General features: G+C 53.9%; 14 protein-coding genes. 8 read left to right on the top strand and 6 right to left on the bottom strand.

The features are described from left to right. Positions 1–1,317 precede the first annotated feature (1,317 nt). The gene (locus tag MXE41_RS10995; RefSeq protein ID WP_247100520.1) at positions 1,318–1,515 is read right to left on the bottom strand and encodes a hypothetical protein; all 198 of its coding nucleotides are present in this window, start codon (positions 1,513–1,515) and stop codon (positions 1,318–1,320) included. 178 nt (positions 1,516–1,693) lie between these two features. Between MXE41_RS10995 and MXE41_RS10990 the strand changes: the two genes are divergently transcribed. Next, a complete protein-coding gene (locus tag MXE41_RS10990) occupies positions 1,694–2,908 on the top strand; it encodes an o-succinylbenzoate synthase (RefSeq protein WP_247100519.1) in 1,215 nt (404 codons plus the stop codon). Between the two features lie 476 nt (positions 2,909–3,384). After that, entirely contained in the window at positions 3,385–4,557 is a 1,173-nt protein-coding gene (locus MXE41_RS10985) for an AMP-binding protein (RefSeq protein WP_247100518.1), read from the top strand. Positions 4,558–4,828: 271 nt separating this feature from the next. Here MXE41_RS10985 and menB read toward each other — a convergent pair whose 3' ends face one another. The 4 genes from menB to MXE41_RS10965 form a co-directional block, all read right to left on the bottom strand. Next, complete coding sequence (gene menB, locus MXE41_RS10980; RefSeq protein WP_246978591.1) at positions 4,829–5,653, bottom strand: 1,4-dihydroxy-2-naphthoyl-CoA synthase; 825 nt, start codon at positions 5,651–5,653, stop codon at positions 4,829–4,831. A 426-nt stretch (positions 5,654–6,079) separates the two neighbouring features. After that, on the bottom strand, positions 6,080–8,212 hold the full coding sequence (locus MXE41_RS10975; protein WP_247100517.1) for a 2-succinyl-5-enolpyruvyl-6-hydroxy-3-cyclohexene-1-carboxylate synthase: 2,133 nt from the start codon (positions 8,210–8,212) through the stop codon (positions 6,080–6,082). Next, complete coding sequence (locus MXE41_RS10970; RefSeq protein ID WP_247100516.1) at positions 8,213–9,508, bottom strand: chorismate-binding protein; 1,296 nt, start codon at positions 9,506–9,508, stop codon at positions 8,213–8,215. A 469-nt stretch (positions 9,509–9,977) separates the two neighbouring features. Next, a complete protein-coding gene (locus MXE41_RS10965; protein WP_247100515.1) occupies positions 9,978–10,547 on the bottom strand; it encodes a PaaI family thioesterase in 570 nt (189 codons plus the stop codon). A 1,498-nt stretch (positions 10,548–12,045) separates the two neighbouring features. On the opposite strand from MXE41_RS10965, the gene MXE41_RS10960 reads away from it, so the two are divergent. From MXE41_RS10960 to MXE41_RS10935, 6 genes are all read left to right on the top strand, one after another. Further along, on the top strand, positions 12,046–14,850 hold the full coding sequence (locus tag MXE41_RS10960) for a hypothetical protein (RefSeq protein WP_247100514.1): 2,805 nt from the start codon (positions 12,046–12,048) through the stop codon (positions 14,848–14,850). A 589-nt stretch (positions 14,851–15,439) separates the two neighbouring features. Continuing rightward, positions 15,440–17,761: a hypothetical protein gene (locus MXE41_RS10955; protein WP_247100513.1), complete on the top strand. Its 2,322-nt coding sequence runs from the start codon at positions 15,440–15,442 to the stop codon at positions 17,759–17,761. A gap of 374 nt (positions 17,762–18,135) precedes the next feature. Beyond that, positions 18,136–25,386 (top strand): FtsK/SpoIIIE domain-containing protein, encoded by a 7,251-nt coding sequence (locus MXE41_RS10950; RefSeq protein WP_247100512.1) that lies wholly within the window; start codon positions 18,136–18,138, stop codon positions 25,384–25,386. Between the two features lie 452 nt (positions 25,387–25,838). Then, on the top strand, positions 25,839–28,394 hold the full coding sequence (locus MXE41_RS10945; RefSeq protein WP_247100511.1) for a hypothetical protein: 2,556 nt from the start codon (positions 25,839–25,841) through the stop codon (positions 28,392–28,394). A gap of 258 nt (positions 28,395–28,652) precedes the next feature. Further along, complete coding sequence (locus tag MXE41_RS10940) at positions 28,653–32,237, top strand: hypothetical protein (RefSeq protein WP_247100510.1); 3,585 nt, start codon at positions 28,653–28,655, stop codon at positions 32,235–32,237. Positions 32,238–32,699: 462 nt separating this feature from the next. Then, positions 32,700–39,659: a DNA translocase FtsK gene (locus MXE41_RS10935; protein WP_247100509.1), complete on the top strand. Its 6,960-nt coding sequence runs from the start codon at positions 32,700–32,702 to the stop codon at positions 39,657–39,659. Positions 39,660–39,945: 286 nt separating this feature from the next. Here the strand turns inward: MXE41_RS10935 and MXE41_RS10930 are convergent, their stop codons facing one another. Then, a complete protein-coding gene (locus MXE41_RS10930) occupies positions 39,946–40,608 on the bottom strand; it encodes a phosphoribosyltransferase (protein WP_247100508.1) in 663 nt (220 codons plus the stop codon). Between the last annotated feature and the right edge of the window lie 218 nt (positions 40,609–40,826).

Genomic DNA, 40,826 nt, shown 5'->3' with positions numbered 1-40,826 from the left:
CCATGATCAAACTCTTCACTTTAATGATTCGTTTGAAGTGCAACTGTAACCAGTTGCCAGTTTGTTGGCAAAACTCAAAGTTCTTAACTTAAAGAACCCACACAGATTGTCTGTACTTACTGATTTTTAAAGAACTCAAAAGCGCCGGGCTTTTGCAGCTTCACGCCTCAGTGCGTGACAGCGGAGACGTATTTTAATGATTTCCAGCCCCACGTCAACAGCTTTTTTAAAAAAATTTAAACGAAACTTAATATTCTACTGCTTACGGGAGGGACAAAACCCGACAAATATGCGATTTTGTGATACAAATCACACCTCAAAATATTTTTTTCTGATATCCGCTTTGCCTGACATAAAATGGTACATTTGCCATCAAAAAAGTCAGTAATCCCCCCTAACCTCTCAAATACCCCAGCAGATTCCTGCAAATTCATCATCCCGCCACTGATCTGATCGTTCGCCCCTGTCTGTATAAATCCTGACTTTCTTTGCAGATGAGCACCTTCCCCCAGGCAGCAGCTGCAGCTGACGCCGCAGCTTCTGCTACAAGGGAGCCCCGTACTCCCTGAGCTTTGTGGCTGGACCCTGCCCCTCCCTTATCTCTACATGGTGGAACCGCACGCAAAATCTCAACCTGAAGTGCTCCAGTCACTGTCCCATGCTGTCTAGCTTTAATGAAAGCTACTGTCAGCTCAGCCGCCTCTGGTACATCATTACTCCTCACAGCTCTCCAGTACGCCCCATTCAACTGACTGAACAGATCAGCAACTCTCTATAAAGCCAGACGTTTCACGATCAGTACCTCTTTATGAAGCTGGACTTTTTACAGATCAGATGGATGCCACATCTAAGCTGCATTTACAGATCAGCAAACCTCAGTGCTACATGACAAGTCTCCTGTCAGCGTGCTGCATAACTGACGTGTCTCAACAGATCGGCCCCCCTGTTGCTGCTGTCATACTAAGAGCAGAACCGCTCAGCACTGCTTGAAGTAGCATGCTTTTGATTAGTCGTTACGACAGTGCTGACGCATGTGCCTTACAGTCAGATTTCCTGATACCTGTTTTGCCGCGCATTTTTGTCAGAACCTTCCCTGCCTGAACGTCCATATATTGGTTGTACAATGGAACGATACGCCAGAGACAGGTATACCTTTCTCTGCATGAGCTATCCAGACTCATCACTAATCAAGGGCATCGACTGAACACACCGTCCTGCCTGTATCAAAGCTATTGAGCGGAACAAACTGTCTTCAGTATTAACCTGCTGACTGAACCAGTGCAGCCGCCACAGCAGAACTTTTGTTGCTGACCGGAACTACCGTTCTTCCCGCCATAATGCATACCATGTCAGCCTGTTCTGATTGCTTGCCAAGTCCGCTTCCCGGCCTGAGTGGCCAGCAATCCGCAATCCCGCCATACGGTCGGACATACGGTCAGCCATGATGTATGCCTTGCGGTCAGCCATACGATCGGTCATACGGTCGGCCATGCTGTATGCCTTGCGGTTTGCCATACGGTCTGCCTTGCTTTTGGGGCTGGCAATGGCTTTGAGAGTCTAGAGGATGTGGTGGGCCACGCGGGCTGACGTCCGGGTTGACGGGTGCAGAAACTTAAGGAGTGTTATGAAGGCTCAGGTAATGGGGCATGCATGGTCTGCATGCTGGGACAGTGATAATTTGTGGGAGAGACCAATGCAGTCCAAAGCTGATATTTATCGTTATGATCTCAGGTTTAAAGAGCCGGCCATGACCTCTCGTGGTACCTACTATACCCATACTGTATGGTATGTGGTCTTTGAACACGGCAACCGCATGTCCATTGGTGAGTGCGCTCCCCTGCCTGATCTGAGCTCTGATTTCCTTTCCATGGGAGCTGATCTTGATGAGCGTCTTTTTGCCTATGAGCGCAAGCTCAAGGAGCTCTTTGCCCCAGTATTCAAAGAGCTGCTGGCCTGTAAGACCAATGAAGAGCTGCTGAGCTTTACCCCTGACACTTCAGCTTTCCTCAACTACCCCTCCATGCTCTTTGGCCTTGAGGGCATGCTTGCCCATATGCGTCGCCAGCTCGTTAGCGGTCTTCATGAGGGCCAGGCTGATCTCATGCTCTGGGACACTCCATTTAGCCGCAATGAAGAAGGCATCCTGATTAACGGACTTATCTGGATGGGTGACTTCGAGACTATGGGGCAGCGCATTAAAAACAAGATTGCCGAAGGTTTCCGCTGCATCAAACTCAAGATTGGCGCAATCGACTTTGACCGTGAGCTTGAGCTGCTCGCCTATATACGTGAGCGCTTCTCTCCTGAGGAGCTCGAGTTGCGTGTTGACGCCAATGGTGCTTTTTCAGTTGAGGAGGCTCCAGCTAAACTCGAACAGCTAAGCCATTTCCACCTGCACTCTATCGAGCAGCCAGTCAAGGCTGGCCAGTATCAGCAGATGGCAGAGCTGTGCGCCAGTTCTCCAATTGCTGTTGGTCTTGATGAGGAGCTCATTGGTGTTTATGAGCGTGAGCGCAAGATTGAGCTTATCGATACCATCAAGCCTCAGTACCTGATCATAAAACCAAGCCTGCATGGCGGCTTTGCCGGAACCAGAGAATGGATTGAACTTGCCTCTGAGCGAGGTATCGGTTACTGGCTGACCTCCGCTCTTGAGTCAACCATCGGCTTAAACGCCCTGGCTCAGTGGTGCTCTACCGAGGAGCTGACCATGCCTCAGGGACTTGGTACAGGTGCTCTGTATACCAATAACCTCAATACCCCAATGTATATTAAGGATGCACGCCTGTTCTGCAATCTCTCCCTGCCTGAGATGATCAACTACCGCGACTATCTGCATAATCTATTTGCCAGCAGCGCAGCCCGTATCTTTACTACTGAATACAGCTGCTCCCACAGCACTGACTGATAAAGGGACCTGCAGATGCCCTCACAACACTGTCTGATAAATGGACCTGCAGGCACTGGGGGGGATTGAGCTTTTGCCAAAGCGGATATACCCTCGCAGGTCCGCTCAGGACCTGATGTCACCCCCACTGCAGGAGCATAACCAAAAGTCAGTCACATGGTAATGAACTGCAGGTCATCATGTTGCCGATAGCCTGTAGCTGGCTGCATTGGGCTTGAGACGTCAGATCAAGATTATTTTTGCTGTAACCTGCATGGTTGCGCCTTATGGCGGCGGCTGATGCCATCAGGCCGGAAAAATGGCCGGGCTACAGGCTGTATATGCTTTGGATATGGCGGTTGACAGGTTATGCTCAGGCTGTCATGGTGCTGTTGGCAATACAGATAAGCAGGCACCAGCGACCCACGACTGTTCAGGAGTCTGAGCCAGGTCTGGCTTTTTGAATGAAAACTGTACTTCAGGATTGAGAGGTGGATGTGAACTTTGAAACTGATATCAGCAAACAGATTATTTACCTTGGTGATGAGAGCTTTACCGCTGCAGATGCCATAGCCGGACCTGACGGTACCAGCCATCTTGAGCAGCTGATGATTTCCCGCCATGGTGTCAGCTCTTTTGAGCATGACCTTGCTGTCTTCTTAAGACAGTGGTTTGACAGCTCAGACGTCATAAAGGTCAAAACCTCAGGCTCTACCGGTGTTCCCAAGGTAATTATGGTAGAAAAGGAGCGCATGATGAACAGCGCCCGCCTTACCCTGTCTTTCCTTGGCCTCAACAACGGCGACAGTGCTCTTCTGTGCATGCCGCTTGGCTATATTGCCGGAAAGATGATGGTAGTGCGCGCCCTTACCGGAGGACTTAAACTGCTCCTTGTCCCTCCATGCTCCAATCCGGCTGCCGAGCTGCATGATGATACTCATGTAAGCTTTGCCGCCATGATTCCCATGCAGGTAATAAACGGCCTTGCAGACCCTGACAGTGCCCGCCGTCTTAAGGCTGTCGAACATCTGATCATCGGTGGCGGCGCTGTAGAAAGTGATCTGGCCGCACAGCTCGCCTCATTTGAAGGTGCTGTCTGGAGCACCTATGGCATGACAGAAACTCTGTCCCATATTGCCCTGCGCCGCCTGAGCGGACCTGAGGCATCCAGCTGGTATACCCCTTTTGATCAGGTAACCCTTACTGCAGGTGAGGACAACACTCTTATTGTAAATGCCCCTCTGGTCAACAGCTCAGTACTTGAGACCAACGACATTGTCGAGTTCAATGACGCAGGTCAGTTCCGCATTCTCGGACGACGTGACAATGTCATTAACAGCGGTGGCGTAAAGCTTCAGATTGAGGAAATAGAGCAGTGGCTTAACAGCCGTATCAGAGAACTGTCCTCAGAGCATCCACGTCTGCGTGGCTGCCAGAGCATTGTAAGCTCCCGTCCTGATCATCAGTTTGGCTACATTGCTGTTATGCTCTATCAGCTCCCTGATACCGAAGCTGACCTCAATGAAGAAGAGCTGGAGCTGCTCTTTACTGACATACCAAAATACTGGAAGCCTCGTGCTCTGGTAAGAGTGCCACAGCTGCCTTTAACAGGTACAGGCAAACCTGACCGTGTTGCCGCCCGCTCAATGGCTGCTCGCGACGATCAGTAGCTTCCAGTGAGCGCCCCTGCCGCCCTGTCAGCAGACATAATCCTTTACATTTTATAACGCATTTTATAAAGCCCGTCCCCATTTAGCGGAACGGGCTTTTTCATTACCTGAATTTGAGTATGACGGGTTACATTGCAGGCAGTCCAGGCTAGCCCATGCCTGGTCTGTCCAGGACAGGCATGGGCTAGCTGGCCTTGCAGGCTGACTGTTATCGGGAGTGGTCAGGTCAAGTGAAAAAAAATGCGTCTCCGCAGAGACGCACTTTTTCCTGTTAAGGGAACTTAGGATACTTGCTCCAGTCAGGCTTGCGCTTTTCAAGGAATGCCTTGCCGCCTTCCTGAGCTTCCTCAGTCATGTAGTAGAGCATGGTGGCATCGCCGGCCAGCTCCTGGATACCTGCCTGACCGTCGAGTTCTGCGTTGAGGCCGGCCTTGATCATACGCAGAGCCAGAGGGCTGTGCTGCATCATGGTCATGGCCCAGTCAACAACCTCATCTTCGAGCTTGTCAAATGGCACGACCTTGTTTACAAGGCCCATCTCCAGAGCTTCCTGAGCGTTGTACTGACGGCACATGAACCAGATTTCACGGGCCTTCTTCTGACCTACCACACGGGCAAGATAGGAAGAACCAAAGCCGGCATCAAAGCTGCCAACACGTGGACCGGTCTGACCGAAAATAGCATTTTCAGAGGCAATGGACAGGTCACATACTACATGCAGTACGTGGCCGCCACCGATGGCAAAACCGTTAACCATGGCAATAACTGGCTTAGGCATGGAACGGATCTGCTTTTGTACATCAAGTACGTTCAGACGAGGCACACCATCAGTACCAACATAGCCGCCGTGGCCCTTAACATTCATGTCACCACCGGAGCAGAAAGCCTTGTCGCCGGCACCGGTCAGAACGATAACATTGATGTCCTGGCACTCACGGCAGTAGTACAGAGCATCAGAGATCTCGGTAGTGGTAGTTGGGGTAAAGGCGTTGCGGTAGCGTGGACGGTTGATGGTGATCTTGGCAATGCCCTCAAAGAACTCAAAAAGAATATCCTGATATTCTTTGATGGTCTTCCATTCTCTTGTCTGTGACATAAGTTTGGTCTCGTTAAATTAAGGAAATCATGACATTCAGCCCCTTTGCGGGCCTGTTCCCTGCTCTTACGCCGGCTGATTGAGCCCTAAGTGCCCTGAATGCTCCCGACCTGCCATGGCAAGGTACAGCCAGGCAGCGTGGTATGGCATGCCTGGTTGCTGACCTGCCATGGCAAGGCACAGCCAGGCAGCGTGGTGTGGCATGCCCGGTTGCCGACCTGCCATGGCAAGGCTCAACAAGGCAGCGTGGCCTGGCATGTCCGGTTGCTGACCGGCCATGATAGCCATGCGTGGCAGCGTGGTGTGGCATGCCCGGTTGCTGACAGCCATGAGGGCAGGACGGCAGACGGACATGCATGGCGCCGCCAGGTCAGGCGCAGCATGGCACGGCCATGCGTGGCCGGGCTGGCTATGGTCTTTCCGTGGTTACTTTACCAGGGCCTCGTAGGCGCGGCGGCGGGCCTCAACGCTGTTGCGGCCCAGAGTGAGCGCATCTGTGGTAGCACGGGTAAAGAACTCTACCATCACAGGTTTGTCGGTCGTATCAAGCGGAGCAATGAGCGCATCAAGGGCGGCATCGACCTCATCATCGCTGCTGATGCTGATGTACTTAAAGCCACGGCTTTCAGCCCAGCCTTTAGCCTGAGAATGATGCTGCGCAGTTACATATTTCTTGCCGGCCTCATCAAGTGACAGACCAGGCAGTGCATGGAAAATCTCGCCGCCACCATTGTTGAGCAGCAGAATACGTACATTGGAACGAACATACTCATTCCACAGGGCATTCATGTCATAGAAGAAACTCAGGTCACCAATGATGATGACATTGAGCCTGCTGCTTGCTGAAGCATAGCCAATGGCAGTGGACAGAGATCCCTCAATACCGTTGACGCCACGGTTGGACAGCACGGTAATGTTGCGGTCCTGATGGCCACGGTTGCCGAAAATCTGAGCATAACGAACTGTTGAGCTGTTAGCCAGATGGACAGTGGTATTGTCCGGCAGACATGACATCAGTCTGTCCAGAGCATTCATGTGGGAGAAATCAAAGCCTGGAGTACACATCACACTCATGAGGTTCCTGGCCAGCGAGGCATAAAGCGCACGGGAACGTGCCAGATCAGGCAGAGTATGACGGGTATTGCGCATCAGGCGGCGTAAAGTCTCCACGGTGGACTTGCATGAAGCCACTGGATTGACTTTGCACTCCTCAGCAGCACCTTCCATAATGGCCTTCAGGTCCACAGGATGGCGCTCTTTTAATATGGCTACAGCACGGTGCAGAACCTTGATGAAACGATCTCCATCCATCTCTACCACACCAGTTACACACTTGAACAGATCAGCTATGCTGCCATCCGGGCTGACATGGAGGTGATTTGCAGGTCTGTGAGTTCTCAGGAAGCGGCGCAGATTCTTCGAGATGATATGACCACCTACTGTAATAACCAGATCAGGTGGAGTAAGTGCACGGGCATAGGAAACAGAACGAGGAGAGTTTGCCCTGTCCTCGGCAATAAGAGGAGCAGCTACAGAAAGCTCGGAAATAAAAAGATCTACCTGAGTGCATATGCCATGGGCATATTCCACATTGGTAATGGTCTCAGCCAGAACCACCATGGATGAAGAAAGATCGGTCCACAGCTGGTGACTGGTTCCACAGGACAGACCATCAAGGCTCTGTCCTACCACCAGCATGATGCTGCCTGACTGGGCAAGGTAGCCAGCCAGTGCCTGAGCCCAGCTTTCCATAGAGCCGTAATTATTGCAGTCTGAACATGAGGCATCACTGCCTGCCGTAGTCCTGCCGCAATCACCGTGACAGTGGTCTGCGCATCCTGCTGAAGTCATGCATCTGAAGGCATTAAAAGATTCCAGCTGCTTAAGGCGCTCCTGCTCCAGATCCACATCAAGAGGATTCTGATCGTCATAAAGACGCTGCTGCAACTCAAGCTGACGGTATGAATTGAGGTCATAACGACGGATAACACGGGCATGAGGCAGCTCAGTTACTGAAAAATCAAAGAAAGGATCAGAAATAGGAACATTGATATGTACCGGACCCTTGCCATGATGATCAAGCTCCAGCAGAGCTTCGTTGACCATACGGTTTACGTACCACTCATCCTCAGGGCTCTGAATCTCAACCAGAGAAACTGACTTCCTGACCAGAGTACGGAATACATCTTCCTGTGGCAGGGTCTGTCCATCCATCTGACCAATCCATGCCTTGGGACGGTCAGCTGAAATGACCAGCAGCGGAATCTGCTGGTAGAAGGCCTCACTTACGGCCGGATGTAAATTAAGCAGCGAAGAGCCTGAAGTAACCACTACAGCCACAGGCTCACGGTTATTTCTTTCCTGTGCCAGCCCCAGAGCAAAGAAGCCGGCACTGCGCTCGTCAGTGATTGACCAGGTCTCAAACTTTCCTGAGCTCAATATGGTCTGCACCAGCGGGATGTCACGGCTTCCCGGGCATAAAATTACCCTCTTCACGCCATGACTTATCATCAGTGCTACCAGCTGCAGCACGTTCTTCTTTACTGAATAATTTGCCATTTATGCCTCCGAGGCAGGATTGACTATGGCTGAGGTGACGGCACGCATCTTATTGCATGCCTCTGTAAGCTCTGACTCACATACAGACTGGCGCAGATTACCGCCACCGGCATAACATGAGGCCAGAACACACTGGTTGCTTCCAGGCTCAGGGAAAGTAATTTCCATGCAGCGCAGGTTTACATAAAGCTGACTGTCGCCGCTGAGGTTGAGCGGTCCAAGCATGCCCGCGTAGTAGCGACGGTCAATGCTCTCATGCTCAACAATAAAGGAATAGGCCTCCTGCTTTGGCAGGCCGCAGACGGCTGGTGTTGGATGCAGGCGGCCAATGAGCTCACCAAGACGGCTTTCATCTCTGAAAGTAAAAGCAAAGTCAGTACGAAGATGACGTACCGGACCTGCCATGGTGGTGTAAGGGCCTTCTTCTCTGATGTCCTGAGCATAAGGGGTTATTACTTCCCTGATGTAGTCAGTGACATACTCCTGCTCCTGACGGTCTTTGGTTGACCACTCGCTCAGATCATATGGATCATTTTCATTGCAACAGTCATGGCTTTTGTTAATCATGGTTCCAGCCAGAGACATGGTCTGATACTGCTGATCACGGCCACGCAGCAGAATTTCCGGTGTGGCCCCCAGCCAGGTACCGGTTACCGGAGAGCTTACCAGTGATACCATCATGCGCCTATAGAGTGAGCAGGCATGATCAAAGGAGGAAAAAGCAAGGAAAGGACGGTACTTTAGTACCTTGCGGGTAGAAAGTACCAGCTTGTCAAAACGGTGGGAATTGAGTGCCTCATGGAAGACCTCAAAGTCACGACGGTACAGAGTCTGTTGCTCTTCCCACAGCTGCTCATGATCCTGAGCAAAACAGCATGGGGCGGTACAGCTGCTGTTGCTGTCGCCTGTGCTCAGGGAGCTCTGACTCTGGCCTGCAGCTGCGTCTTTGGCTGTGGCAGCTGCAGCACTGCCGGCGTAACGCTCAAGCCAGGCGCTGACCTCACTTTCAGCACTCAGGCTCTGCAGATAGCTGCTGATCTGTTCACGTCCCCTGATAAGGTGATCAGGACGCAGCACCATCATTGGTGAGCTGGTGCTGATATTAAATGGAGCCATGAGAAAGCCTGACTTGTCAGCCAGCTCCTCAAAAGATCCAGGAGTAATCAGATCGCCGCCATCCTGAACCATCAGATATGGCTCATCCTCATTGGGCAGTCGATACAGAGCAAAAGACTTTCCAAGGGCAATTGCTGCCTCCAGCACCAAATCATTATCAACAACAACAGCAGAAGACACCTTATCCTCACTAAAGTCTTTTATAAACAGCAATTAATAGACATTACGGACCGCTTTAACGGGGTCTGTCACTTCAACAGCAACACAGTCAGAGGCGGCCACTTTCAGTTAATTCCGGCCTGCCACCACTGCAAACCACGGCATGTCAAAGCACCATGGTGTCCGTACACATGCATGCAGGCACGCCCGTGCACCAGCCGTTACCTGCATTCCGGCCGGCCCCTGAAAAGCACCCGGCCGGTGCCTGAGCTGCAGCCGACCTGCGCAGCCGCAGCCGGCACGTGCCTCCAGGCAGCAGCCGAGACCTGCGGCTGAAGCAGACAGCAAAGACTCGTCATGGTATCAGGTCCTGGCTTACCACATCGTATGACTGTGACTGATGAAAGGACTGCACGGGCTGCAGGGCTTTTTTTTGAGCAGCCACAGGTCAGGATGCAAAGCCTGCGGTCTGCATACGCGCATCAGATGATTAAAGCTTTTTGATAATGGCGTTGGTGACGCGGGCAGTTGAAATCATCTTGCCATTCTCATCAGTTATATCAATGTTCCACAGATGAGAGGTTGAACCCTTATGCAGGGATGTGCATATGATTTTGAGCTTCTGACCAAGACGGGCCATGGAGACGTGACTTGCTGTCACGTTCATACCTACAGGGTGTTCGCCGGGCTCGCATAAAGCCATGGAAGCCACACCGGCCACAGTCTCAGCCAGCGCAAGAGAGGTACCGCCGTGGAGAATATGGCCTGCAGGAGTTGGTCTGCAGTGCACATAGGCAAGAGTTACCTCAGCATGCACCTGTCCACGCTCAATAAGAGTGAATACAGGGGCCAGTGCTCTTACCAGACAGTCATGCTCACTGTCCGGACCACGGCCATGAAGGGCAGATTCCAGATCAAAATTCTCAAGGCCGGCACCAAAAACACAGCCCCAGTCGGCATCACCAGGACCAGGTCCATCCACACCCGGTGGAGTATAAGCAGGTTCACTGGAGAAGTAACCGCAAGTGCATCCGCCATCCTGGCAATATTCCTGTGACATAGAATCCTTCCTTGTATTTGCTCTGATTAAGCCTTTCTGACCGCCCCACGGTCAATTGCAGGGCCGCCAGGCCGATCCTGCTGATTATAACATGCCCATTGATTGAGCCTTATCTCCTGCAGGACTAACAACACATTCTGTGACATCAGGCATGTCCTTATACGACACATACCACTTAGCCTGCCCGGCCGCCTGACTGCCCATCAGCAGCTGCAGCCGCAGCTGCAACAGCAGCAGCAACCTCCGCTGCACATCCCCATGGAACTTGCTGCCTCAGTCTTAACTCCCTTTGACTGAGTACCACTGGACGCCAGGCCGTCCCTGCAGCTCCGGCCAAGGGCATATCCGGCTCACGGCATCTCCGCCCCACGGCATCTCCGGCCGTCATGGCTGCACTTACCAGGCTCCGCGCCCATTCTGACTATGCTGCCCATTTTTACTATCGCTCCCATTATGACTATGGCGCCCATTCTTACCACAGTGCCTCTTGTAACCATTGGGGGCAGGCAGAGCAGGCTGTTCGCCCAGCCTTCATAGAAAAATGCTTTCGGAAGGTGCTGCTGGTGAACACTCACTGACAGGCGCTCTGGATGTTATCGGCTCGTTGTTCTGAGCTGAAGGCTGGCAGCAAGTTGCGTCCTGCTTCAGGGAACTGTGGAGGCTGGTGTTTGCATATATGACATTTGACTGAATAAAAGGTCGTATTGCGGCCCAGTGCAAAATCATGCTTTGAGCGTGCAGGAGCCTGACCGATGCCGTGTCAGTGCCGTTTTATGGACAAATTGTGACCAGTGCCAGATTTGCTTACATTCAGAAGGTGAGCCGAAGGCTGTGACCTTCCTGAAGTTATTCTTTGCTGGTACACTAAGTTACAACATATGACCTGAGCCCCTCAGCCTGTGACCTGTGCTCTCCTGCCCCTTGTTACCAGGCCTTTGCCAGGCTCCAGTGTCTGCGCCCGCACCGTCTGCCAGGTAAAAGCAAAAAGCCATCACGTTGCATATATTTGTCTTTATGCCGCTGCACCTGCACCCTCTGCCAAGGTCATGGTGCGCAGCCCTCGACGCTGCAGGAAGGCTGTGAATGTCTCTGCCAGTGCCGGCATATTTGCTGCCGGTGCCAGCATGTTCCTGCTGGCGTATGTGCTGCCTGTAACAGCCCTGGCCATATGTCTGTTTATCCCGGAGCAACGCTCCTTACGATCAAACTCTTTTCGCTTCCAGCTTCCATTTTCATCACATTTGCATCAAGGCCACTTCACTGTGGTCCCGCTACCTTCTACAGGCTCAAGGCCACTTAGTTGTGGTCCCGTTTCCTTCTACAGGTTTAAGGCCACTTCACTGTGGTCCTGTTACCTTCTACAGGTTCAAGGCCACTTCACTGTGGTCCTGTTACCTTCTACAGGTGCAAGGCCACTTCACTGTGGTCCTGCTACCTTCTACAGGTTTAAGGCCACTTCACTGTGGTCCCGTTACCTTCTACAGGCTCAAGGTCAATCATGGCTCAAAACTCTCAAGATAAAAATCGTCCGGACAAGCTTCTGAACCATCTGAAGTCCATAGGCCCTTACAAGAACTCCAGCAATCAGCAGGATGAGAAAAGAGCTGAGAACGACAACTACAGGACCCTTGATCCTATTGATATTGCTCTGCCACTCCTTGAGAAGTACCTTCAGATCCTGCGCAGCTGTCTGCAAAACAGACAGTCACGCTTTTTCTTTATCACCGGACATGCCGGTGACGGCAAGACCTACTTCCTGCGCTCAGTGTGTACCGCCCCTGAGCTCTTTGGTCTTAGCGAATCCGCCTGGCGTCTGGTGCTCAATGACAGAGTGATGTCCTTTACTGTCGACGCCGAAGGCAATGCCATTGAGAGCAGCTGTGTATACCTTTCCCCTGACAGCACTGCAGTAAATCACATCACCAGTGTCTGCCTGCCCCATCTGTCCTTAAAGCTCAATATAGTCACTGACCTTTCAGGCATTGATGTCTCCAGTGCAGAGAATCACCTGCTCATCAACATGCTCGAGCAGACCGCTCTGCTGGCCGCTCATGACTGCCCGGCTGACGAGACCGCCGCCGGCTTTGAACGGATCACCGCAAAACTCAGAGCGCAGATGCTGGCAGGTGCCAGTGGGGAGGAAGGCAGCTCTTCAGGTGCCGGTGGTGTGTGCGGCAGCTGTGCCGGTGCAGATGGTGTGGGTGGCCGCTCTGCCAGTGCCGTTGGTGCGGGTGGACGCGCTACAGGTACCGGGGATGGCGCAGCCGAAGGTGGCTGGCAGTTCATGATTACCCTGGTGGCCGGTAACAAGGGACGTATTCTGCGTCTGTTTCAGACCTGCAGAGAGATGGATGACAGCTCCAGCATGTGCAGCATATTCCCTGAGCTTGCTCCTGACATGGATAACGTGGTCAGGAACATTGAGGAGCATATGCTCACTGAGCAGACCTTCAAGAGCTCCTTTATGCAACTGCTGTCCTTCAGTGACCTTATGGACCGCGATGGCGTGCTCAAAATCATCACTGCCCTGACCGAACATCCGGCATGGGAAAACTGCAGTGCCTGCAAGGCAGTTGAGGACTGCCCGGTGCGGGCCAACCGCAAGGTGCTCATGGATAAAGATGTGCAGAGCAATCTGTGCGATGTCTTTGAGATCATTCATGATGAAGGCATGAAGCTCAACATGCGCCGCATGCAGATACTGCTTAGCAATGCCATTATCGGAAACCGCAACGAGCAGTCCGGCTCCGATCGCTGCTACACCTGCAAGACCTGCTGCAATGACGTTGAAAGCGAGCGCAGGAGCGGCAAAAAAGCCGCCCGACGCAGCTCACCTTTTGACAATCTGCTCGGCCTTAACCTCAGGCGCACCGACATTACCGGTGACTATGTAGACCTGTTCAAAATGCTGCGCCGCATCGGCCCGGGCAGCAACGCTACCCACCTTATCAACAGCTTTATCTTAAGCGGTGCCGACCGCGACTGCAGCCTAAGCGCCGATGCCACCACAGCAGACGCTGCTGGTGCGGTGCCGGGCATCAGTGATGAGCAGTCGATCCGCAGACAGGCTCTGGAGCGGCTGTATGCCCGTACTGTCAGCAATCCTGACTTTGATGTCACTGGCAGTTATGAAGTGCTAAGGCAGGCACTGCAGCTGTGCCGCAAGAATTCAATGGACGATGATGATGCTGCAAATACAGTGGACATCAACAAGGTGGTGAGCGCTCTGCGCCGTCAGCTCTTTTTCACCATGCCAATGCCTGGTGACGGAACACGGCAGGATGTCTTTGGTGAGAGCATCTGGGATCTGAGCGACATCAGATATGGCCGTCAGTACCTGGAGCTCAAACGACATCTGCGCACCAGCTTTGACCTTACTGATGACAGCATGGCCCGCATGGTAAGACAGCTGCTCAATGGCCTTAACTGTGCCTTTACCGCTCTGCCGGTGCTCGACAGCGAAAAGCATGTCTACGTCACCACCAATAACAGAATCAATCCGGCCGCCTACAGCGTGCTGCCTCATCCAGACCGTTATGTTCTGCTCTTTGACGGAACTTCCTCGCAGTTTAACGGGGTTATCAAGCTCATCAACTCCGGCCTGCTTGAGGACAGCCGTGGCCTGCCTGCTTTTTCCTGGTTCAGCTCCGGTAATGAGCCCTATGTCGGCGACAGTGCCGCCGGCAGTGCAGGTGCTGCAGATGACGTAAGCGATCAATATCAGGCTCTGGCCCGTGCTCTTGAGAAAGACCAGGATCTTTTGAACACATTTACCTCGGTATTTGCAGGCCACAAGGACAAGAAACGCTTTAAGAACATCTTTGGCGACGCTCCGGAAAAATTCCCTTTGTACAAGCAGCTTGAGGAAATGGTTCCTTACTTGAGACGCCGCAGTGAAGACGGGGATCTGACCGACCATGAGGAAAGCTTCCTCACAAGGATTGAAGAGCTTGCAGATCAGGTTTCTCAGTACCAGGCATCCTGTGTCCCGGACAGCCGGGTCTCATACCCGCCTGCGGCCCTCATTAACGGATACAGCCCGGTTCCGGCAGCCAGCATGATTCTGACTCCTTCACTGTTCAGCTACCTGATGTCACTGGGTGCAGGCATGAGTGCAGTTTCCTTTACTCAGGAATGCAGCGATGCCATCAACATCTTCAAGGATCACCTCGACCACAGAATCAGGGAGCTGCGCTGCCTCAGGGCCGGCAAAGACGGCCGCCAGCTCAGCTCCGACAACGATCTGAGCACCCTGCGTTTCTGCGTCATCAACGAACAGGGCAAGCTCACCGCCTCCTCATAACAACCGGCTCTGCATGACCACACACACGCAACGATCCACTCCAACGGCGCCCGCGCCCGTGACCGAGCATCTCCAGCACCTTTGCCATGACCAGGCAGTACGGCCTGGCTGCAGTCAAGACCAGTGTGCCGGGGCACTGCCGTGACCTGCTGCAAACGATCTGGCTGCAGTCAAAACCTGTGGTCCGGGGCCTGCCATGACCTGCTGCAAACGGTCTGGCTGCAGTCAAGACCAGTGAGCAGGGCCCCTGCCATGACCTGCTGCAAACGGTCTTGCTGCAGTCAAGACCAGTGAGCCGGGGCCTGCCATGACCTGCTGCAAGACGTGCCATGACGGCTATTAACTGCATGACTGCGAGCAACTTTGAGCTCACGGCCTGCAACGCCGATTGCACATTGCTGCGGGCGGGGCTGCCCCGGGCGGGGAGCCAATAACAGGCAAGAGATGCTGATGGCCGACTCCTATAGCCATGAGGCCAGTAGGCCGGGTACTTACTCAGATAACGGGAGTTGCACGCTGCAGCTCTGATAACAGGCAAGGCCGCAGTCTGCACAGATGACAAGGGCTTGAGATAACTCAGGAAGACTTTATGACCACCTACTCCTCTCCACAAGAGCGCTTAAGCGCCTGCACCATTACCAGACTTGAGCCCTCTGACCATGATTATGCCGATCGCATTCGACGCGAGAGCGCCAACAAATTTAATCCTGAGGCCGGTGATACGGAGCTCAAGCTGATGCTGCCCTCCACTCTGGAGCAGGCTGAGGCCATTTTTGATGACAGCGATGCAGGCCGGGCTGCCCTTGATGCCATTGCAGCACTGATCAGAATGCAGGAAGACTGCTTTCTTGGTGAGCGCATGCCATGCTGGCCTGATGACAACCAGGGCGTCAACTATATACTGCGTGGTCAGTATCTGGGTTATGCCCTGCATGAAGATGAGCCCCCTGAGCACATGATGCTCGAACTGCTGCAGGTGCTGGCATCCCAGAATCCTGCTGCTCCTCTCAGTGATCAGTGCTGCAGCCAGTATGGCAGCACCGTCTTTAACAGAGCCCGCCGTCTGCTGCTGCGCCGCATTGTCTTTAACAATCCCTTCACCGGCACCATCTCGATCGGAAACAAAAACGATGAGGCCTGCTGGAAAGAATGGCAGACCCGCTTTAACGAGCACAACCGCTCCACGGGCAAATCCGGCGACAAATCCTCTGAGTTCGACAGCGATGCTGCCAGTACTTCTGAAGACTCTGTATGCATTGATGATGACACCCTGCTCAGACTGCGAAAAGCCTTTACCCAGGATAACGGCGCATCAGGCTTTGCCAGCTTTGCCCGTGCCGTAAGCCTGCTGCGCTGCAGCTCCATTGACCTTAACTCCGACCATGACTGGTCGACACGTTTCCTTTTCCCTTTCGGCATCAGCACCATCTTTACCGAGATCGACAAGAAAGGGATCAGAAAGTCCAATATCATGGCCGGTCAGGGACACATACTCTACACCATGCTGCAGCGCGACTACGCTCTCCAGCATGCCTCCATGCATGGGTGTAAAAACACTGAATGCCGTACTGGCAACGGTAATGCAGAGGCTGCAGTTTGCGCGACTGACAGTTGCTGTGCAGACCAGCAGGCCTCCATGCATGGGTGTAAAAACACTGAATGCCGTACTGGCAGCGGTAATGCTGAGGCTGCAGTTTGCGCGACTGACAGTTGCTGTGAAGATGTTGGTCGACACCTTGTTAAGACTTTCTTTGAAGATCAGGATCAGATTGCGCGCTTTGCCATGCTCATCAATGCCAGTGAGTATAAAGTCATTAACGGACAGTCCTGCAGCTGCGATGAGAGCGAGGTGGTCAGAGCATTTCAGGACAGTGCAATTGCCTATAAGGACTATAACGAACGCAGCAGCGCTCTGCGTGCTCTGAAAGTTCCGGATGGCGGCATTGTTGACAGGACTGATACCCGCTATCTGCCTTACCGCTTCCTGCCGGTCTTTACAAGGCTAAGAGAAGATATTGAGGCCCTGCTGTCATGGGAAATCAACAAGCAGGACATGTTCATGCATTTAAGCCGCATGGTCGCCCTCAACTTTGCTGTCTATCTGCTTGAGCAGCAGCAGAAGATTTGCAATGGCCTGCATGAGTATGAACAGCAGGCTGCCCGTGAGGGCCGATCTGTCAGCCTTACTCAGAAAAAGACAGATGACATCAATCTGGTGCTGTGTGCCGAAGATGCCGGTCTGCGTGGCCTTGCCCGCCTCTCTCACAACCGTCTTGATGAAAACAACAAACTGATGTCGGTAAGCCGTGATGCCAGTGTGCGCTACCGTCTTAATAACTTCATTGACCTTGCCTGTCCTTTCCTGAGAAAGGATGGCGATCTGAACGACGCCCAGAAAGATCTGCTCTATGTCATTCGTCATGCCTGCTTTAACCGGGGCATCGATGACTTCAACCCGAAAGCTGATGACTTTGATCCGGGAGTGTTCAAAAGCTGCGCAGACTTCATAAAAAACACAGTTGAGGACCTGGATAAAAACCGCAGCCACACCAGATACGTCCACCGATCCCTGATCAAGAACATAGGCATGTGCTCATCAAGCCGCAATGTCAGCCACATGTACTACAGCATGACCGACCGCATGCTGCGCACTCTGGTTCTGACAGTACTGGGACAGCGCAAAGCCGTGCACATGAAGCTCAGCGACTTTATGAAAACCCTGTATGAGCGCTACCACATCGTCATCGGCCCTGAGCAGTCTTATGACTATCACTCAAGTCCGGATGAAAGCCTCAACATCAGACGAGATGACTTTGACGCCAACGAAAAGCATTTCAAAAACAGCCTGGCCCGTCTCAACATGCTGCTGGTCCTGAGCGACGAGTGTGAGTACATCAGACTTCCATCCTGATGCGGGCCTCAACTCCCCGTCCAGCAGTACCTTTGTGCCACTAAGAGCGCATACGGCCTGAAGCATGGACCCTGCCCATCAGTCCGGCCCTGTCTATGGCTCATACAGCCAGTGCAGGTAAGTGCTCTGACATTTGCCGGGCATCCTGGCTCAGCCGGGCATTGCAGATGCCTGCTCCGGCAGGGCCAGGCTGTGCAGGCCAGGCTGTGCAAGGCCAGTCTATGCATGGCCAGGATGTGCAAGGCTGGGCTGTGCAATGCCGGGCTGTGCAAGGACGGGCTGTGCATGGCCGGGCCGGGTCGGCATGGGTTTGATTGCCGAGATTACTACTGTCTTATTGCTCCTTTTGTTATCCCACCGGGAGATTATCTGTTATGAAACTCACTCCATTCCTGCATACCAGTACCTGTCTTATGGCAGCTGCGCAAGATGATGGCCTCCCGGCAGGCGCTGCTGCGACAGCTGCTGCGGCAGCCGATGCGGCTGCGGTGACTGCTGCGACAGCCGATGCGACGGCGGTTACAGCTGCGGCAGCATCCGCAGGGGGTGTGGCTGATCTGAGCGAGCCGGACTGGTCTGAAGATCAGGAAAGGCCGCTAAGTGATCTGTGCCTGCTAAGTCAGCCTATGAGTGCGGCCCTTGAGGCTGTCAGATCCTCATGGGAGCAAAGCCGCAGTGAGCAGGCTCTTGATGCCAGCGCCGGGAATCTCACCTCCGAGCTCATTGCCTTTGCCGGTATGCGCTGTGTGCTCGACTTCCTGCCGGGATCACGTGAGGAGTACTTAAGCGATCGTGGTGGCAACAGCGGCCTTGATATTGTGGTCATGGTCAATCTCAAGGAAGAGTACATAAGACTTATCTGTGACAGACTTGCAGCCATGGGCGCACAGTGCTACAGCTCCATGACTCAGGAGCAGCGTCTTACCGCCCCTGAAATCAGCAACTGGAGTGACAGTGACCGTGCCCGGTGCATCTGTCTTGCCGTCAACAGCCGCAATATCACCAGCGGATCTGATGATCTGCCATGGCTGTGTGAGCTCAGCGCCACTGATGCGCGCAATACCACTGCCGTCGGCCGCAAGCTCCTGTGTGCCGCCCTGTCCACCGAAAACACAGACACCCTTGGTCACAAGAACTGCCGCATAGACAACAAGGCTCTGATGCGCAGCATTGTCGACAATACCTTTGCCTTTGTTCAGGCAAAGGCCGCCGAACTCAAAATTGCCATAGCTGACAGCAAAAACGATGAAAACATCATCACTCAGGTGCTCAATGAGCTCGACCGCTCTGACTATGTCAGCAATCCTTACCATCTGGCCCGCTATGCCTGTGCCGTGATCAGGGGACTGCAGAGTGCCGGCAGCACGGCATCGCTCGAGCAGATCATTGGCCAGAGCCTGCAGGTGCTCTCATTCCCTGCTGACAGCAACATGTTCAGCAAGACCGGAAAGAAGAGCCAGTCATGGCATGGCTCCACCGCTGCCGCCGTGCTCAGGAACCGCAGCAGCTTTAAGGAGGGCCGTGACAGCAAGGGCGAAGATCTCGACTTTCAGGCCATGGCTGAAAACTATCTGAACAACTTCTGGCGCCGCCAGGAGGACAGAGAGCGCCTGACTTATGGAGGCCATGCCCTGATCCGCAACTGGCTTGCCGCCCTGCAGGCCCGGGACAGAGATGCTCTGACCCGGGCTTTTGAGCTGCTGTGCACTCTTGAATGGGAGGATGTGCTGGAAAATCTGCTGGGCAGCAGCGAACGCCGCCAGTCCAGCCAGAAACTGTGGGCCCAGACGGCCAGCCTCATCCGTGACAACATCACTGACGAGTCTGAGAACATTACCGCCGCCGAAGAGGCTGAGATCAAGCCTCTGGCCAATGCCGGCATCAAAAGCCTCAGCGATGAGGACAAGGAAAAGCTTGAGAACTTTTACCTTGCGCACCGCAACCACATCCAGACTGACAGCAGGATCGACAAGGACTGGCAGAAGCGCATCTACAACATCCAGAGCGCCACTGATGACAACTTCATGCTCTCACTGGCCCGTCTGCTCATGCTCAACTTCCCTTGTCAGGACGGTACCTGTATTGAGCGCATTACCCTCAAGCTCAATCTCACCAGCAATCAGATAAGAAACCTCAATGAGCATGCCGGTCACTATTTCAGCATGCGCTTTGGCCCTTATCTCAGGCGCCTCAAAGAGGAGCTGGGCGACATCTTTGTCATCAGCCTGCCATTTCGCCAGGCTGACAGCACCACCGGCGCGTCCGCCGGCTCTGTCAGCACAGCCAGTGCCGAGGTCGAGGCCGGCAGCCAGCAGCTGCCTGATCCGCTCACTGACTTTGGCGCTTTCATTGCGGCCAGACCGGCCAAGCGCAAAGGAAAAGGCAAATCATCAACGAAAAAGGGCTCCACGCCTGACAATGAGATCAAGTTCTTCCTCATAGTCAAGCTCAGCAACAGCACCAGAGAGGAGAAGCTCTCTTTCTCCTGGAAGATGGACAAGTCCGTGCCTGTTCATCTGAGCACCGATCTGTCATGTCTCACCAGAAGCAAAAGCAAGCGTCTGCTGCGCGGTACCTACCGTCAGCGCATATTCGGTCAGACTGAAGATGAAATTCTCAGCATGACCCTCAAAAACAAGAGCACCATGCCCGGCAGCAGCAGCATGTTCTCAGGCGCTTATGCCGTTGATCTGAGCCGTCAGGCCCAGGATCTTTTTGAGGTGCTCAGAGGCCGGGCTGCCGATGCCGACAGCTCTCTGACTGAGAGGATTACTGCTCTCAAAGAGCAGTGGGAAGCTTTTACCAGTGAGTATATGGACTGTCTTAAGATCATGAGCAAGTGCCAGCTGCGCTATGAGCATGCTCATGCTCTGTCGGTAAACTATGCCCTGCTCCAGCACAGCATTCATGATGTCATTGCCGACTCAAGTACCTTAAGATCCTGCATTGATCCGCTGCACAAGCTGCTCAGAGCGCTGCTGCAGGTGGGCATGGCCTATCCTGAGGGCAGCGATGGTCTGAGTGCCGTGGCAACTCCTTTTACCGTAGAGAGCATGCGTGGCTTTACCGCCCGCATGGAGCGCCTGTGCGACCTCATTGTCAGCAAAGTCAGAAACAGCAGCTCAGCCTGGCAGGCCCGCCGCTGCATGGACATCCTGTCTGCAGAAATCAACTCGCCTGATGCCCCTGATCTGTGCGCCCTGCGCGACGATCAGCGCGGACAGCTGCTGGTTGCCTCCGAGTACACCTCAGGCTATACGGTCTACCGCCCGTTGCGTGCTGCTTACGCCATGAGCAGGAGCGGAGCTGCTGTCATGCCTGCAGGTTCGTCAGCGCCAGTGCCTCCATCAGTATGCACCGATGAGGTCATCAGCTTTATCGACAGTTATGTCAAAGGACGTCCTTTTACCCCTGAGCTCTTTACTGTCATGGTCAGAGACTGCCCTGACATTGAGCTGGCGGAGCTGCTTTACCAGCGCCTGAAAGACTTCAAGGGCCTCAAGGGCACACGTTTCCATCTGCTCTTTGTCAGCGACATCAGATACTCGCAGAAGATCTACAGCTGCTTTGAGATGCTGCGCAGCAGCCGTCAGCTGCAGGGCATCACCAGCTCTGACCGGGTACAGGTAAGCGTACTGCCTGTGGTCAACAGCGATGATGCCACCGGCACTTACAGCTGCTTTTTCAACCGCAATGCCCTGGAGAGCGGTCTTATCAGTGCTCAGAGCACCATGTCAGGCTATGACATGAGCCGCATTGCTGACCTGGGTGTGCTCTTTTACAGCTTTGATTCCCGCGCCCGCACTGATTTCGTCAGAACCCGCCTGCCGGCCATTGCTGACAACAGCGCCGTTGCCGCCTCGTCAGTAAGCCGCAATATCTTTGATCAGTCATCAGAGGCCCGCGTTCGCCGCTGTGCCGTGAGCAATGTGCTCACAGCCGAGCGCATCCGCCTGTGCAACTCCCTTGCATTGCTCAGCGAAAACCAGGTAAGCCTGGACGAGTGCCGCCGCCTCGACCGCCACATCCGCGCCCACGCTGCCGCCGGCACAGCCGGCATGGGCGCCCATGGCGGCGTCAGCAGCGCCCGCGCCGGCGCCCCTGGCGGCAACAACGAGCTCTTTGAGGTGACCCTTCCGTTCATGACCCTCAAGGATCCTGATGAGAACCTGCTCGATGAGGTGCACAGCAAGGCCGAGGTTGCAGCCTTTATCGATGAGCTGCCATGCCGCAGCATTCTCCGTCAGAAGGACAGGCATCTGGTCTACTACCGTCATCTGCGCAACCATAATGTCCACTTCCTGGTGTCCTCCACAGCTGAGCGTGCCTGGACCAGTCACTGGCTCCAGGATCTGTACGCCAGCCTGTATCCTGATGCCCGTGGCCACATGTTAAGGGCCCGTGACTTTGTTGATGTCATCAGACTCAGGGCTGCCGACATCTCAGGCAGCATATTGCTGCGTGCTGAAAACCGCTGGAAAAACACCATGGAAATGGCCGGTACGGTTATGGCCCGCTTCATATCCGAGCCCGTGCTCAGACAGCATGCCGCAAAATATGGCCATAACATGGCCGTGGATCCTGTTGAGGCCATGGATCATCCCGTGTTCCTCTCTCTTGATGACTACGCTCACATCTTTGCTCTCAACGGTCAGCAGCGCGCCGACATCCTGGCCCTGCAGATCTTCGGCCTGCCCGGCAGCACTGCCGCAGCTGACGCAGCCGGTGCCGGCGCGGCCGTCAACGGCGCCGATGGTACTCAGGCCGGACCGGGCCGCCGCCGGCAGTATCTGCTGGCCGTGCAGGTCATTGAGTCCAAGTTCCTCAGTCAAAATGATCCTGAGGCCCGCAAGAAGTCCATCAGGCAGGCCAGTGAAACGGCCAACATGTTCTACTCGGCCTTTGAGAAGGGCACGGCTGACCGCATGCAGCTGCTCACCCGCCTTACCAGCATGATTGCCGACAACTGCAACGCCCGCTCCAGCGCTCTGAGTGACAGCCTCAAGCAGGTCATTCATGAAATCAACCAGGGCCATGTGCTGGTGGATGTCAGCGGCATTTCCGCAGTCTGCGAGTGCAACAGCGATGCAGGCCACAATACCTCCACGGCCAGAGTTGAGGCCGGCCATAAGGACAATGCCTTCGAGGTGCTGCAGATTGTGTTGAACCGCTCAGATGTCAAAAAGATCTTCAGCGACCTGTGTCAGTGGCACCGCGATACCGGCCACCAGACAGAGTCAGGCCGCCGCTTTGAGCTGCCGGACCTTGAGCTGCGCATGCCCGATGACAGCATCGATCGCCTGTCATCCCTGGGCCGCCATTACACCATCAAGGACCACCCTGCCATTGACCTGAGCGTCCCGCTCACCACGGCCGCCTCAGCTGCAGCTGAAGCTTCAGCCGCCGCCCGCGCATCAGCTACAGCTTCAGCCGCTGCAGATGCCTCTAAGGCGAAGTCAGCTTCAGCCACGGCTGCGGCAACAACCTCAGTCACAGACAGTACTGCTGCTGCAGCCAACAGCAGCGTTACTCATAACGATCAGGAGCCTGAACTCACTTCTGGCGACCACGCAGGCGCTGCTGCCGGTTCAGGTACTATCTCAGGCGCTGATGCTGCTGCCGGTTCAGGTACCGGCTCAGGCGCTGATGCTGATGCCTGCTCTGGCCATGATGTGCCTGGTCGTAACGACACGGTCATGGAAATCACTGATGATCTCAGTGGTGGCCAGAATGAACTCAGGGCCGGCGTGCTCAGTGAACAGGACAACGGCCCTGAGCCCGGCCTGAGCGCTGTCAGCATGGGCGGCAGTGAGCCTGGTGCGCCGGCTCAGTTCATTGGTCTGCAGAACCATGCCTACAATCAGATCTCAGGAGCCACGCTCTCGGCCGCTTCGCTCAACGAAGACCTGACCGTCCTGCACAATGAGCAGCTTGAAAGGCTGCGCAGGCTGGGCCTGAGCTCAGGTGACGGCGCTCCTGCCGGCGCAGGCGCAGGCGCTGGTGCAGGCACAAACGCCATGATTAATGACATTGACCAGGACCCGGGAGTGGGTCCTCACAGCGGCAGCAGCGACGGCGGGGGCATGTACTGCGATATCGACCTGGCAGCTCCGGGAAAGACCAGGGCTCCGGGAAAGACCAGGGCTCAGGCCAATCTGGAGGCTGTGCTCAAGGCAAAGGAGAACGGGACTGTGGTCATCCCACCTCTGACTACAGGATTTGAGGAAAAGCAGTCTGCAGCTGACGACAGCGGCGGCGCGGCCGACCGTGGCCATGGTAATAACCATGATGCCGCCTCAGGCGGGGCCGGACAGAGCGCGGCTGAGCTGCTTACGGAGCCTGAGCGCCTTGCCCTGGTCAGGTTCTGGAGCGAGCATCCACTCATTGATGATTATGTGCGCCGCGTGGAGCAGGATGTGACTGTTGAGCAGGACGGCCTTGAACGTCAGGAGGGGCTTAATCATGCTGTGGCAGCCCTGGTCGAGTGCATGCACAAGGCCGGACTGCCTGCTGATGTCATGAGCAGTACCCTGACTCCTAACGGTGCCTGTGTGCGCCTTAGCGGCCATGACGATCTGAGCAGCAGGAAGATCCTCGACCTGAGTGAAAAGCTGTATACAGGTGATGCCGGCATCAAGCTCATTGCTGTACGCAGTGTGCAGCATGCCTATGAGCTCAATATCAGCTGGCCGGGCAATGAACGCCGTCCTGTGCCTTATCTGTCCCTGCTGCGAAGCCGCAGACTCAATGTGGATAACTTCATCTGGCAGGGCCATACCTGCACTGGTTTTAACAGCTGCTATCTCATAGGTCTTAGCGACAACGACGGCGCCCCTGTTTATCTTGATCTCCGAGGCGTTTCCCCGCATACCCTGATAGGCGGTGCCACCAAGTCAGGCAAGTCCACCCTGCTCAATGCCCTCATCATGGACATGGTTCTGACCAATACCCCTGAGGAGCTGCAGCTTTATCTGGTAGACCCAAAGGGCGGAGCCGAGCTTGATGACTTTGCTGACCTGCCACATACCCAGTCAGTGCTGGTAAGCCCTGATGCATACGGCCCGGCATTCAGTCACATTATTGATGAGATGGAAAGCCGCCTTAAGCTCATGAGATCGCTGACCAAAGAGATCAAGCAGCAGCAGGGCTCATGCTCATCCATACGCGACATAGATGAGTACAACGCCCGGGCCTGCGAGCATGGCCGTAACCGCATGCCGCGCATAGTGCTGGTAATTGATGAGTTTGCAGAAATCACCAGCGGCGAAATGGCAAAGGCCTTTGAGGACATGCTCACCCGCCTGTCCAACAAAGCCCGTGCCGCCGGCATCCACCTGCTGCTGTGCACCCAGCGCCCCGACAGCAAGGTGATGAACGGCCGCATCAAGAGCAATGTGGGCAACCGCATCTGCCTCAAGGTCAACGGCCAGCACGACACCGGCATCATTCTGAGCTCAAACGATTACGACGCCCGCACTCTCATGGGCTACGGCCACATGATTGCCATTGTGGACAGCCGCGACGGCGTCATTGCCCAGTCTCCGTTCATCGACCGCCGCACCGCCACAGATCTGATCGCGCTCATCACCCGCGAGTACCAGCTGCGCCAGCAGGCCACCAGGTAACAGACGGCGCCCGCTCAACACCTGGCAACAGACGGCTCCAGCTCAACACCTGGCAACAGACGGCGCCCGCTCAGCTGTGCTGCGCAGGTACAAAGCAAGGCAGTGCTGTCATGGAGTGACAGCGCTGGACGGCCACATTCCATTTAAAAAGGCAGCTCCCTGGGGCTGCCTTTGTTTTTTGGGCGTGACCGATCACAGGACAGTTATTGTCATACTCAATCTTCCACATGCGGTCAAATCACTCGAGATAATGTGAGCTGGTCTCGTTTTGGATACTGAGCTTCTGCCATGGACGGCCTGTTTACACGCTTTTCTGCTACAATTAGACAGTCTGCCGATACGTAAAAGTATGCGGCCTGCCAGGATCTGCGCTGCAGAATCCTGCCTGCTGCTCTGCCTGTACTGCTGTTTTACAGCATAGTGTTCATCTCAACTATCGTAAGGAAGTTTTTATGGCCAACAAAGCCGCCGACAAATTCCTGAGCTACCTCAAGGACTACGGTCCTTATGTCAGCAGTAATGCACAGTATGATGAACATGTACGCAACTCAGCACGTCTCAATGGCATCAGACCTTTCTTATTTGAGATGCCCCGCCAGAACAGCTATCGCGATCAGATAGCCGCCTGCGTTCAGCAGGGCCGCTCCCAGATTTTCATCCTCAACGGTCAGGCCGGTGACGGCAAGACCCACTTCATGCGCCGCCTGTGCACCGACGCTCAGCTGTTCGGCCTTACTCCCGACACCTGGGATCTGTCCATCTCGGGCGTCTGGCGTGTGCTTCCTGTTGATGCCCAGGGCAATGCCCTTACCACTCCGTGCGTCACCTCCGATAACTTCGAGCTCACCGACAGCTCAGTCTCTGCCGCCGTCAAGCGCAGCAGCGATGACCGTACCTTCCGCGCCTGCACCATCATCATCCCGGCCGGCCAGAACCGCCCGCGCCCGGTCAGACTGGTAACAGTAAGCGATCTGTCTACTGTTGAGTCAAAAGAGGACATGGCCCTGATTGTCTCGACCCTCGAGACCTGCGCCCGTGAGTATGGTGCTGCAGCCGCTGCAGGCGCCGGCACGTCAGCTGACAGGGCAGCCGGTGCTGACGGCGCTGGGGACTGTATCACCATTGGACTGATTGCCGGCAACAATGGTCGTATTCTCAAGCTTTTCCAGGACTGTGAGAGTTATATCCGCAGCCGCGATGCCGGGCTGCGCCAGTCACTGAGCACTCTGGCTGCAGACATGGAAAAGCACATGCTGACCCGACGTGTCTTTTCCTGTGACTTCCTTACACTGCTGACCATGACTGACTGCCTTGATCGTCAGGCCGTCAGAAATATTTTCCTGAGCGTGCTTGATCATGAGGGCTGGGAAAAGTGCGAAGGCTGTGAGGCCTGCAGCAAGTGTGCTGTTTACTCCAACCGCCGTGTCCTGCGTACGGATCGCATCATCAACAAGTTCTGCGACGTTTTTGAGCTGGCCCGTGACAATGGCATCAACTTCACCGTACGCAACATCCTGATGATTGTTGCCAACGGCGTGGTGGGCAACAGCGACTCCAAGCGCTACTACAGCTGCACCAAGGCCCTCAATGACGCTCTGGGCAGGAACAAAAAGGAACTGAGCGATCGCCGCACCTCTCCTTTTGACAATCTGCTGGGCCGCAACATGACCAAAACCAGACGTCAGGAGGCCGAAGATGAACTTGCCATTTATGACAACTCGGCCACAGAGCTGCCGGTCTTCAAACTGCTCGAGCTCTTTGCTGTAGGCAAGACCGGGTGCCGCACCGCCGACAGCTTCATCCTCAAGGGCAATCTCCCAGGCAGTCCGGCAGCGGCCGCTCACAGGGCTCTGATAACCTCATGTGATGAAGTGGGCATGCTCAAAAAGCTCAATGACTGCATTGATGAGATTCGCGACCACATCAACAGCGATGGCAGCAGCGCAGCTACCCTCACTCAGCAGCGGACCATGCACGGTTGCATGCAGGCCCTGCGCCGCCAGCTGTTCTTTGTCATGCCTGAAGCCCCGAACGCCCTGTTCAATGAATGGGACATGACTGCAATCAGTTATGGCTCTGCTTACCTTAAGACCAAGCAGCTTCTGAGAACCACCTTCAATCTTGATGACGAGTCCATTGCTCCTTCTGTGGGGCAGATTATCAACGGACTTAACCGCGCCTTTACCTCACTGCCGGTAATCAACAGTGACAAGAAGGTCTTCATCACCTCCAACAACAGAATCAATCCGGCCGCCTGCAGCGTGCTTCCTGATTTCAACCGCTATCAGATTGCCTTTGATGGCAGCCCTGAAAACTTCAGCAATGTCATCAAGCTGGTTCACTCCGGCCTGGTCAAGGACAGCCGTGCGATTCCGGCTCTGGTCTACTACCGCTCCAGCGCCACCGCCCGGCAAAATACAGATGCTTCTGATCCACGTAATGAAGCCATACTCAAGGCATTTAACGCCAGCAGCCGCCTGCAGCAGCATCTTAAGGAAGACATGGAAAACACCCCTGAGTACTACGATGATACTCTCAATGGGGACCGATACAATGCCCCACTTATAAGTCAGATTGAAGCCTGGATTAGAAGTCTGGAAGCCCTGAAAAAACTCAGAAGGCTCTCTGCTGATGCATTGCTCGATTATGAGGAGCTCAGTGAACTGATGCTCAAGGCCGGTCAGAACTCCTCGAGTGTCATTGCCAGCGATCTCATCTCATATCCTGAGAATGTCACTTCATCAGGCCGTGAGCCCGATGCCGCTGCCTGGCTCATTCTGACTCCAAGGCTGTTCAACTACCTCATGGCTCTGGGCTCAGGACAGAGTGCTGTTTCCTTTACCCCGGAATGTGCAGATGAGGTCAGCCTGTTCAAAGACCGTATCGACTATCTGATTACCACTGCATCCCAGGCAGCCAGTGACCAGAATGCTTCCTCTGACAGAAAGCTGCGTCTTGGCAATCTGAGGTTCTGCAATCTCGATACTCAGGGACGTATCACCAACTGACCTTAAGGCTTATCACGGCGAAAATACCAGTCACTGTCAACTCAGTCCCGGAATGCAGCCCACATCATGGCTTGAGGGAGAGTCGACAGCTGCCGGTACTTCCATGACCAGTTCTGACCTGCAGTCAGTCAAGCCTCCATCAGACAACATATTTCAGCTCAGGCATGGCAGCAAGCTCTTCCCTGCCTGATTGTGCAGCCCCGCCCGTCTCACAGTGACGGACGGGGGCAGCTTAACCGGCCAGAAAGAATTTCAACAATGAACATCCTCAGCAGATTATTTGGTGACAGCGGCAAAGACAAAAAGTCCGAGCAGAATAAAGCTGGTACAGGTGTGCCTGCAACTGACAGCCGCAAGGATTCATCTTTACTGCAGCCTCAGGTCAATCTCAACAATGAAGCTGTACGCAGTGCTGTGGAGAAAATGCGCAGCTTTGAGGAGCACCGTGGCCTTAACACTCTGCCTCAGGCATCTTCACGCCCTGCTGACAGCAGCCCCCAGAGTGACGGACCATCAAAGTTCCAGCAGCAGGCCCTCAACAAGGCCGAACAGAGCCTGAGGAAGATGGACGGATCCAGCGGCGAGCGCCAGGACGCCATGGCCGTATCCCGTGCCCTTGAGCGCCTCAACCAGATGCAGCAGTCCTCCCAGGCCCGCACCACCGCCACAGCCCCGGCTGCAGCCGCCCCGGCAGCCGCAGCAAGCCCGGCCGCGCCGTCTGCCCCTGCTGCCGGCGCATCACAGGCACCAGCGGCCGCTGCTGCCCGCCCGGCTACTTCAGGTACAGTATCAGAATCTGCAGGCACTGTTGTAACCGCCCGTCCTGCCACTGCAGCTTCATCAGCAGCTGCAGGTGCAGCCACACAATCAAATGCAGGCGCTGCTGCAGCCGCCCGTCCAGCCAGCACGACTGCACCTGCGGGCCCAGCTGCTGCAGGCACATCATCCGCTGCAGCCCGTCCTGCCACCTCAACTTCATCAGCGGCAGCAGGCACAACCTCACAGTCAACTACAGCTGCAGCTGCAGGCGCTGCCGCCGCTGCACAATCAAATACAGGCACAGCTGCACAGCCTGCAGCCGCAGCCAAAACCTCAACCAGGCTGCATTTGCGTCATAATCATGATGGTTCACGTACAGCCTCAATGGCATCTTTAATAGCTGCCAAAAAGGCCGCAGACACTCAACAAGTGAACAGCAATGCTGCTAAGGCTGCCGCCGCTTCAACTTCATCAGCTGCAACAAGCGCAGCTGAATCTAATGATGATGCTGCAAAGCCATCAGCCCGTCATCAAGTCAGCAGCAAGCCTTCTGAATCAGCAGTCGCTTCAACTGCATCGTCTGCATCAGCTCAATCAACAGCATCAGCTGCAGCAAGTGCTGCCGGTTCTAATGATGATGCCGCAAAGCCATCAGCCCGTCATCAAGTCAGCAGCAATCCTTCTGAATCAGCAGCCGCTTCAACTGCATCAGCTGCAGCAAGTGCTGCCGGCTCTAATGATGCTGCCTCAAAGCCATCAGCCCGTCATCAAGTCAGCAGCAAGCCTGCTCAACCTGCAGCTCAGTCAGACAGGTCATCACAGGCAGTGACCAGTAATGCATCAGCCGCCTCCGGCTCCGCTGTTGCCGGGGCTTCGGTTGCCGCCGCTGCTGCAGCGCCTGCCAAGGCTGCTGTGAGCTCATCCCAGGCTGGAGCTTCGGTTCGTACTGGCAAAAAGCATGATAAAGGATCTGGCAGTCAGGGTGATGATGATGGCAGCCTGAAGGGGCTGAAGCTTGGTGACTTCAGTCCGGTTTATGTTAAGGAAGATGACGATCTTGAGGCCATGCGCAGGCAGCTCTCTGCCGGCCAGCTGATTGTCCCGGCTGATCTGACTCAGGCCCACATGCTCTTTGGACATGATGCTCATTCCATCAAAAATGCGCTCAATCCTTACAAGCGCTATATCGACCTTTGTGAAGACAGGTTCCTTGGTGAACGTTTCAGCGCCGCCCCTGCCAGAACAGGCAATCTGTATGTGATTGAAGACCGATATATGAGCAATGGCTTTCATTTCTCTGAAATGCCTGAGCACACCTTGATTGAGTTTTTCCAGGTACTGGCATCCCGTAATCCTGCTGATCCTTTAAGTCGATGTGGCGAAGATGAGTTCGGACGTGTCTGGGCAGTCAAACTCAAACGCCTGATGCTGCGCCGCATACTCTTTAACAACCCTGTTCTTAATACCGTCAATGCCGCAGGAGATCTGTCTCAAGGGCAGGAATGGGAGGTATGGCGCGAGGGCTTCAACCGTCACAACAATAATACTCACGATAACAAAGCAGCTTCGTTTGAGATTACTGATGAGATACTGGAACAGCTCAAGAAAGAGTTTGGCAGCTTTGCCAACTTCCAGAAGGCTGTAGACCTGCTGCGTTACAGCTCCACTGACTATGAAACCAACCGTCAGTGGTGTACCCGCTTTGTCTTTACCTATGGTCTGAACACCATCTTCAATGAGGTCGTGATTTACGGATCATTACAGAACAACATCATGGGCGGTCAGGGACATCTTGTCTATGCCATGCTCCAGCGCGGCTGTTCACTTATTACTGCCCAGGACCCTGACAGCAAACTTGCAGATACAGGCAGAGTGCTGTTTGAACGCTTCTTCAACGAAGATCCTGTAGATGAGCTGGCCGCCCGCATCAACCGCTGTGCTGTGGTCAATACCGAAGAGCGCAAGGGGTCGGCCGATGAGAACATCTTCCTTTTCAATCTTCAGAAATTCGCAGCTGAATGTCAGGATGGCAACGTAACCTTAGCCCGTGCCCGTGCTGAGGCCATAAACGAGAACTACTGCGGTGAAAGCGTATTCTGCCGCCCTGTTTCCTACCTGCCATACAAGGATCTTAAGCTCTTTGGCAATATGCTTGAAGACGTTAATTCCCTGCTGTCACTGCAGCTGAGCAAGCAGGATCTCTTCCTTGCCTTAAGCCAGATCTGCACCCTCTATCTGCTGGTCTTCCTTACTGAGCAGCAGCAGAAAATGTGTAACTGTCTGCGCGACTATGAAAACACGCTTAAGAGTGAATCCGGACGTGGAGCCAGCACTCAGCGTCAGGTACTGGATATCAACATGGTGATCTGTCCTGAAGATGCTGATATTCCGGCCATCAAGCGCCTGTCCATGGATCGCGTACGTGAGAACAACAATCTGTTAAGTCAGAGCCAGGAAGCTTATGTTCGTCATCGTATGAACAGGGCTGTTGACCTGGCTGCGCCATTCCTGCGCCGCAAGAGTGCTCTTAAGAGTGATGAGCAGAAGTTTCTCAAGCATCTGCTGCTGGCCGTATTCGAATTTGACTACAAAGCTGTTGACGATGAGGACAATGAAAAAGCCCGTAAGGACAAGCAGAAAGCTATGCACAAGATTGACCGCTCACTGGACAGCTGCGACAAACTCATTGACGCCATGTGCGAAGTAGCACTAAGTCGCGAAGTGCACATGAAGAGCATACATCATCACATGATGGAGACCGTCGGCCTGGGCGTAGGCAAACGCCAGCCTGGCTTCATTCAATACAGCATGAGTGACAGCCTGACCAAAACTCTGGTCATGACCGTGCTTGGAGATCGTGAGTACATGAAGCTCAGTGACTTCATGACAATCCTTTGCGAGCGCTGGCATATTGTCATTGGTCCGCGTGAGGCCTATCAGTATCACGACAGCAACCGTATGGAAAACAACATCAACAAAAAGGACTTCGAGCTCAACGAGGCACTGTTTAAAAAGACCCTGCACCGTCTGAACATGCTCATCCGCCTGAGCGACCTGTGCGATTACATCAAGAAGCCATGGTAATGGCTGTGCCCACCGGTCGCAGCTGCACAATGTTGTCAGCTGCATCTCAGCTCATGGCTGATCTTACGGTCGCAGCTCAACAAGGCTGACGCCAGGGTTCATGACCATGCCCCGGCCATAGCCGCAAGGCCAGGATGAATTACCTGGCCAGGAAAATGGCAGGCCCGGCCACTGTGATTTGGCAGGGCTGTGATTTGGCAGGGCTGTCATTGGAGCACTGCGCTCCGGATAAGTCCTGTATTCAGGATGTCGGCGCTGCCAGCTGCAGAGCTCTGATGCCTGAACAGGACTGAAACTGCTGCCGTCCCGGGCGCGAAGCCGGCTGATAGAGCCGTACCTATCAGTCTTTGCCGTCTTATAGAACTGTACCTCTCAGTCTTTGCGGGCTTACCAGACCGTACTCCTTTGTAAAGCTGATTACTTTCCCTGTCTGCCCTATCAACTCTTTTTCAGGTTACCCCCATGAAAGCAAGCTCAATGTTATGCACTGCCCCAAAGTTTCGTTCCGCTCATGAAAGGGAAGCTGCAGCAGCTGTTACCGCTCAGGATGATCTGACTGTGCTCACTCATGAAGAAAAGACCGCGCTCGAAAATCTGCGCAAGTCGGTACTTGCTGAGCATAACGAGCATAAGGCCATGGCCGACAGGCTGATTGCCATAGCCGGTGCCGCAAAGGTGACTGAGCTGCTGCCGACTACATACAGGCAGTATATGAGTGCCAGCAACAATGGCGAGCAGGGCCTTGGAATCATAGTTCTTGATAACCTGGACAGCCATACCATCAGGCTGATCTGCGACCGTATCCTGGAGCTGCAGCGCTCAGGTGCAGTACCTGCTTTTGCTTCAGGTCAGGGCGGTGATGATGAAGATGAGAGCGTACAGGAAGCGTACAGCTCTGAGAGCAGCTGGAATCCGGCCTCGATCATTGATATGAGGATTAACCGCTCGCTCATGAAAAACGAGTCGGACAGTCTGGTCTACCTGAGCAACACTACAGCTGCAGATGCCCGTAATTCCTTTGTTCCGGGCAAGGTCATTCTCTGTGCTGCCACTATTGAGGAGACCCGCGACACCATAGGCAATGCTGTCAAAATCGACAGCAACAGTCTTATCGAGGGCATTGTGGATCATGTCACCGACTTCATGACCATATGCTCAGCCCAGTACGGTCTTCCGGTATACAGCTGTCAGAAAGGCCCGGATCCTCTCAAGACAGTGCTGAGCCTGCTGTGCAAGTCATCTGACATCAGCGTCAATCCATACACTCTTGCCATATGGGCCTGCGCTGTGTGGAAGAACATGGAGGGCGGCAAGGAGATCATCGACCTGCGCCGTGCCATGGGCCGCAGCCTCAATGTCTTTTCACTGCCATCAGACAGCTGTCTGTTTACAGTCTCCAACCTCGACAAGTGCACAAAGACCAGTTATAGCCGCCGCCTCAACGAAATGCTCAAGTCAAGAAGCTCGCTGAGAACCGGCAATATCACCACCGGTCGCAAAACTCAGCAGCTGAAGTTCAAAACGGTAGCTGAAAACTATCTCAATAACTTCGTCAATGATGATGAAGGCAATGCATCTCTGAGCTCCACAGAGCATGCCATTATCAGAAACTATCTGAGCGCCCTGAGCCACTTCGAGCAGGAAAGCTACAGCAATGCTTTTGCCCTGCTGTGCCGTATTGACTGGGACACCTGTCTTGAAGCTCTGTTCCAGCCGAAGAACAAAAAGGCCGACAAAAAGACTCTCTGGGAGCAGACAGTTGATCACTTCAACGCTCACAGAATCAGTGAGGACGAAAACATCACTGATGAGGAGCGCGAAGAGGTAGCCGGCCTTGCTGACCAGACAGCCAAAAGTCTGAGCAAAGAGGATCAGGCTGTCTTATATCAGTTCTACCGCAGCCACCGCCGCATCATTGAGAAGAAATCGACGCTGGAAAACAAATGGCGCAAGCTGATTTTCGGCACAGGCACCTACAGTGACAGCAATTTCATGCTCTCTCTGACCAGCTGCATTCTCAATCTGCAGCTCACCCAGGAGCAGAGCATTGAACGCATTGAGCTGACACTTGATGTCTCCAATGACGATATGATGGCTTTTAACTATGAGGCTGCATCATATTTCAGCATGCGCTTCGGTCCTTACCTTGCCCGCCTGCAGCGTGTGCTGCCGGGCCGTTTCTTCGTGACCGGACCTGGCATTACCCTGCCAGAGCCACAGCTGGCTTCAGGTGCCGGATCCTCAGCCCCTTCCGACCAGGACAGTCCTGTAAGTCCTGTTATCAACTATGAGGCCTTCCTGCGGGCACATGAAGCATCTGATGATGAGGCTGACTCACGCTCACAGAGCACTGCCGCCAAAGCACTGCAGCTGAAATTCCAGGTCAACATTACCCTCAGCGGTACCGCCTCCAAAGAAAGGTACCAGATTACATGGTCCGCAGATAAGGACAACCCGCTGCGCTTTACCCATGATCTCGACGCTATTCTCAACTATGGCCGCCTGCTGGCCGGATCCTATGAGCAGCGCCTGTACGGTCTGTCGAGCACCGAAAAGCTGGTCATGACCTTAAAGTCCAGCAGTGCCTTTGCCGGCTATCAGGACGGTCTTGCACTGTTCAGACCTGATGACAGTCACAACCTCAGTGAAGAGGCCAACCGCATCTTCAACAGACTCAAGACTGAGCATGCCTCCTCATACCCTGGTATCAATGACCAAGTTGAGAAGCTGCGTGAAGAGTGGGACAACTTTACTGATCGTTACTTTGAGTGCCTGCAGTCGCTGCGCGACAGCGCTCTGCTTTATGATCAGGCACTGGAACTGTCACGCTGCTACGCCCTGCTCCAGGGCCATATTATGGCCCTGGGCTATGACAAGAATGCCGATAACAATCTGCGCTCTGCCATGCGTGCTCTGAGCTCTGTACTGCTGCAGACCGGCATGGCATGGCCGGTCAACCATACAGGTACGGCCATAGCATCGCCATTCAGCGTGGAGAGCATGCGCGGCTTTACCGCCCGCATGGAGCGCCTGACCTCGCTTATAGTCAGAAGAGTGTTAAATCAGACTGATGTATGTGAACCTGACATGTTTATGGATACGCTCAGTGCCGATATCAACTATGTCGACGCCCCTGAGCTGTGCCTTGCTGATCCGGCTGAAAGCACAGGCAGCCGCTACCCGCTGATTGCCTGTGAAAACTACATGGGCTATACGCTCTACAATGAGCTGTCCAGATCCGGACATGATTTCAGCCCGCTCATCAGTGCTGAACACAGCATCACCGAGATTATCAGCTTCATCAGCACCTACATAAGCTCCCAGCCTTACCCTCCTGAAAGCTTTACCATCATGGTAAATGAGTGCCGCTTCCCGGATCTGGCTACCGAGCTGTACCGCAAGCTGCTGGCTGCCAAAGGTCTGAGCAAAATGAGCTTCAGGATCCTCTTTGTCAACCGCGACATGCAGCTCTCCCAGGAGCTGTACCGTACCTTTGAGCGCCTGCGCACTACTCCTGAGTTTGTCCGCCTTGACCTTGAGCACCGCATCAATATCAGCGTTCTTGCCTATATCAGGGATCAGAATGCCACCGGCACCCTGGTCAACTATCTGAATTCTCATACCCTCAGCCAGGATGTGATGACTCAGATCTACAAAGACATGGCCAATGCCTCAGGCGGCAGTGCCTCTGCAGGCAATAGTACCTTTGTCGGCTCCAGTGACGGCCATGGGACATCAGCCGATGGCAATTCCTGTGCAGACTACTGCGCTGAAACTGCGGCTGACTTTACCCGTATTGCTGATGTGGCCCTGCTTTTCCACGTCTTTGACGGCCATTCTTCTGTCAAGATGCAGAGCTCACGACTGCCGGTGCTGACCGACGAGATCAATGCCCAGCCATCTCTTATCAACCGCAACAGCTCCTCAGACAGCTCAGGTACCACTGCCAGCCGCTATATCATCAATCAGATGCAGACTGCCGAACGCATAGTATGGTTCAACTCCATACTCTTTGCTGAAGACCAGCAGTCTGATGCCGGCAGGAGCGCCCAGACCTGTCAGAAGCTGATGGCCTACATTGACAGCCGCAGCCATGACAATGCCACCTTTGAATCAGACCTGCCTTTCCGCTATCTGTCAGATGTCAGCGAGAAGGGCCACAATCATCAGAGTCTGGATGACTTCATCAACAGCGTTCACGAGCGCAGCGAAGTCGTGGCCTTCATGGATGAGCTGCAGTGCCGCAGCATTGTTGAAAAAGACCACCGCCGCCTCGTTTACTACAGCCGCCTCAAGCACAGCGACCTCAACTTCATGGTGTCATCTGCCGCTCCGCGCAGCCATACCGACCGCTGGCTCACAGGTATCTACGACAATCTGTGCAGCGACCGCAAGGACGACTGTAAGACCTTTATCGATGCTGCCCGCCGTGATGCTTCAGCCATCTCCGGCAGCATTGTGCTGCGCGCTGAAAGCCGCCGTCATAACACCATGGAGCTGACAGGCAATGTCATGTCCCGTTTCCTGGGGGCACAGATCTTTGCCCGCTTCCAGCAGGAGTACGGTCTGCAGACCGTAAATTCCATGCCGCGCCCGGTCTTCCTGTCTCTTGATGACTATATGTCAGTGCTCACCGTAAGAAAGGGCATGCTTGCCGACATTCTGGGCATGCAGATCTTCGAGTACCCTCAGGCCGATGCCCAGTCAGACGGCAATGCAGACATCGCCCCTGACAACGACCCTGACATCGCCCTGGCCACATCTGAGCAGGCCACCGACGGTATGCCACGCAACCGCTATGTGCTGGCCATTCAGATCCTGGAGTCCAAGTTCCTGCAGCAGTTCTCCCGTACGGACGCCAACAAGTCAGCCCGTCAGGCCCGCGTTTCCACCGAGATGTTAAGCGAGCCGTTTAATGGCAATCATGCTGACCGCCATCAGTGGCTGGCCCGTCTTACCGGCATGATTACCGACAACTGCAGAGTAGCCACCAAGGCCGACTCGGCCGAGCTTGCTGAGATCATCAACATCATCAACGAAGGCCATGTCGACATTCACGTCAGCGGTCTGTCCCTGGTATTTGCCTGCAACAGCGACAGCAAGGGCTCTGATACCAATGACATTGCTTCTGCTGCTGCCATACCTGACTTCAGCGACAAGTCAGGCGACGGCCGCCGCATCATTCAGCTGTGCCTGCACCGCAATGCCATCAAAAAGATGTTTGATGCCTACATTGACCAGCAGCGCAGCACTCATGGCTCAGGCAACCAGGGCAGCGATGGCGCTACAGACTGCCGCGTACTCGACAACCTGCTTGCCCGTGCTGAGATGTCTGATCTCAACCAGTATCTGACCCGCAACGGCCCCCAGATCATCAGCCTTACCCCTCAGGGCACCCTGGACCTGACCACCAGCCCATGGCCTCAGCAGCCTCAGCCGCTGTCCCGGCAGCCCCAGCAGCCTGCCGCACCCGAGGTAAAGACTGAGACTCCAAAGCAGCCCCAGCCACCGGTTACCCCAGCACCTGAAGCAAAGCCAGAGGTTCAGCAACAGACACAGCCGCAGCCCCCTGCCGCTCCTGCACCTGAGGTAAAGCCTGAGGATCCACAGCTGCCACGAACTCCGGGAGCACCTGTATATGAGGCTACGCAGCAGGAGTTTCCTCCAGTCACACACGGGCCAGGTACAAATCCTGAGGCTAAGCAGCAGGAGCTGCCGCCGGTCACACACGGGCCAGCTACAAATCCTGAGGCTGCGCCGCAGGATCTGCCGCCGGTCACACACGGGCCTGGTACAAATCCTGAGGCTAAGCAGCAGGAGCTGCCGCCGGCCACACATGTTCCTGATACAAATCCTGAGGCTGCTAAACAGCCGCAGGGCCAGGCTGAGGCCAGTCAGGATGATGAGACTGTGGTTTATGCTGAGCCACGTTCCCTGCCAATGATCACTGTGCCAAGGCGCTCTTATGGCAGCTGGAGACCGGTGGCGGACAATCTGTCTCACTCTTCAGACTCTGCATATGACAACGAGGATGACATCCGCAATAACATCGATATCATCAACCAGGCCATATCAGGCTATAAGGTCAAAGCTCATGTGGTTAATCATGACACAGGCCCGGTCATTACCCGATACGATCTGGAGCTGAGCAGTGATACCAAGAGCAAGAGTATCACCGAACTTGCCAACGATATTGCCCGTCAGCTTACTGTTGCCTCAATACGTGTTGTGCCTGTAATCGAAGGCACTCCTCACGTTGGCCTTGAGGTTCCCAACAAAAAGCGTATCAGCCTGCACCTTGGCGATCTGGTACACAGCAATGAGTTCAAGAACTGCCGCATGGAGCTGCCTGTATGCATCGGTGTATCAGTAACCGGCTCGCCGATAATGGTTGACCTGGCAGATGCGCCACACCTGATACTGGCAGGCACTACCGGCTCAGGCAAGTCTGCAGGTCTTAACAACATGCTGCTCTCCCTGCTGCTCAAGCGCTCACCGGCACAGCTGCGCATGCTGTTAATTGATCCTAAACAGCTGGAGCTGTCCTTATACAGGGACCTGCCTCATCTGCTGGTTCCGGTAATTACTGATGACATAGAGAAGAACACCATCAAGGCCCTTAGCTGGTGTGTCGATGAAATGGAGCGCCGCTTCAAGCTGATGTCATTGGTGGGTGTCAGGAAGATCAGTGAGTTCAATGAACTGGTGGAACGCAGACGTAATGAGGGCAATCCTGTTAAGGATCCGCTCTGGACAGCCTCGCAGTCTCCAGAGCCTCAGCTGCTCGAGCCGCTGCCTAATATCCTTATAGTCATTGAGGAGTTTGCCGACCTTATGGCTCAGAGCAGCAAGAAGAAGGATGAGGTCAGTGTTGAGAGCCTGCTTGGCCGTCTTGGTCAAAAGTCACGTGCTGCCGGTTTCAACATGATTCTGGCTACTCAGACTCCTCGTGTTGAAGTCATTAACGGCACTATCAGAAGCAATTTCCCATCACGTATTGCTTTCACAGTTCAAAGTGGCACGGACTCCAAAGTCATCCTCAATGAGACCGGAGCCGAAAATCTTCTGGGCAAGGGCGACATGCTCTACAAGATGTCAGGCAGTGCCGTGGCCTTACGCGCCCACGGCAGCTTTGTCTCCAACGAAGATGTCCATTACGTAGTTAATGCATGGAAGGAGCGCTGCGGCACAGCCGAGTATGTTGACGGCCTGCTCGATAAGAACTATGCAAAGCCAGAGATCCCTCTCAGTTCCGGCATGGACCAGGACTATGCCCGGGCCCATGCGATGGTCAAAAACTGGCAGAAGGAGAACCTCTATTCTCCGCAGGTATCTGATCTCCAGCAGTCTCTGGGTATTGACTTCTCAAAGGCCAACCGAATCTATAACAGGCTGAAGGAAAACGGCGTCCTGCGCACTTAACACGAAAGGCAGCCCCGAGGGGCTGCCTTTCAAGCTTAAGAACCATTTGTCAGTTAGCTGCAAATCATGCAGCAATTTCTGCTCTCAGGACACTGCTTGGAGATTCCTGAGCTGCAGCAGTCTACCAGATTTAAATTAAAGCGGTTATGGCTGCTGCAGATGAAATACCATCATGTTACTGAACAAACTCTCATCATAAAAATATAAGCACAATATACGATCAATTCAACGTTAACAGTAGTTTTTTACCAACTACTTACACCAAAACTGGATCAATAATATTTACTTATAATAGACCTTCATCATTGTCAGGATCATCATTGTCAGGATCTGGAGCTCTTTGACTACCGAGCGTAAGTACGGCATTTCCTGTCCATGGATTGCTGACATCATTACTCATTTTCAAACCATAGAAAGTCAAGCAAAGAGAAATACAACATACTACTTCAGCCCCAAGTGAATTCATATAATTTATGAATCTGGACATTGATGTGCCCCTGGTAACGACATCATCAAAAAGAACGACTTTTTTCCCTTGAAAGAAGCTGCTGTCAAACTCATAGGTTGAAACCTCATTACCACCCCGATGACTCGGAGTTTTTTCTGTCAATATAGAGACATGTTGAAATCCGTTAATCATCCCTAACCTTCCGCATAATTTGTTGGAAAAGGATTCAAACCTTTTAGTGTTTGTATGGGATGTAGACGCAGGAATACATACCAGCGTTAAAAGGTCAGGCCTTTCAAAAGAGCATCCGATCTTCTTTTCAAGAATATCAATGAATTTATCTTGCTGTATACCATCTTTAAAGCTCCAAACAGCCTCCCTAACCTTTATGGACTCATCGGAAGGATACGCGACTCTGACAGGGACATAGTAATAGAAGAAATAGTAAGGAACAGAGTCTAACTGTAGCCATGATTCAAATGCATTTATACTGTTTGTCATTTTTGGTGATTGCTTTTTTACTGGTAGAGACCTAGTCTCTATATGCTTGTTTGACTAATGAGAGGCAGATTCTCATCTTGCTTGCTTAACGATGAGAGGCAGATTCTCATCTTGCTTGCTTAACGATGAGAGGCAGATTCTCATCTTGCTTGCTTAACGATGAGAGGCAGATTCTCATCTTGCTTGCTTAACGATGAGAGGCAGATTCTCATCTTGCT

Origin of the sequence: Anaerobiospirillum sp. NML120449, from assembly GCF_023051105.1 — a bacterium.
GTDB lineage: Bacteria > Pseudomonadota > Gammaproteobacteria > Enterobacterales > Succinivibrionaceae > Anaerobiospirillum.
Note: the sequence above shows the minus strand (reverse complement) of the source record. Positions and strands in the feature narration are given on the sequence as shown.

What these genes read in the sequence shown, in the direction of transcription:
- menB (WP_246978591.1), bottom strand. Translation starts at nt 5,653, where the DNA reads ATGTCACAGACAAGAGAATGGAAGACCATCAAAGAATATCAGGATATT.
- MXE41_RS10990 (WP_247100519.1), top strand. Translation starts at nt 1,694, where the DNA reads ATGCAGTCCAAAGCTGATATTTATCGTTATGATCTCAGGTTTAAAGAG.
- MXE41_RS10940 (WP_247100510.1), top strand. Translation starts at nt 28,653, where the DNA reads ATGAACATCCTCAGCAGATTATTTGGTGACAGCGGCAAAGACAAAAAG.
- MXE41_RS10945 (WP_247100511.1), top strand. Translation starts at nt 25,839, where the DNA reads ATGGCCAACAAAGCCGCCGACAAATTCCTGAGCTACCTCAAGGACTAC.
- MXE41_RS10965 (WP_247100515.1), bottom strand. Translation starts at nt 10,547, where the DNA reads ATGTCACAGGAATATTGCCAGGATGGCGGATGCACTTGCGGTTACTTC.
- MXE41_RS10935 (WP_247100509.1), top strand. Translation starts at nt 32,700, where the DNA reads ATGAAAGCAAGCTCAATGTTATGCACTGCCCCAAAGTTTCGTTCCGCT.
- MXE41_RS10955 (WP_247100513.1), top strand. Translation starts at nt 15,440, where the DNA reads ATGACCACCTACTCCTCTCCACAAGAGCGCTTAAGCGCCTGCACCATT.
- MXE41_RS10995 (WP_247100520.1), bottom strand. Translation starts at nt 1,515, where the DNA reads ATGGCAAACCGCAAGGCATACAGCATGGCCGACCGTATGACCGATCGT.
- MXE41_RS10930 (WP_247100508.1), bottom strand. Translation starts at nt 40,608, where the DNA reads ATGACAAACAGTATAAATGCATTTGAATCATGGCTACAGTTAGACTCT.
- MXE41_RS10950 (WP_247100512.1), top strand. Translation starts at nt 18,136, where the DNA reads ATGAAACTCACTCCATTCCTGCATACCAGTACCTGTCTTATGGCAGCT.
- MXE41_RS10975 (WP_247100517.1), bottom strand. Translation starts at nt 8,212, where the DNA reads ATGGCAAATTATTCAGTAAAGAAGAACGTGCTGCAGCTGGTAGCACTG.
- MXE41_RS10960 (WP_247100514.1), top strand. Translation starts at nt 12,046, where the DNA reads ATGGCTCAAAACTCTCAAGATAAAAATCGTCCGGACAAGCTTCTGAAC.